The organism is Streptomyces sp. NPDC088812 (genome assembly GCF_044750285.1).
Taxonomy (GTDB): Bacteria; Actinomycetota; Actinomycetes; order Streptomycetales; family Streptomycetaceae; genus Streptomyces.
Genome location: NZ_JBIVJP010000022.1, coordinates 56,749 through 113,671, shown reverse-complemented (window position 1 = coordinate 113,671; position 56,923 = coordinate 56,749). Strand labels below are relative to the sequence as shown.

Annotated in this window: 49 protein-coding genes and 1 tRNA gene; 21 read left to right on the top strand and 29 right to left on the bottom strand. The window is 72.0% G+C overall.

Features of this window, described 5'->3' with window-relative positions; genetic code table 11:
* Positions 1 to 843 precede the first annotated feature (843 nt).
* The 5 genes from ACIP67_RS32655 (at position 844) to ACIP67_RS32635 (ending at position 6,543) form a co-directional block, all read left to right on the top strand.
* On the top strand, positions 844 to 2,070 hold the full coding sequence (locus tag ACIP67_RS32655; protein ID WP_401696610.1) for a branched-chain amino acid ABC transporter substrate-binding protein: 1,227 nt from the start codon (positions 844 to 846) through the stop codon (positions 2,068 to 2,070).
* Positions 2,071 to 2,184: 114 nt separating this feature from the next.
* Positions 2,185 to 3,114, top strand: coding sequence for a branched-chain amino acid ABC transporter permease (locus tag ACIP67_RS32650; RefSeq protein ID WP_401696609.1), 930 nt, complete (start codon positions 2,185 to 2,187; stop codon positions 3,112 to 3,114).
* 5 nt (positions 3,115 to 3,119) lie between these two features.
* Positions 3,120 to 4,958 carry a branched-chain amino acid ABC transporter permease gene (locus ACIP67_RS32645; RefSeq protein ID WP_401696607.1) on the top strand — a complete coding sequence of 613 codons (1,839 nt, stop codon included), beginning with the start codon at positions 3,120 to 3,122 and terminating at the stop codon, positions 4,956 to 4,958.
* A 5-nt stretch (positions 4,959 to 4,963) separates the two neighbouring features.
* A complete protein-coding gene (locus ACIP67_RS32640) occupies positions 4,964 to 5,830 on the top strand; it encodes an ABC transporter ATP-binding protein (RefSeq protein WP_401696605.1) in 867 nt (288 codons plus the stop codon).
* Entirely contained in the window at positions 5,827 to 6,543 is a 717-nt protein-coding gene (locus tag ACIP67_RS32635) for an ABC transporter ATP-binding protein (protein ID WP_401696603.1), read from the top strand. Before ACIP67_RS32640 ends, ACIP67_RS32635 begins: the two co-directional genes overlap by 4 nt.
* An 88-nt stretch (positions 6,544 to 6,631) precedes the next feature.
* Here the strand turns inward: ACIP67_RS32635 and ACIP67_RS32630 are convergent, their stop codons facing one another.
* Complete coding sequence (locus ACIP67_RS32630; protein WP_401696601.1) at positions 6,632 to 7,288, bottom strand: ANTAR domain-containing response regulator; 657 nt, start codon at positions 7,286 to 7,288, stop codon at positions 6,632 to 6,634.
* A gap of 101 nt (positions 7,289 to 7,389) precedes the next feature.
* Between ACIP67_RS32630 and ACIP67_RS32625 the strand changes: the two genes are divergently transcribed.
* A tRNA-Leu gene (locus ACIP67_RS32625) sits at positions 7,390 to 7,462 on the top strand.
* 106 nt (positions 7,463 to 7,568) lie between these two features.
* Complete coding sequence (locus ACIP67_RS32620) at positions 7,569 to 8,348, top strand: helix-turn-helix domain-containing protein (RefSeq protein WP_401696599.1); 780 nt, start codon at positions 7,569 to 7,571, stop codon at positions 8,346 to 8,348.
* Between the two features lie 6 nt (positions 8,349 to 8,354).
* Here the strand turns inward: ACIP67_RS32620 and pyk are convergent, their stop codons facing one another.
* On the bottom strand, positions 8,355 to 9,785 hold the full coding sequence (gene pyk / locus ACIP67_RS32615; protein ID WP_401696598.1) for a pyruvate kinase: 1,431 nt from the start codon (positions 9,783 to 9,785) through the stop codon (positions 8,355 to 8,357).
* A 397-nt stretch (positions 9,786 to 10,182) separates the two neighbouring features.
* Here pyk and ACIP67_RS32610 point away from each other — a divergent pair, with 397 nt between their 5' ends.
* The gene (locus ACIP67_RS32610; RefSeq protein ID WP_401696701.1) at positions 10,183 to 11,997 is read left to right on the top strand and encodes a bifunctional metallophosphatase/5'-nucleotidase; all 1,815 of its coding nucleotides are present in this window, start codon (positions 10,183 to 10,185) and stop codon (positions 11,995 to 11,997) included.
* A 27-nt stretch (positions 11,998 to 12,024) separates the two neighbouring features.
* Here the strand turns inward: ACIP67_RS32610 and ACIP67_RS32605 are convergent, their stop codons facing one another.
* The 4 genes from ACIP67_RS32605 to ACIP67_RS32590 form a co-directional block, all read right to left on the bottom strand.
* Positions 12,025 to 13,446 carry a lysine N(6)-hydroxylase/L-ornithine N(5)-oxygenase family protein gene (locus ACIP67_RS32605; protein WP_401696596.1) on the bottom strand — a complete coding sequence of 474 codons (1,422 nt, stop codon included), beginning with the start codon at positions 13,444 to 13,446 and terminating at the stop codon, positions 12,025 to 12,027.
* Positions 13,443 to 14,807, bottom strand: a complete 1,365-nt coding sequence (locus ACIP67_RS32600; RefSeq protein WP_401696595.1) for a pyridoxal phosphate-dependent decarboxylase family protein — start codon at positions 14,805 to 14,807, stop codon at positions 13,443 to 13,445. Before ACIP67_RS32600 ends, ACIP67_RS32605 begins: the two co-directional genes overlap by 4 nt.
* Before the next feature lie 474 nt (positions 14,808 to 15,281).
* Positions 15,282 to 17,774, bottom strand: coding sequence for an aminopeptidase N (gene pepN, locus ACIP67_RS32595; RefSeq protein WP_401696593.1), 2,493 nt, complete (start codon positions 17,772 to 17,774; stop codon positions 15,282 to 15,284).
* 176 nt (positions 17,775 to 17,950) lie between these two features.
* Positions 17,951 to 18,292 carry a chorismate mutase gene (locus ACIP67_RS32590; RefSeq protein ID WP_401696590.1) on the bottom strand — a complete coding sequence of 114 codons (342 nt, stop codon included), beginning with the start codon at positions 18,290 to 18,292 and terminating at the stop codon, positions 17,951 to 17,953.
* Positions 18,293 to 18,514: 222 nt separating this feature from the next.
* Here ACIP67_RS32590 and ACIP67_RS32585 point away from each other — a divergent pair, with 222 nt between their 5' ends.
* Entirely contained in the window at positions 18,515 to 19,420 is a 906-nt protein-coding gene (locus ACIP67_RS32585; protein WP_401696588.1) for a hypothetical protein, read from the top strand.
* 67 nt (positions 19,421 to 19,487) lie between these two features.
* Here ACIP67_RS32585 and ACIP67_RS32580 read toward each other — a convergent pair whose 3' ends face one another.
* The 4 genes from ACIP67_RS32580 to ACIP67_RS32565 form a co-directional block, all read right to left on the bottom strand.
* Positions 19,488 to 20,216: a vWA domain-containing protein gene (locus ACIP67_RS32580; RefSeq protein ID WP_401696587.1), complete on the bottom strand. Its 729-nt coding sequence runs from the start codon at positions 20,214 to 20,216 to the stop codon at positions 19,488 to 19,490.
* 145 nt (positions 20,217 to 20,361) lie between these two features.
* Entirely contained in the window at positions 20,362 to 21,825 is a 1,464-nt protein-coding gene (locus ACIP67_RS32575; RefSeq protein WP_401696586.1) for a glutamate synthase subunit beta, read from the bottom strand.
* Positions 21,818 to 26,419 carry a glutamate synthase large subunit gene (gltB, locus tag ACIP67_RS32570; protein ID WP_401696585.1) on the bottom strand — a complete coding sequence of 1,534 codons (4,602 nt, stop codon included), beginning with the start codon at positions 26,417 to 26,419 and terminating at the stop codon, positions 21,818 to 21,820. The genes ACIP67_RS32575 and gltB overlap by 8 nt, the downstream gene beginning before the upstream one ends.
* 379 nt (positions 26,420 to 26,798) lie before the next feature.
* Entirely contained in the window at positions 26,799 to 27,530 is a 732-nt protein-coding gene (locus tag ACIP67_RS32565) for a VIT1/CCC1 transporter family protein (protein ID WP_401696584.1), read from the bottom strand.
* Positions 27,531 to 27,799: 269 nt separating this feature from the next.
* Here ACIP67_RS32565 and ACIP67_RS32560 point away from each other — a divergent pair, with 269 nt between their 5' ends.
* The 7 genes from ACIP67_RS32560 to ACIP67_RS32530 all read left to right on the top strand — a co-directional run bounded on the left by ACIP67_RS32560 (position 27,800) and on the right by ACIP67_RS32530 (position 36,613).
* The gene (locus tag ACIP67_RS32560; RefSeq protein WP_401696581.1) at positions 27,800 to 28,888 is read left to right on the top strand and encodes an ADP-ribosylglycohydrolase family protein; all 1,089 of its coding nucleotides are present in this window, start codon (positions 27,800 to 27,802) and stop codon (positions 28,886 to 28,888) included.
* Between the two features lie 863 nt (positions 28,889 to 29,751).
* Positions 29,752 to 31,164, top strand: coding sequence for an ADP-ribosylglycohydrolase family protein (locus tag ACIP67_RS32555; protein ID WP_401696699.1), 1,413 nt, complete (start codon positions 29,752 to 29,754; stop codon positions 31,162 to 31,164).
* 8 nt (positions 31,165 to 31,172) lie between these two features.
* A complete protein-coding gene (locus ACIP67_RS32550) occupies positions 31,173 to 32,357 on the top strand; it encodes an ADP-ribosylglycohydrolase family protein (RefSeq protein WP_401696580.1) in 1,185 nt (394 codons plus the stop codon).
* A complete protein-coding gene (locus ACIP67_RS32545) occupies positions 32,345 to 33,709 on the top strand; it encodes an ADP-ribosylglycohydrolase family protein (protein WP_401696579.1) in 1,365 nt (454 codons plus the stop codon). The genes ACIP67_RS32550 and ACIP67_RS32545 overlap by 13 nt, the downstream gene beginning before the upstream one ends.
* Positions 33,706 to 34,599, top strand: coding sequence for a ribokinase (gene rbsK / locus ACIP67_RS32540; protein ID WP_401696577.1), 894 nt, complete (start codon positions 33,706 to 33,708; stop codon positions 34,597 to 34,599). Before ACIP67_RS32545 ends, rbsK begins: the two co-directional genes overlap by 4 nt.
* Positions 34,596 to 35,807, top strand: coding sequence for a CaiB/BaiF CoA transferase family protein (locus ACIP67_RS32535; RefSeq protein ID WP_401696575.1), 1,212 nt, complete (start codon positions 34,596 to 34,598; stop codon positions 35,805 to 35,807). Before rbsK ends, ACIP67_RS32535 begins: the two co-directional genes overlap by 4 nt.
* A complete protein-coding gene (locus ACIP67_RS32530; RefSeq protein ID WP_401696574.1) occupies positions 35,804 to 36,613 on the top strand; it encodes an HpcH/HpaI aldolase/citrate lyase family protein in 810 nt (269 codons plus the stop codon). The genes ACIP67_RS32535 and ACIP67_RS32530 overlap by 4 nt, the downstream gene beginning before the upstream one ends.
* A 139-nt stretch (positions 36,614 to 36,752) precedes the next feature.
* Here ACIP67_RS32530 and lgt read toward each other — a convergent pair whose 3' ends face one another.
* The 11 genes from lgt to hisI form a co-directional block, all read right to left on the bottom strand.
* A complete protein-coding gene (gene lgt / locus ACIP67_RS32525; protein WP_401696572.1) occupies positions 36,753 to 37,769 on the bottom strand; it encodes a prolipoprotein diacylglyceryl transferase in 1,017 nt (338 codons plus the stop codon).
* Between the two features lie 82 nt (positions 37,770 to 37,851).
* Entirely contained in the window at positions 37,852 to 38,628 is a 777-nt protein-coding gene (locus ACIP67_RS32520) for a DsbA family protein (RefSeq protein ID WP_401696571.1), read from the bottom strand.
* A gap of 108 nt (positions 38,629 to 38,736) precedes the next feature.
* Positions 38,737 to 39,555: a tryptophan synthase subunit alpha gene (gene trpA, locus ACIP67_RS32515; protein WP_401696568.1), complete on the bottom strand. Its 819-nt coding sequence runs from the start codon at positions 39,553 to 39,555 to the stop codon at positions 38,737 to 38,739.
* Positions 39,552 to 40,835 carry a tryptophan synthase subunit beta gene (trpB, locus tag ACIP67_RS32510; RefSeq protein WP_401696567.1) on the bottom strand — a complete coding sequence of 428 codons (1,284 nt, stop codon included), beginning with the start codon at positions 40,833 to 40,835 and terminating at the stop codon, positions 39,552 to 39,554. Before trpB ends, trpA begins: the two co-directional genes overlap by 4 nt.
* Before the next feature lie 68 nt (positions 40,836 to 40,903).
* Positions 40,904 to 41,143, bottom strand: coding sequence for a tryptophan biosynthesis modulator TrpM (trpM, locus tag ACIP67_RS32505; protein WP_401696566.1), 240 nt, complete (start codon positions 41,141 to 41,143; stop codon positions 40,904 to 40,906).
* Positions 41,144 to 41,164: 21 nt separating this feature from the next.
* Positions 41,165 to 41,974 (bottom strand): indole-3-glycerol phosphate synthase TrpC, encoded by an 810-nt coding sequence (gene trpC / locus ACIP67_RS32500; RefSeq protein WP_401696564.1) that lies wholly within the window; start codon positions 41,972 to 41,974, stop codon positions 41,165 to 41,167.
* A gap of 140 nt (positions 41,975 to 42,114) precedes the next feature.
* Entirely contained in the window at positions 42,115 to 42,561 is a 447-nt protein-coding gene (locus ACIP67_RS32495) for a DUF2752 domain-containing protein (protein ID WP_401696561.1), read from the bottom strand.
* Between the two features lie 94 nt (positions 42,562 to 42,655).
* Complete coding sequence (locus ACIP67_RS32490) at positions 42,656 to 42,907, bottom strand: HGxxPAAW family protein (protein ID WP_401696560.1); 252 nt, start codon at positions 42,905 to 42,907, stop codon at positions 42,656 to 42,658.
* Between the two features lie 212 nt (positions 42,908 to 43,119).
* Positions 43,120 to 43,770, bottom strand: a complete 651-nt coding sequence (locus tag ACIP67_RS32485; protein WP_401696559.1) for a TIGR02234 family membrane protein — start codon at positions 43,768 to 43,770, stop codon at positions 43,120 to 43,122.
* 97 nt (positions 43,771 to 43,867) lie between these two features.
* Positions 43,868 to 45,346: an anthranilate synthase component I gene (locus tag ACIP67_RS32480; RefSeq protein ID WP_401696558.1), complete on the bottom strand. Its 1,479-nt coding sequence runs from the start codon at positions 45,344 to 45,346 to the stop codon at positions 43,868 to 43,870.
* 11 nt (positions 45,347 to 45,357) lie between these two features.
* Entirely contained in the window at positions 45,358 to 45,762 is a 405-nt protein-coding gene (gene hisI / locus ACIP67_RS32475) for a phosphoribosyl-AMP cyclohydrolase (RefSeq protein ID WP_401696556.1), read from the bottom strand.
* 83 nt (positions 45,763 to 45,845) lie between these two features.
* On the opposite strand from hisI, the gene ACIP67_RS32470 reads away from it, so the two are divergent.
* Positions 45,846 to 46,481, top strand: coding sequence for a TIGR03085 family metal-binding protein (locus ACIP67_RS32470; protein WP_401696555.1), 636 nt, complete (start codon positions 45,846 to 45,848; stop codon positions 46,479 to 46,481).
* Positions 46,482 to 46,608: 127 nt separating this feature from the next.
* On the opposite strand, the gene hisF is transcribed toward ACIP67_RS32470, so the two are convergent.
* Genes hisF through hisD form a run of 8 tightly spaced genes read right to left on the bottom strand, consistent with a single transcriptional unit; the run spans position 46,609 to position 52,388 of the window.
* Positions 46,609 to 47,379, bottom strand: coding sequence for an imidazole glycerol phosphate synthase subunit HisF (gene hisF / locus ACIP67_RS32465; RefSeq protein ID WP_401696553.1), 771 nt, complete (start codon positions 47,377 to 47,379; stop codon positions 46,609 to 46,611).
* Complete coding sequence (locus ACIP67_RS32460; protein WP_401696550.1) at positions 47,376 to 47,792, bottom strand: RidA family protein; 417 nt, start codon at positions 47,790 to 47,792, stop codon at positions 47,376 to 47,378. The genes hisF and ACIP67_RS32460 overlap by 4 nt, the downstream gene beginning before the upstream one ends.
* A complete protein-coding gene (gene priA / locus ACIP67_RS32455; protein ID WP_389511549.1) occupies positions 47,789 to 48,514 on the bottom strand; it encodes a bifunctional 1-(5-phosphoribosyl)-5-((5-phosphoribosylamino)methylideneamino)imidazole-4-carboxamide isomerase/phosphoribosylanthranilate isomerase PriA in 726 nt (241 codons plus the stop codon). The genes ACIP67_RS32460 and priA overlap by 4 nt, the downstream gene beginning before the upstream one ends.
* Positions 48,511 to 49,155, bottom strand: a complete 645-nt coding sequence (hisH, locus tag ACIP67_RS32450; RefSeq protein WP_401696549.1) for an imidazole glycerol phosphate synthase subunit HisH — start codon at positions 49,153 to 49,155, stop codon at positions 48,511 to 48,513. The genes priA and hisH overlap by 4 nt, the downstream gene beginning before the upstream one ends.
* Complete coding sequence (locus tag ACIP67_RS32445) at positions 49,152 to 49,316, bottom strand: hypothetical protein (RefSeq protein WP_385064226.1); 165 nt, start codon at positions 49,314 to 49,316, stop codon at positions 49,152 to 49,154. Before ACIP67_RS32445 ends, hisH begins: the two co-directional genes overlap by 4 nt.
* Positions 49,313 to 49,906 carry an imidazoleglycerol-phosphate dehydratase HisB gene (hisB, locus tag ACIP67_RS32440; RefSeq protein WP_389511552.1) on the bottom strand — a complete coding sequence of 198 codons (594 nt, stop codon included), beginning with the start codon at positions 49,904 to 49,906 and terminating at the stop codon, positions 49,313 to 49,315. Before hisB ends, ACIP67_RS32445 begins: the two co-directional genes overlap by 4 nt.
* Entirely contained in the window at positions 49,903 to 51,042 is a 1,140-nt protein-coding gene (locus ACIP67_RS32435) for a histidinol-phosphate transaminase (RefSeq protein ID WP_401696547.1), read from the bottom strand. The genes hisB and ACIP67_RS32435 overlap by 4 nt, the downstream gene beginning before the upstream one ends.
* 20 nt (positions 51,043 to 51,062) lie before the next feature.
* Positions 51,063 to 52,388 (bottom strand): histidinol dehydrogenase, encoded by a 1,326-nt coding sequence (hisD, locus tag ACIP67_RS32430; RefSeq protein WP_401696546.1) that lies wholly within the window; start codon positions 52,386 to 52,388, stop codon positions 51,063 to 51,065.
* Positions 52,389 to 52,565: 177 nt separating this feature from the next.
* Between hisD and ACIP67_RS32425 the strand changes: the two genes are divergently transcribed.
* From ACIP67_RS32425 to ybaK, 4 genes are all read left to right on the top strand, one after another.
* Positions 52,566 to 54,143 (top strand): oxidoreductase, encoded by a 1,578-nt coding sequence (locus ACIP67_RS32425; protein ID WP_401696545.1) that lies wholly within the window; start codon positions 52,566 to 52,568, stop codon positions 54,141 to 54,143.
* Between the two features lie 213 nt (positions 54,144 to 54,356).
* A complete protein-coding gene (locus ACIP67_RS32420; RefSeq protein WP_401696544.1) occupies positions 54,357 to 55,394 on the top strand; it encodes a hypothetical protein in 1,038 nt (345 codons plus the stop codon).
* An 11-nt stretch (positions 55,395 to 55,405) separates the two neighbouring features.
* Positions 55,406 to 56,146 carry an LON peptidase substrate-binding domain-containing protein gene (locus ACIP67_RS32415; protein WP_401696543.1) on the top strand — a complete coding sequence of 247 codons (741 nt, stop codon included), beginning with the start codon at positions 55,406 to 55,408 and terminating at the stop codon, positions 56,144 to 56,146.
* 21 nt (positions 56,147 to 56,167) lie between these two features.
* Positions 56,168 to 56,671, top strand: a complete 504-nt coding sequence (ybaK, locus tag ACIP67_RS32410; protein ID WP_401696542.1) for a Cys-tRNA(Pro) deacylase — start codon at positions 56,168 to 56,170, stop codon at positions 56,669 to 56,671.
* Positions 56,672 to 56,923 lie beyond the last annotated feature (252 nt).

Below are 56,923 nucleotides of genomic sequence, written 5' to 3'. Positions count from 1 at the left end.
CCTCAGCACCCGGCCACAGCTCCGCAACCACCCGCCCCTCAGCACCCGGCCACAGCTCCGCAACCACCCGCCCCTCAGCACCCGGCCACAGCTCCGCAACCACCCGCCCCTCAGCACCCGGCCACAGCTCCGCAGCCGCCCGCCCCGGCCCCCCGGGCCGCGTTCCGTGCCGCCCGCACGCTCGGCGGGCGTTGCCCACCGGGAGCGGGCGCACCAGCGTCGAGGCATGCCGAGCGGACGATCTCCCGGAAGCGGAAGGGCACTTGGGCCACGGGACGCCCATCCCCTCCCCGCCGCCCCACCCGGCCGCCCCCCGCGGAAACCGCGTCCGCGCGCCGCCGCACACCCGCCGCCGCCCATCTTCCGGACGGCGAACCGTACCGGCATGTCCGGGAAAGCGGAATGTGCCGATAAAGGCCCGACTCGCTTTCCGTGGCGTAACTCTACGTAATACCGACGCAATACAAGACGACGGCCGGAAACCGCGCGAAGGGTGTGCCGACGCCACTTCCGACGCCACGTGAGTCGCCTGCGGCAACACCATCACGTCATCACCAAATCGCCGGACACTGCTGAAATCTCAAGCGGGCCATCTGCGGGTTCTCACCATGCGGACAGGGCGAACCAGTCGGAATTCCACGCATCCACCCACCGAGTACCGCTCTGCATTACGTCGTGTCATAACAAGAGAGTCACAGCATGAGCCAGACCCTCCTCCACCTTCCCCGCGCACGCCTAGAGTCACCGCCAGTCACCGCGCCATCGGATTCGAAGTCATTCGGCCCAGCGCTCGACTCGGCGCGTTCCAGGGGGGACCGCCGTGTTAGGGAAAGGACCTGATTCGTGCGTCAACGTTCGATCATCGCCATCACCGCCGCACTCGCGGCGGGATCGCTGACACTCACAGCCTGTGGGTCGCGGGACGACAGCAACAGCAGCAACGGCGACAAGACCACTGTGGTGATCGGCGTCGACGCCCCGCTCACCGGTGACCTCTCGGCCCTCGGCCTCGGCATCCAGAACTCCGCCGACCTCGCCGTCAAGACCGCCAACAAGGAAGAGTACGTCGACGGCATCGAGTTCAAGCTCGAACCCCTCGACGACCAGGCCCAGCCCTCCGTCGGCCAGCAGAACGCCCAGAAGTTCATCAGCGACAAGGACGTCCTCGGCGTCGTCGGCCCCCTGAACTCCAGCGTCTCCCAGCAGATGCAGAAACCGTTCAACGACGCCGGCCTCACCCAGGTCTCCCCCGCCAACACCGGCACCGAACTCACCCAGGGCGACGGCTGGAAGACCGGCAACTCCGTCCGCCAGTTCGACACCTTCTTCCGCACCGCCACCACCGACGAGATCCAGGGCGCCTTCGCCGCCGAGTACCTCTACTCCAAGGCCGGCATCAAGAAGGTCTACCTGATCGACGACCAGAAGACCTACGGCGCCGGACTCGCCGCCTCTTTCAAGACCAACTACACCAAACTCGGCGGCCAGATCGTCGGCACCGACCACATCAACCCCGACGACCGCGACTTCAACGCCGTCGTCGCCAAGATCAAGAAGACCGGCGCCCAAGCCCTCTACTACGGCGGCGAATACCCCGCCGCCGCCCCCCTGAGCCAGCAACTCAAGGACAGCGGCCAGAACATCCCCCTCATGGGCGGCGACGGCATCTACTCCGGCGAATTCCCCAAGCTCAACAAGAAGGCCGAAGGCGACCTCGCCACCTCCGTCGGCAAGCCCGTCGAACAGCTCCCCTCGGCCAAGGAATTCATCGCCAACTACAAGAACGCCGGCTACAAGGACGCCTACGAGGCCTACGGCGGCCTCACCTACGACGCCACCTGGGCCATCATCGAAGCCGTCAAGCTCGCCGTCGAGGGCAACGACGGCAAACTCCCCTCCGACGGCCGCAAGGCAGTCCTCGACGCCATGTCCAAGGTCAAGTTCGACGGCGTCACCGGCACCATCTCCTTCGACGAGTTCGGCGACACCACCAACACCCTCATGACCGCCTACAAGGTCAAGAGCAACGCCTGGACCCCCGAATACAGCGCCTCCCCCACGGTCGGCTGAGCGAGGCCGGACCCCAAGCACTCACCGACCCACACATTGATCCAGGCCACGCGGGAGCGCCCACCAGCGCTCCCGCGCGGCGCCGTATCCGAACCACTCCACGGAGGCCCTGCGGTGCACGAACTGCCGCAACAGCTGGCCAATGGACTCATCCTCGGCGCGATGTACGGTCTCATCGCGATCGGCTACACGATGGTCTACGGCATCGTTCAGCTCATCAACTTCGCCCACGGCGAGATCTTCATGGTCGGGGGCTTCGGCGCCCTCACCGTCTGGCTCGTCCTCCCCGACGGCTTCGCCCTCGGCGCCGCGGTACCCCTCATGATCCTCGGCGGCATCCTCGTCTCCGTCGCCGTCGCCACCGCCGCCGAACGCTTCGCCTACCGGCCCCTGCGCACCGCACCCCGCCTGGCCCCCCTCATCACCGCCATCGGCCTGTCCATCGTCCTCCAGCAGGTCGTCTGGATGTGGTACCCCGACGCCAAGAAGGACCACCCCTTCCCCCAGTTCGACGGCGGCCCCATCGACGTCCTCGGCGCCCACATCCAACGCGGCGACCTCTTCGTCCTCATCGCCGCCCCCCTCTGCATGACCGCCCTCGGCCTCTTCGTCAGCAAAACCCGCTCCGGACGCGGCATGCAGGCCACCGCCCAGGACCCCGACACCGCCAAACTCATGGGCATCAACACCGACCGCATCATCGTCATGGCCTTCGCCATCGGCGCCGCCTTCGCCGCCATCGCCGCCGTCGCCTACGGCCTCAAGAACGGCCAGGTCGGCTTCCGCATGGGCTTCCTCATGGGCCTCAAGGCCTTCACCGCAGCCGTCCTCGGCGGCATCGGCAACATCTACGGCGCCATGCTCGGCGGCCTCGTCCTCGGCGTCGCCGAATCCCTCGCCACCGGCTACATCGGCGACATCCCCGGCATGGACCTCTTCGGCGGCGGCGCCTGGAAGGACGTATGGGCCTTCAGCCTGCTCATCCTCGTCCTCCTTCTCCGGCCCCAAGGCCTCCTCGGCGAACGCGTCGCGGATCGGGCGTGATACCCATGACAACCAACATCCCCACCCAGAAGACCACCGGCACCACCACCCCGCCCACCACCGAGGCGACCCCCCTCATCCCCCTCCCGCCGACCGCGGCCCGCGCCATCACCCTGGCCGGCTCCGCCGTCGCCCTCGCCGGCACCTTCCTCGCCTGGACCTGGACCGAGGAGTTCCCCGGCAACCTCACCGTCACCGGATACCCCGGCGGCCTCCAGGTCCTCACCCTCACCGGCGCCCTCCTCACCCTCCTCTTCACCCTCGCCGGATGGGGGCCGACCGGCGTCAAGGGCCTGCGCTGGCTCACCCCCGGCGGCACCAACAGCCCCGTCCGCCTCCTCGCCCTCGGCGTCCTCGGCACCACCGGCTACGCCATGGGCGCCATCGCCCAGGAACTCGGCGGCCTCGTCAACCTCGAACCCGGCGCCTGGGTCTCCGGCACCGGCGCCCTCATCGCCGCCGCGGGCGCCCTCGGCCTCCCCGCCGACCGGCCCCACGACGCCTCCGACACCCAGCCCACCCTCTGGGCCCGCCTCCGGCACTCCCTCACCGCCCCCGAGCCCCGCCGCGCGACACCGCTCCCCGCCTGGACGGAGATCCTCGTCATCGCCGCGGGCTTCGGCACCGGCCTCTACGTCTTCGCCTACGGCATCGGCACCGAGTACTCCGAACTGTTCATCGGCTTCCTCATCACCACCGCCTTCGCCTTCACCGCCCTCAACCGCGCGGGCCTCCTCCAACGACTCTCCGCGCTCACCGCCAAACACCGCAACGTCACCCTCACCGCAGCCTTCGTGGCCGCGATCTGCTTCCCCTTCACCCAGACCAACGACCAGTTCGCCCTCATCGGCGCCAACATCCTCATCTTCGCCACGGTCGCCCTCGGCCTCAACGTCGTCGTCGGCCTCGCCGGCCTCCTCGACCTCGGCTACGTCGCCTTCCTCGGCGTCGGCGCCTACGCGGCCGCCCTCGTCTCCGGCTCCCCCCAGTCGACCATCGGCGTCCACTTCCCCTTCTGGGCCGCCGTCCTCACCGGCGCGCTCGCCTCACTCGTCTTCGGCGTGGTGATCGGCGCCCCCACCCTCCGACTGCGCGGCGACTACCTCGCCATCGTCACCCTCGGCTTCGGTGAGATCTTCCGCATCACCATGAACAACCTGAACGGCAACAGCGGACCCGACGTCACCAACGGCTCCAACGGCATCCCCAACATCCCCGACCTGGAAGTCCTCGGATTCAACCTGGGCCTGCCGCACGACGTCCTCGGCCACGAGCTGACCCGCTCCGGCAACTACTACCTGCTGATGCTGCTGTTCACCGCCATCGTCGTCCTGGTCTTCCGCCGCTCCGCCGAGTCCCGCATCGGCCGCGCCTGGGTCGCCATCCGCGAGGACGAGACCGCCGCCACCGCCATGGGCATCAACAGCTTCCGCCTCAAGCTGCTCGCCTTCGCCCTCGGCGCCTCCCTCGCCGGCCTCGCCGGCACCGTCCAGGCACACGTCTCCTACAGCGTCACCCCCGAGCAGTACCAGTTCGCCGGCTCGGTCCCGCCGAACTCGGCCTTCCTGCTCGCCGCCGTCATCCTCGGCGGCATGGGCACCATCAGCGGTCCACTGATCGGCGCCGCCCTGCTCTACCTCATCCCGGCCAAGCTCCAGTTCATGGCCGAATACCAGCTGCTCCTCTTCGGCATCGCGCTGATGCTCCTCATGCGCTTCCGCCCCGAAGGCCTGGTCGCCGACCGCAGGAAGCAGCTCGAATTCCACGAGACCGGACACCTCGACGTACCGGAGGACACGTCGCTGCCCGAGAGCGCGACCGGCGTCACCAAGGCAGGGGCGTGACCGCCATGACCACCACCACGACCGCATCCACCAGCACCACGGTCCTCGACGCCGGCGGCGTCACCATGCGCTTCGGCGGCCTCACCGCCGTCCGCGGCGTCGACCTCACCGTCGGCACCGGCGAGATCGTCGGACTCATCGGCCCCAACGGCGCCGGCAAGACGACCTTCTTCAACTGCCTCACCGGCCTCTACGTACCGACCGAGGGCACGGTCTCCTACAAGGGCACCGTCCTGCCCCCCAAACCCCACCTGGTCACCCAGGCCGGCATCGCCCGCACCTTCCAGAACATCCGCCTCTTCGCCAACATGACCGTTCTGGAAAACGTACTGGTCGGACGGCACACCCGGACCAAAGAAGGCCTCTGGTCCGCACTGCTGCGACTGCCCGGCTTCCGGAAGGCCGAACAGGAATCCCGCGAGCGCGCCATGGAACTCCTGGAGTTCACCGGCCTCGCCGCCAAGGCCGACCACCTCGCCCGCAACCTCCCCTACGGCGAGCAGCGCAAGCTGGAGATCGCCCGCGCGCTGGCCAGCGAACCCGGACTGCTCCTCCTCGACGAGCCGACCGCCGGCATGAACCCGCAGGAGACCCGCGCCGCCGAGGAACTCATCTTCGCGATCCGCGACCAGGGCATCGCCGTCCTCGTCATCGAGCACGACATCCGGTTCATCATGAACCTCTGCGACCGCGTCGCCGTGCTCGTCCAGGGCGAGAAGATCGTCGAAGGCCCCGCCGAGGTCGTCCAGGCCGACGAACGCGTCATCGCCGCCTACCTCGGCACCCCCTTCGAGGGCGCACCCGGCACGGAGGAAGCCGCCGAGGTCGAGGCGGCCGAGGCGCACAGCACCACAGAAGGGGACGACAAGTGACCGCACTGCTGGAGGTCGAGGACCTCAGGGTCGCCTACGGCAAGATCGAAGCCGTCAAGGGCATCTCGTTCACCGTGAACGCCGGCGAGGTCGTCACCCTCATCGGCACCAACGGCGCCGGCAAGACCACGACCCTGCGGACACTCTCCGGACTGCTCCAACCGGTCTCCGGCGAGATCAGGTTCGACGGCACGTCACTGAAGAAGGTCCCCGCACACAAGGTCGTCTCCCTGGGCCTCGCCCACTCCCCCGAGGGCCGGCACATCTTCCCCCGGATGACCATCGAGGACAACCTCCGCCTCGGCGCCTACCTGCGCACCGACAAAGAGGGCATCGAAAAGGACATCCAACGCGCCTACGACCTCTTCGCCATCCTCGGAGAGCGCCGCAAGCAGGCCGCGGGCACCCTCTCCGGCGGTGAGCAGCAGATGCTCGCCATGGGACGGGCGCTGATGTCCCGGCCGAAGCTGCTGATGCTCGACGAGCCCTCCATGGGCCTCTCGCCGATCATGATGCAGAAGATCATGGCGACCATCCGGGAACTGAAGTCCCAGGGCACCACCATCCTGCTCATCGAGCAGAACGCCCAAGCCGCCCTCTCGCTCGCCGACCACGGGCACGTCATGGAGGTCGGCAAGATCGTCCTCTCCGGCAGCGGTCAGGACCTCCTCCACGACGAATCCGTCCGCAAGGCCTACCTCGGCGAAGACTGAACCACCACCGCCACCACACCGACACGACGAGGCCCGCACCCCCCGGAGAGGGGCGCGGGCCTCGTCACAGTCCTGGCGGACGCCTCGCTCAGCCCTTGGACGCCTTCTTCTCCTCCGCGTCCTGAATGACCGCCTCCGCCACCTGCTGCATCGACATCCGCCGGTCCATCGACGTCTTCTGGATCCAGCGGAACGCAGCCGGCTCCGACAGCCCGTACTCCGTCTGCAGGACCGACTTCGCCCGGTCCACCAGCTTCCGCGTCTCCAGCCGCTGGGTGAGGTCCGCGACCTCCTTCTCCAGCTCCTTCAACTCCGTGAACCGCGAGACGGCCATCTCGATCGCCGGCACCACGTCACTCTTGCTGAACGGCTTCACCAGGTACGCCATCGCGCCCGCGTCCCGTGCCCGCTCCACCAGGTCACGCTGCGAGAACGCGGTCAGCATCAGCACCGGCGCGATCCCCTCCTCCGCGATCTTCTCCGCCGCGGAGATACCGTCCATCTTCGGCATCTTCACGTCCAGGATCACCAGATCCGGCTGGTGCTCGCGGGCGAGCTCGACCGCCTGCTCGCCGTCACCGGCCTCACCGACGACGCTGTAGCCCTCCTCCTCCAGCATCTCTTTGAGGTCGAGCCGGATCAGGGCCTCGTCCTCGGCGATGACGACACGGGTCGTCAGCGGAGGCACGTGCGACTTGTCGTCGTCGGGCGCGTCTACGGGCTGGGGCGACTCGGGGGCGGTCACGGGGGCTCCTTGTCAGGGCAGGGGTACTGCTGACAAGAGCCTACCCAGCTGCGGTAAGGTGGGGGCACGGCGGGTGACCGCTTACCTTTCTTTTGAAGGGGGCCCCGGTAGCCCAGCGGCAGAGGCCATGGATTCAAAACCCATTCAGCGTCGGTTCGAATCCGACCCGGGGCACTTTTCCTTGGATTCCAAGGATTCCACCGTGAAGCGGATGTTCCCGTGCTGGTGAACATCCGCCTTTTGCTGCACGGCCCCACATTCCCTGTCGCAGAGTGCCAGCATGGAAACGCACAGTCCTTCGATTCGCGCACAGGCTGTCAGCCTCATGCGCCAGGGCATCCCCAATCGCATCGTCGCGGAGCGCCTCAATGTTCCGCGAGGAACCGTCGGCTGGTGGCGCAGCGAGGACCGCAAAGCACGCGGCGAGACGTACGAGAAGCCGACAGATTGCCCTCGGTGTACAGGGCGCCCGTTCGACGTGGCGGCGTACGCATACCTGCTGGGGCTGTACCTCGGCGATGGCCACATCGTCTCCAAGCGCAAGCAGCATCACCTGTCCGTCTTCTGCAACGAGACTCAGACCGGGCTGATCGCTGCGGCGGCGGAGGCTATGCACAGGGTGATGCCGCAGCCGAAGGTCGGCCAGCGCCACAAAACCGGCTGCGTCGAGGTCAAGTCCTACACGAAGCACTGGGCCTGTATGTTCCCCCAGCACGGCCCCGGCAAGAAACACGAGCGTGTGATCGCCCTCGAACCTTGGCAGCAGGCCATCGTCGATGCCCACCCCTGGGAATTCATCCGCGGCCTCATCCATTCAGACGGCTGCCGTCTCACCAACTGGACGACCCGTGTCGTCAAGGGCGAGCGCAAGCGCTACGAATATCCCCGGTACTTCTTCACCAATGTCTCCGACGACATTCGGCGCCTCTACACGGACACCTTGGACTCGCTGGGCGTCGAGTGGACGCACTGCACGCGGAACGGCAACCCGTACAACATCTCCGTCGCCAAGAAGGCCTCTGTCGCCCTCCTCGACGCCCACGTGGGTCCCAAATACTGACCCCTCCTACCTGTCGTCCTCCCCGATGTGGTGGACGCGGACCAGGTTCGTCGAGCCGGAGACGCCGGGGGGTGAGCCGGCGGTGATGACCACCACGTCTCCCTTCCGGCACCGTCCGTACCTCAGCAGCAGTTCGTCCACCTGGTCGACCATGGCGTCGGTGGAGTCGGCGTGGGGGCCCAGGAAGGTCTCCACGCCCCAGGTGGCGCTGAGCTGGGAGCGGGTCGCGGGTTCCGGGGTGAAGGCGAGGAGGGGGATGGGTGAGCGGTAGCGGGAGAGGCGGCGGGCGGTGTCGCCCGACTGGGTGAAGGCGACGAGGAACTTCGCGCCGAGGAAGTCGCCGATCTCGGCCGCGGCGCGGGCGACGGCGCCGCCCTGGGTGCGGGGTTTGTCGTGTTCGGTGAGCGGGGGGAGGCCCTTGGCGAGGATGTCCTCCTCGGCGGCTTCGACGATCTTGGCCATGGTGCGGACGGTCTGGACGGCGTACTTGCCGACGCTGGTCTCGCCGGAGAGCATCACGGCGTCGGTGCCGTCGATGACGGCGTTGGCGACGTCGCTGGCCTCGGCGCGGGTGGGACGGGAGTTCTCGATCATGGAGTCGAGCATCTGGGTGGCGACGATCACGGGTTTGGCGTTGCGCCGGGCGAGTTTGATGGCTCGCTTCTGGACGATGGGGACTTGTTCGAGGGGCATTTCGACGCCGAGGTCGCCGCGGGCGACCATGATGCCGTCGAAGGCGGCGACGATGTCGTCGATGTTCTCGACCGCCTGGGGTTTCTCGACTTTGGCGATGACGGGGAGGCGTCGGCCTTCTTCGTCCATGATGCGGTGGACGTCGACGATGTCCTTGCCGTTCCTGACGAAGGAGAGGGCGACGACGTCGAAGCCGGTGCGCAGGGCCCAGCGGAGGTCGTCCTCGTCCTTTTTGGAGAGGGCGGGGACGGATACGGCCACTCCGGGGAGGTTGAGTCCCTTGTGGTCGGAGATGATGCCGCCTTCGATGACGCGGGTGCGGACGCGGGGGCCGTCGACGGCGGTGACTTCGAGGCTGACTCTGCCGTCGTCGACGAGGATGCGTTCGCCCGGGGTGACGTCGGTGGCGAGGCCGGCGTGGGTGGTGCCGCAGGTGTGGCGGTCGCCTTGGACGCCTTCTTCCACGGTGATGGTGAAGGTGTCCCCGCGTTCGAGGAGTACGGGTCCTTCGGTGAAGCGGCCGAGGCGGATCTTGGGGCCTTGGAGGTCGGCGAGGAGACCGACGCTGCGGCCGGTTTCGTCGGAGGCCTTGCGGACGTGCCGGTAGCGCTCCTCGTGTTCGGCGTGGGTGCCGTGGCTGAGGTTGAAGCGGGCGACGTCCATTCCGGCTTCGACCAGGGCCTTTATCTGGTCGTACCGATGGGTGGCGGGGCCCAGTGTGCAGACGATTTTCGCTCGGCGCATGGGTCGAGCGTAGGGCTTACCGTCGGGTAGGGAATTGGTGGGGCGTGTCTGCTCAACGTCCTTTCGGTGAAGGCTTGTTGACGGGTGGTGCATTGTGCGGCCGAGTGCTCCGATGAGCACGTCGGGAGGCTTTTCGATGGGGCCGTCGGGGTGAATTCACGGGCGGGGCGGGCTCCGGCCGGGGCGGGGTGGCCATACGTCCGGCTCTGGTGATGTTTCCCCTGGTTCGGCCTGGTTCGGGGAGTGGGTGGCTCACAGGCGGGGTCACCAGATCGAAACCTGCGGGGTCTGTTGCCGTTCGTCGTGGGCGGGTCAGAATCTACGCGCGTTTGTCTACGCGCGTTCGTCTACGCGGGTTGTCTACGCGCGTCATTGGCCGTTCCTCGAGGAGCACAGCATGCCGTTGAACCGTCGTACGTTCCTTCAGAAGTCCGCCGCGACCGGGGCGGGGGTGGCGGTCGCGGGGGCGGCCGCGGCGCCGGCGGCCCAGGCGGCGGAGTCCGGTGGGCAGGGGAGGTCGGGGAAGCCGGCGAAGCGGTACTCGCTGACGGTGATGGGGACGACCGATCTGCACGGGCACGTCTTCAACTGGGACTACTTCAAGGACGCCGAGTACACGGACGCGCAGGGCAACGCGCAGGGTCTGGCGCGTGTTTCGACCCTGGTGGACCAGATCCGCGAGGAGAGGGGCCGGGAGAACACGCTGCTGCTGGACGCGGGCGACACGATCCAGGGGACGCCGCTGACGTACTACTACGCGAAGGTGGATCCGATCACCGCGGAAGGTGGTCCGGTGCATCCGATGGCGCAGGCGATGAACGCGATCGGGTACGACGCGGTGGCGTTGGGCAATCACGAGTTCAATTACGGGATCGAGACGCTGCGGAAGTTCGAGGAGCAGTGTGATTTCCCGTTGCTGGGGGCGAATGCGCTGGACGCGAAGACGCTGAAGCCTGCGTTTCCTCCGTACTTCATCAAGAAGTTCGCGGTGAAGGGTGCTCCGCCGGTGAAGGTGGCGGTGCTGGGGCTGACGAATCCGGGGATCGCGATCTGGGACAAGGCGTACGTGCAGGGGAAGCTGACGTTCCCGGGCCTGGAGGAGCAGGCGGCGAAGTGGGTGCCGAAGCTGCGGTCGATGGGTGCGGACGTGGTGGTGGTGTCGGCGCATTCGGGTGCGTCGGGTACGTCGTCGTACGGTGACCAGTTGCCGTACGTGGAGAATTCGGCGGCGTTGATGGCGCAGCAGGTGCCGGGGATCGACGCGGTTCTGGTGGGTCATGCGCATGTGGAGATCGCGGAGCTGAAGGTCACGAACGAGCAGACGGGGAAGACGGTGGTGCTGTCGGAGCCGTTGGCGTACGCGGAGCGGTTGTCGTTGTTCGACATCGAGTTGGTGTTCGCGAAGGGGCGGTGGACGGTCGATTCGGTGGCGGCGTCGGTGCGGAACGCGAACACGGTGGCGGATGACCCGAGGATCACGAAGCTGCTGTCGGACGAGCACGCGCAGGTCGTGGCGTACGTCAATCAGGTGGTCGGTTCGGCGACGGAGACGTTGACGACGGTGGAGGCGCGGTACAAGGACGCTCCGATCATCGATCTGATCACCAAGGTGCAGGAGGATGTGGTGAAGGCGGCGCTGGTGGGGACGTCGTACGCGTCGCTGCCGGTGATCGCGCAGGCGTCGCCGTTCTCGCGGACGTCCGAGATCCCGGCGGGCGAGGTGACGATCCGGGATCTGTCGAGTCTGTACGTGTACGACAACACGTTGGTGGCGAAGGTGATGACGGGTGCGCAGGTGCGGGCGTACCTGGAGTATTCGGCGGAGTATTTCGTGCAGACGGCGGCGGACGCGGTGGTCGACGTGGAGAAGCTGACGAACGCGAACAGCCGTCCGGACTACAACTACGACTATGTGTCGGGGCTGGCGTACGAGATCGACATCGCGCAGGCGCCGGGGTCGCGGATCAAGAACCTGACGTACGGGGGCGCGGCTCTGGACGACGCCCAGGAGTTCGTGTTCGCGGTGAACAACTACCGGGCGAACGGCGGTGGCGCGTTCCCGCACGTGGCGTCCGCGACCGAGGTGTGGTCGGAGTCGACGGAGATCCGGACGCGGATCGCGGAGTGGGTGACGGCGAAGGGTGTGCTGGATCCGGCGGACTTCGCGTCGGTGGACTGGAAGCTGACGCGGAACGGTACGCCGGTGTTCTAGTGGGTGTGCCGGGTCGAGGTGGTGGTCTCAGGTTCCGTCCCGTAGGGGGGTCAGGGTCTCCGGCCGGCGTGCGGGCGGGATCTGGGGCTGTCGTGGTGCGAGGCCGAAGGTGGTGAAGGCGGTGCGTGGGGGCAGGGGGTAGAGGTCCTTGCCGGTGAGGGTGTTGAGGATGGTGGCGCTGCGCCAGGCGGCGAGGCCGAGGTCGGGGGCGCCGACGCCGTGGGTGTGGCGTTCGGCGTTCTGGACGTGGACCGTGCTGCCGGTGGCGGTGATGGCGGGGTCGAGGACCAGGCGGAAGTGTTCGTCGATGCGGGGGCGTTCGCTGTTGTCGCGGCGGAGGTAGGGGTCGAGGCCGGCGAGGAGGCGGTCGAGGGAGCGTTCGCGGTGGCCGGTGGCGAGGACGACGGCGTCGGTGGTGAGGCGGCTGCGGGTGTTCTGGTGGATGTGTTCGAGGTGGAGTTCGATTTTGGTGGTGGCGATGCGGCCGGCGGTGCGGACGCGGACTCCGGGGGTGAGGACGGTGTCGGGCCAGCCGCCGTGGAGGGTGCGCCGGTAGAGCTCGTCGTGGATGGCGGCGAGGGTGGTGGCGTCGATGCCCTTGTGGAGTTGCCATTGGCTGTCGACGAGGCGGTCGCGGACGGTTTCGGGGAGGGCGTGGAAGTAGCGGGTGTAGTCGGGGGTGAAGTGTTCGAGGCCGAGTTTGGAGTACTCCATGGGGGCGAACGCCGCGGTGCGGCCGATCCAGTGGAGTCGTTCGCGGCCGGTGGGGCGGTGGCGGAGGAGGTCGAGGAAGATCTCGGCGCCGGACTGTCCTGAGCCGACGACGGTGACGTGGTCGGCGGCGAGGAGGGTGGTGCGGTGGCGGAGGTAGTCGGAGGCGTGGAGGACGAGGGCGTGGGGGTCGTCGGTGAGGGGGCGCAGGGGGTCGGGGACGTGGGGTTCGGTGCCGATGCCGAGGACGACGTTCTTGGTGTGGGTGCGGCCGTGGGCCCGGGCTTCTCCGTCGGGGTCGAGGTGGGTGTGGTCGATCTCGAAGAGGTCGCGTTCGGGGTTCCAGTGGACGGCGTCGACCCGGTGGTGGAAGTGGAGTGCGGGGAGGTGGTCGGCGACCCAGCGGCAGTAGGCGTCGTATTCGGCGCGGGGGGTGTGGAAGCGCTCGGCGAAGTAGAAGGGGTAGAGGCGGTGGTGGGCTCTGAGGTAGTTGAGGAAGGTCCAGGGGCTGGTGGGGTCGGCGAGGGTGACGAGGTCGGCGAGGAAGGGGACCTGGGTGCGGGCGCCGTCGATGAGGAGGCCGGGGTGCCAGGTGAAGGCGGGGCGTTGGTCGTAGAAGACGGTGTCGAGTGTGGTGAGGGGGTGGGCGAGGGCGGCGAGGGAGAGGTTGCAGGGGCCGATGCCGATGCCGACGAGGTCGCGGGGGGTGTCGGTGGGGTGGCGGGGGGTGGTGTTCACGCGGGGGTGGGTCCTTCGCTGGCGAGGGTGAGGAGGGTGGTGAGGTCGCGGGGGTGGGTGTGGGGGTTGAGGAGGGTGGTCTTGAGCCAGAGGCGGCCGTCGAGGCGGGCGCGGCCGAGGACGGCGTGGCCTTCGGTGAGGAGTCGGCGGCGGAGGGCGGCGACGGTGTCGTCGGTGGCGCCGGTGGGCCGGAAGAGGACGGTGGTGAGGGTGGGGCGGTCGTAGAGGTCGAGGGCGGGGTGGTCGTGGATGAGGTCGGCGAGGGTCTGGGCGTGGGCGCAGACCTGGTCGACGAGGGCGGCGAGGCCGGTGCGGCCGAGGGTTCTGAGGGTGACGGCGATCTTGAGGATGTCGGGCCGGCGGGTGGTGCGGGGGGAGCGGGTGAGGAGGTCGGGGAGGCCCGCGTGGGTGTCGTCGTCGGCGTTGAGGTAGTCGGTGGGGTGGTGGAGGGCGGTGAGGTCGGTGGGGTCGCGGACGGCGAGGAGGCCGGCGGCAGCGGGTTGCCAGCCGAGTTTGTGCAGGTCGAGGGTGATGGTGTGGGCGGTGTCGAGGCCGGTGAGGCGGTGGCGGTGGCGGTCGCTGAACAGGAGTGGTCCGCCGTAGGCGGCGTCGATGTGGAGGCGGGCGCGGTGGGTGCCGGCGAGGCCGGCGATGTCGGGGAGCGGGTCGATGAGACCGGCGTCGGTGGTGCCGGCGGTGGCGGCGACGAGCACGGGGCCGGTGAGGTCGGTGAGGGCGTGGTGGAGGGCGGTGGGGTCGAGGGTGCCGGTGGGGGTGGGGACGGCGAGGGGGGCGGGGAGGCCGAGGAGCCAGGCGGCGCGGGGCAGGGAGTGGTGGGCGTTGGCGCCGTGGACGAGGCGGAGCTGGGGGCCGTGGCGTTCGCGGGCGAGGAGGAGGGCGAGCTGGTTGGATTCGGTGCCGCCGGTGGTGACGAGGGCGTCGGTGAGGCCGGTTTCCCGGGCGAGGGCGCGGGTGACCCGGGCTTCGAGTGCGGAGGCGGCGGGGGCTTGGTCCCAGGAGTCGAGGGAGGGGTTGAGGGCGGAGGCGGCGAGGTCGGCGGCGGTGGCGACGGCGAGGGGCGGGCAGTGCAGGTGGGCCGCGCACAGGGGGTGGGCGGGGTCGGCGGCGCCTTCGGCGAGGGCGTGGACGAGGGTGCGCAGGGCGTGGGGGTCGCCTTCGGCGGGCAGGACGTCGCCGAGGGCGTGGTCGATGCGTGCGGCGACCGCGGCGGGGCCGCCGGCGGGCAGGGGGCCGCCGCGGGCTCGGGTGCCGGTGTGCAGGGCGTCGAGGACCGTGTCGAGCAGGGGCCGCAGGTCGCCGGTGGGGCCTTGGGGGCCCGAGGCGAGGGGCGGAAGGCTCATGGGGCTCCTCCGGGGGCGGGGAGTCCCAGTGTGTCGCCGGGCACGGTGAAACACGGTGTGGGCTGCGGGAATTGGACCCGAAAGTGGGAGCGTGGGGGGTGGTGGTGCGGGTGGTGACGGGTGGTGCCGGGGCTGGCGTGGGGGGTGCTCGCGCTGGGGTGGTGGCGGGTGCGGCGTGGCCGGAGGGGGCCGTGGGACGCCAGGTGGGGGGACGGAGGGATGCCGGGCGGGTGTGGGACGCCGGGCGGTCGGGTGCGGCCCGCCCGGTGGCCCTCCGCCGGCCGGTCCGGTGGCGTCGGCCCGCCCGGCGTCCGTCCGCCGACCGGTCCGGTGGCCCTCCGCCGGCCGGTCCGGTGGCGTCGGCCCGCCCGGCGTCCGTCCGCCGACCGGTCCGGTGGCCCTCCGCCGGCCGGTCCGGCGTCCGTCCGTCGGCCCGGCTTCCGTCGGCCCGGCGTCCGTCGCCGGTCCGGGGCGCTACGCCTGTCGGACGCGCAACGCTCGTCGCAGGTCGTCGAGTTGGTCGGTGAGCTTGCGGCGCAGTGCCGGGGTCAGGTCGGCGTCGTTCAAGCAGGTCTCGCCCAGGGTGAGGTGCTCGGCGTCGACGGCGTGGGCGGGGAAGGCCCAGCGGCCGACGGCCTCGGCGATGGCGGGGCCCCGGCGGGCGGCGACGGCGGGCGCGTCCTGGTAGAAGCGGGGTACGTACTCCGCGACCAGGTCGGCCTGTTCGGGTTGCCAGAAGCCCTGGGCGGTGGCGGTGAAGAGGTAGTTGGAGAGGCCGTCGGTGTCGAACATGGCGGCCCAGGCGGTGCGCTTGGCCTCCGGGTCGGGGAGGGCGGCGCGGCAGCGGGCGGCGCCTTCCTGGCCGGTGGCGGAGGGGTCGCGGTCGAGTTCGGCGGCGATGGCGGCCTCGTCGGTGGCGCCGAGGACGGCGAGGCGGGTGAGGACGCGCCAGCGCAGTTCGGGGTCGAGTTCGGGGCCGCCGGGGACGGTGCCGTCGGCGAGCCAGGCGGCGATGGTGTCGGGGTGGGCGGCGGTGGCGATGCGGTGGCGTACGGCGATCAGGCGCAGGCCGGGGTGGTCGCCGTCCTCGGTGCGGCGGATGAGGTCGCGGCACACGGAGGTGAGGGTGGCCAGGGCGGCGGGCCGTCGCTCGGGGCCGAGGTAGCGGTCGGCGATGTGGGTGCCGGCGAAGGCGAGGACGCCCTGGGCGAGGGCGAGGTCGGTCTCCTGGGGGAGGTGGGCGCCGACGGTGGCCAGGTAGTCGTCGGGGGCGAGGTCGCCGTCGCGGACCATGTCGCGCAGGGTGTTCCACACGACGGCGCGGGTGATCGCGTCCGGGATCTCGGAGATCCCGCGCAGCGCGGTCTCCAGGGAGGTGTCGTCCAGGCGGATCTTGGCGTAGGTGACGTCCAGGTCGTTGGGGACGACGAGGGCGGGGCGGATGCCGGGGCGGGCTTCGGGGGTGTCCTGGGGGACGTCCGTTTCGTAGCGTTCGCGCAGGACCAGGGTGCGGCCGTCGTTGAGGTCGCGGTCGTACACGCCGACGGTGGCGCGGTGGGGGCGGCCTCCGTCGCGGTGGAGGGCGAGCGTCCATGCACCGGGGCGGGCGTCGACGGACGCGGTGAGCGTGTCGACTCCCGTGGTCCGCAGCCAGGCGTCGGCCCAGGCGTGGACGTCGCGTTCGGTGGCCCCGGCGAGGGAGTCGATGAAGTCGGCGAGGGTGGCGTTGCCGAACCGGTGGCGGGCGAAGTGGGCGTTGATGCCGGCCAGGAAGTCCTTCTCGCCGAGCCAGGTCACCAGTTGCCTGAGTGCGGAGGCGCCCTTGGCGTAGGAGATGCCGTCGAAGTTGAGGAGGGCGGAGGCGGTGTCCTCGACGTGTTCGGGGGCGACGGGGTGGGTGGAGGGGCGCTGGTCGGCGTCGTAGCCCCAGGCCTTGCGGACGACGCCGAACTCGGTCCAGGTGTCGGTGAAACGGGTGGCCTCGGCGGTCGTCTGGTAGCCCATGTACTCGGCGAAGGACTCGTTGAGCCAGATGTCGTCCCACCACTTGAGGGTGACGAGGTCGCCGAACCACATGTGGGCCATCTCGTGGGCGATGACCATGGCGCGGGTCTGGCGTTCGGTGTCGGTGACGGCGGAGCGGTAGACGAAGTCGTCGCGGAAGGTGACGAGGCCGGGGTTCTCCATGGCGCCGGCGTTGAACTCGGGGACGAACGCCTGGTCGTAGGAGTCGAAGGGGTAGGGCTCCTCGAACTTCTCGTGGTAGCGGTCGTAGCACTGCCGGGTGACGGCGAGGATCTCGTCGGCGTCGGCGTCCAGGTGGGGGGCGAGCGAGCGGCGGCAGTGGATGCCGAAGGGCAGACCGCGGTGTTCGGTGCGGACGGAGTGCCAGGGGCCGGCGGCGACGGCGACGAGGTAGGTGGAGATCAGGGGGGTGGGTGCGGCCTGCCAGCGGCCGGCGCCGAGGTGTTCGGTGATGCCGTTGGCGAGGACGGTCCAGCCTTCCGGTGCGATCACGGTCAGGTCGAAGACGGCCTTGAGGTCGGGCTGGTCGAACGCGGCGAAGACGCGCTGGACGTCGTCCATGAACAGCTGTGTGTAGAGGTAGGTCTCGCCGTCGGCGGGGTCGGTGAAGCGGTGCATTCCCTCGCCGGTGCGGGAGTAGCGCATGCTCGCGTCGACGCGCAGTTCGTGCTCGCCGGCGGTGAGGTTCTTCAGCGGGAGCCGGTTGTCGTCGAGGATGCCCGGGTCGAGGGGTTCTCCGTCGAGGGTGACGGAGCGCAGCTCGGCCGGCTTGAGCTCTACGAAGGTGTCCGCGCCCGTGCGGGCGGTGAACCTGATCTCGGTGTGGGAGTCGAAGGTCTCGTCCCCGGCGGTCAGATCGAGGGTGATCGTGTAGCGGTGGACATCGAGGAACTCGGCACGGGTCTGCGCTTCGTCGCGCGTCAGTACGGACATGCAGGACATGCTGCCTGATGGCGCAGGCGGGGCACAGGGGCGGATCGGTACGCGCCTTTTGTTCCGCGCCGCGCCGGGGGGGCGGGGTGGCGCGGCGGGGTGTGCGCGGTGGGCCGCTGTGGCGGGGCCGCGGGCGGGGTGTGGTCCGTTGCGGTGGGGGGACCGGGTGCTGCGGGGGGCGGGGGTCAGGAGGTGGTTCCGTGGACGGCGTCCTCGGCGATGCGCTCGTGGTGGCGGATCACCTCGGCGATGATGAAGTTGAGGAACTTCTCGGCGAAGGCCGGGTCCAGTTTGGCGCTCTCGGCGAGGGCGCGCAGGCGGGCGATCTGACGGGCCTCGCGGGCCGGGTCGGCCGGGGGGAGCTGGTGACGGGCCTTGAGGTGGCCGACCTGCTGGGTGGCCTTGAAGCGTTCGGCGAGCATGTGGACGACGGCGGCGTCGATGTTGTCGATGCTGTCGCGCAGGCGGGCGAGCTCTTCGAGGACCGCGGGGTCGACGGCGCCGGTTCCGGTGTGGCTGGTGGTCATGGGCGTTCACCCTAGTGCGTCGCCGGGTGCGCTCTGCCGCCGCCCGGGCCGTTCGGGCAGGTGGCGGCGGGCGGAGGGCCTCTGGGACGGGGCCCGGGAAAGGGGCGGGAAGGGCCGGACGGGGGTCTCCCGCGGGTGCGGGGCGGGTGCCGGGGCCGGGGTCGCTTCCGCCCGGCCCTCGTACAGTGGAGAGCGGGTTCACGGCGTCTTGGGGGTGCGGACGTGGGCAACGGTGGAACGGTCGAGCACGGGTATCCGCATCTGGAGACGGTGCGGGGCGCCATCACGGCGCTGTACAAGCGGCTGTCCTACGACACCGTCCAGCTGTTCGATACGAGTGTGGCGCCGGCCGATGTGGCGTTCTGCGACACCGACGACCTCCATCTCGGGGCGCAGCGGGTGGCGCACGAACTGGTGCGGCACTTCCGGTTGCCGGACGCCCGGATGGTCGTCGGCTTCCGGGAGATGGAGTTCGCGGCGAACGTCGAACTGGCGGCGGGGCCGGAGTACTTCGTGGAGCTCAACGACCGGTTCCGCGGGCACCGGCGGGACATCGGTGCCGCGTTGGCGCACGAGATCACGCACGTGTTCCTGCACCGGCTGGGCCTGTCGTTCCCGGGGACACGCGACAACGAGATCCTGACGGACACGGCCACGACCTATCTGGGTGCGGGGTGGCTGCTGCTCGACGCCTACCGGGAGGACGCGGACTCCTCGCAGAAGCTGGGCTATCTGACCCCGGAGGAGTTCGGGTACGTGCTGGCCAAGCGGGCGGTGCTGTTCGGTGAGGACCCGTCGGTGTGGTTCACCAGTCCGCAGGCGTACACGGCGTACGCGCGGGGGCGGGAGCGGGCCCTGCTCGACGAGCGGCAGCCACCGCTGACGGCGGCGGGATGGGCCGGCCGGCGGCGTTACGCCCGGGACCGGCGTCATGCGCAGGACGGACGGCCCGTCGGGGACGCCGGGCCGGCCGGGGACGCCCCGTACGCGTTCGGGCCGGACGGGCCGGGGCCGCTGCGGGTGACGTTCGCGTGCCCGACCTGCCATCAGCGGATCAGGGTGCCGGTGCGGGGGCGGGTGCGGGCGCGGTGCGGGCTGTGCCGGACGGTGCTGGAGTGCGACACCTAGGGCGCCTGTGACGCGTCCCCGCGGCATGCGGCGTCCACGGGGATCCGTCGGCGACGCTCCGGCCGGCTCACCCGCCCGGCCGGACGATCCCCAGGGCCCGTGCGGCCACCAGCCACTTCGGGAACTCCCCCACCAGCCGGTCGTAGAGGTCCGCGTCGGAGACCTGGCCCGGGTCGGCACCGGCGTGGAAGAACCCGGCGTTGTCGACGGCCCTCCGGGCCGGTACGGCCAGCTCGTCGAGCTTGCGCAGGAAGTCGAACTGCCTGCTTCCCGGGTCGCCGAAGCCGATGAACTGCCAGAACAGCGGCAGTTCGGCCGCCTTGCACAGGTAGCGTTCGGCGGCGAGCTTGTTGATCGGACCGCCGTCGGTCTGGAAGACGACCAGGGCGGGTTCCCGGGAGCCGCTGTCGAGGTAGTGGTCGATGACGGCGTCCATCGCCAGGTGGTAGCTGGTCTTGCCCATGTGTCCGAGCCCGGCGACGATCCGTTCGATGCTCCCCCGGTGGTCGGCGAGCGCGATGTCGGTGACGGCGTCCACGTCGGTGGAGAAGAACACCACGGGCACCCGCCCGTCGTCGTCGAGGTGCGCCGACAGCCCCAGCACCCGGTCGGCGAGCGCCTGCACACTGCCGTCCCGGTAGTACGGCTTCATCGACCCCGAATAGTCGACGACCAGGTAGACGGCGGCACGCACCCCGTCCAGGCCGTGCTTCGTGAGGGACACCCCGGCGCTCTTGTACAGGCTGACCAGCGCGGGCGCCGTCTCCTGGACCTTGCTGAGACTGATCGCGACCATGGCGTCACCTTGCCACACCCGGACGTGCGACGGCGCCCGCCCAGTCGTCCGGTCGGGGACTGTGGGCAGGCGCCGTCTGTGTTCCGTACGCCGTTGTACGGGACGTGAGGGGGGCGGCCGCCGGGTGGGGCGGCCGCCGGGGCCGTCAGACCATCAGGGCGCGGTCCGTCGGGCGGATCGGGGCCGGCAGTTCGCTGGCGCCGGTCAGGAAGCGGTCGCAGCCGCGGGCGGCCGAGCGGCCCTCCGCGATCGCCCACACGATGAGCGACTGGCCGCGGCCGGCGTCACCGGCGACGAAGACGCCCGGCACGTTGGTCTGGAAGTCGGCGTCGCGGGCGATGTTGCCGCGCTCGTCGAGGTCCAGGCCGAACTGCTCGACCAGGCCGTTCTCCCGGTCGGTGCCGGTGAAGCCCATGGCGAGGGTGACCAGCTGGGCGGGGATCTTGCGCTCCGTGCCCGGCTTCTGGGTCAGCTTGCCGTCGACGAACTCGACCTCGGTGAGGTGCAGCCACTGGACGTTGCCGTCCTCGTCGCCCTCGAAGTGGGTGGTGGAGACGGAGTAGACCCGCTCGCCGCCCTCCTCGTGGGCCGAGGTGACCTTGTACAGCATGGGGAAGGTCGGCCACGGCTGGTTGGTCGGGTGCCGCTCGTCGTTCGGACGGGGCATGATCTCCAGCTGGGTGACGGAGGCCGCGCCCTGGCGGTGGGCGGTGCCCACGCAGTCCGCGCCGGTGTCGCCGCCGCCGATGACCACGACGTGCTTGCCCTCGGCCGAGATCGGCGGGGCGACGAAGTCGCCCTCCTGGACCTTGTTGGCGAGCGGCAGGTACTCCATCGCCTGGTAGACGCCCTTGAGCTCACGGCCGGGGACCGGCAGGTCGCGGGCGGTGGTGGCGCCGGCGGCGATGACGACGGCGTCGTAGCGCTTCTTCAGGTCGGTCGCCTTGACGTCGCGGCCGACCTCGACGCCGGTGCGGAAGCGGGTGCCCTCCGCGCGCATCTGCTCGATGCGGCGGTTGATGTGCCGCTTCTCCATCTTGAACTCGGGGATGCCGTAGCGGAGGAGGCCTCCGATGCGGTCCGCGCGCTCGTAGACGGCGACGGTGTGGCCGGCCCGGGTCAGCTGCTGGGCGGCGGCGAGTCCCGCCGGGCCCGAGCCGATGACCGCGACGGTCTTGCCGGACAGGCGCTCGGGGATCTGCGGGGCGACGTCCCCGGTCTCCCACGCCTTGTCGATGATCGAGACCTCGACGTTCTTGATGGTGACCGGCGGCTGGTTGATGCCGAGCACACACGCCGACTCGCAGGGCGCCGGGCACAGCCGCCCGGTGAACTCCGGGAAGTTGTTGGTGGCGTGCAGGCGCTCGGAGGCGGCGCCCCAGTCCTCGCGGTAGGCGTAGTCGTTCCACTCGGGGATCAGGTTCCCCAGCGGACAGCCGTTGTGGCAGAAGGGGATGCCGCAGTCCATGCACCGGCTGGCCTGCTTGCTGATGATCGGCAGCAGCGAGCCGGGGACGTAGACCTCGTTCCAGTCCTTCAGACGCACGTCGACCGGACGGGACCTGGCGACCTCGCGGCCGTGGTTGAGAAAGCCCTTGGGATCAGCCATTGGTCGCCGCCTCCATCATCTTCTCGGTGATCTCGGTCTCGGAGAGACCGGCTCGCTCGGCGGCGTCCTTGGCGGCGAGCACTGCCTTGTACGTGCTGGGGATGATCTTGCTGAAGCGCTCCGCGGACGCGTCCCAGTCCACGAGGAGCTTCTCCGCGACCGTCGAACCGGTCTCCTCGGCGTGGCGGCGCACCACGTCGTGCAGCCACTGCCTGTCCGTGTCGTCGAGGGCCTCGACCGCGTCGAGGTTGCCGACGTTGACGTTGTCGCGGTTGAGGTCGATCACGTAGGCGACGCCGCCGGACATGCCGGCCGCGAAGTTGCGGCCCGTCTCGCCGAGGACCACCGCGTGACCGCCGGTCATGTACTCGCAGCCGTGGTCGCCCACGCCCTCGGAGACGACGGTCGCGCCGGAGTTGCGGACGCAGAACCGCTCACCGGTGCGGCCGCGCAGGAACAGCTCGCCGCCGGTCGCGCCGTAGGCGATGGTGTTGCCCGCGATGGTGGAGTACTCGGCGAGGTGGTCGGCGCCCCGGTCGGGACGGACGATCACCCGGCCGCCGGAGAGGCCCTTGCCGACGTAGTCGTTGGCGTCGCCCTCCAGGCGCAGCGTGACACCGCGCGGGAGGAAGGCGCCGAAGGACTGGCCGGCGGAGCCGGTGAAGGTGATGTCGATGGTGTCCTCGGGCAGGCCCGCGCCACCGAACTTCTTCGTCACCTCGTGGCCGAGCATGGTGCCGACCGTGCGGTTGATGTTGCGGATGGAGACCTGGGCGCGCACCGGCTGGGCGTCGGTCGCCGAGTCGGCGGCCAGCGCGTCGGCGGCGAGCTTGATCAGCTCGTTGTCGAGCGCCTTCTCCAGGCCGTGGTCCTGCGCGACGATCTGGTGGCGCACCGCGCCCTCGGGCAGTGCCGGGACGTGGAAGAGCGGCTCCAGGTTCAGGCCCTGGGCCTTCCAGTGGTCGACGGCGCGCTCGACGTCCAGGAACTCGGCGTGGCCGACGGCCTCCTCGATCGAGCGGAAGCCCAGCTCGGCGAGGAGCTCGCGGACCTCCTGCGCGATGAACTGGAAGAAGTTCACCACGTACTCGGCCTTGCCGGAGAACCGGTCGCGCAGCGTCGGGTTCTGGGTGGCGATGCCGACCGGGCAGGTGTCCAGGTGGCAGACGCGCATCATGACGCAGCCGGAGACGACGAGGGGGGCGGTCGCGAAACCGAACTCCTCGGCGCCGAGCAGCGCGGCGATGACGACGTCGCGGCCGGTCTTCAGCTGGCCGTCGGTCTGGACGACGATGCGGTCGCGCAGGCCGTTGAGCAGCAGGGTCTGCTGGGTCTCGGCGAGGCCGAGCTCCCAGGGGCCGCCCGCGTGCTTCAGGCTCGTCAGAGGCGAGGCACCGGTGCCGCCGTCGTGGCCGGAGATGAGCACGACGTCCGCGTGGGCCTTGGACACACCGGCGGCGACCGTGCCGACGCCGACCTCGGAGACCAGCTTGACGTGAATGCGCGCCGTGGGGTTGGCGTTCTTCAGGTCGTGGATCAGCTGGGCGAGGTCCTCGATGGAGTAGATGTCGTGGTGCGGCGGCGGGGAGATGAGACCGACGCCCGGGGTCGAGTGCCGGGTCTTGGCGACCCACGGGTAGACCTTGTGGCCGGGCAGCTGGCCGCCCTCGCCGGGCTTGGCGCCCTGGGCCATCTTGATCTGGATGTCGTCCGCGTTGACCAGGTACTCGGAGGTGACGCCGAAGCGGCCGGAGGCGACCTGCTTGATGCTGGACCGGCGCGCCGGGTCGTACAGGCGCTCCGGGTCCTCGCCGCCCTCACCGGTGTTGGACTTGCCGCCCAGCTGGTTCATGGCGATGGCGAGGGTCTCGTGCGCCTCCTTGGAGATGGAGCCGTACGACATGGCGCCGGTGGAGAAGCGCTTGACGATCTCGCTGACCGGCTCGACCTCGTCGACGGAGATCGGCTGCCGGTCCCCGGCCTTGAAGCCGAACAGACCGCGCAGCGTCATCAGGCGCTCGGACTGCTCGTTCACCCGGTCGGTGTACTTCTTGAAGATGTCGTAGCGGCCGGAGCGCGTGGCGTGCTGGAGGCGGAAGACCGTCTCGGGGTCGAACAGGTGCGGCTCGCCCTCGCGGCGCCACTGGTACTCGCCGCCGATCTCCAGGGCGCGGTGGGCCGGCGCGATGCCGGACGCCGGGTACGCCTTGGCGTGGCGGGCGGCGACCTCCTGGGCGACGACGTCGATGCCGACGCCGCCGATCTTGGTGGCGGTGCCGTTGAAGTACTTCTCGACGAAGGCGTCGTCGAGGCCGACGGCCTCGAAGACCTGGGCGCCGCGGTAGGAGGCGACGGTCGAGATGCCCATCTTGGACATGACCTTCAGGACGCCCTTGCCGAGGGCGTAGATCAGGTTGCGGATCGCCTGCTCGGGCTCCAGGCCGTTGAGGAAGGTGCCGGCGCGCAGCAGGTCCTCGACGGACTCCATCGCCAGGTACGGGTTGACGGCGGCGGCGCCGAAGCCGATGAGCAGGGCGACGTGGTGGACCTCGCGGACGTCGCCGGCCTCGACCAGCAGGCCCACCTGGGTGCGCTGCTTGGTGCGGATGAGGTGGTGGTGGACGGCCGCGGTGAGCAGCAGCGACGGGATCGGCGCGTGCTCGGCGTCGGAGTGGCGGTCCGACAGGACGATCAGGCGGGCGCCGTTGTCGATGGCGGCGTCGGCCTCGGCGCAGATCTCCTCGATGCGTGCGGCGAGGGCGTCGCCGCCGCCGTGCACGCGGTACAGGCCGGAGAGGGTCGCGGCCTTGAAGCCGGGCATGTCGCCGTCGGCGTTGATGTGGATGAGCTTGGCCAGCTCGTCGTTGTCGATGACCGGGAAGGGCAGCACGACGGAACGGCAGGAGGCCGCGCTCGGCTCCAGCAGGTTGCCCTGCGGGCCCAGCGAGGAGCGCAGGGAGGTGACCAGTTCCTCGCGGATGGCGTCCAGCGGCGGGTTGGTGACCTGCGCGAACAGCTGGGTGAAGTAGTCGAAGAGCAGCCGGGGGCGCGCGGAGAGTGCGGCGATCGGCGAGTCGGTGCCCATCGAGCCGATCGGCTCGGCGGCGGCCTTGGCCATCGGCGCGAGGAGGATGCGGAGCTCTTCCTCGGTGTAGCCGAAGGTCTGCTGGCGGCGGGTGACCGAGGCGTGGGTGTGGACGATGTGCTCGCGCTCGGGCAGGTCGCCCAGCTCGATCTCGCCGGCCTCGAGCCACTCGGCGTAGGGCGCCTCGGCGGCGAGCTGCGCCTTGATCTCGTCGTCCTCGATGATGCGGTGCTCGGCGGTGTCGACGAGGAACATCTTGCCGGGCTGGAGGCGGCCCTTGCGGACGACCTTGGCGGGGTCGATGTCGAGGACGCCGACCTCGGAGCCGAGGACGACGAGGCCGTCGTCGGTGACCCAGTAGCGGCCGGGGCGCAGACCGTTGCGGTCGAGGACGGCGCCGACCTGGGTGCCGTCGGTGAAGGTGACGCAGGCGGGGCCGTCCCAGGGCTCCATCATCGTGGAGTGGAACTGGTAGAAGGCGCGCCGGGCCGCGTCCATGGAGTCGTGGTTCTCCCACGCCTCCGGGATCATCATCAGCACGGAGTGCGGCAGCGAGCGGCCACCGAGGTGGAGCAGCTCGAGCACCTCGTCGAAGGACGCCGAGTCGGAGGCGTCCGGCGTACACACCGGGAAGATGCGCTCGATGGTCTTCTCGTCCGAGGCGAACAGCTCGGAGACGAGCTGGGACTCGCGGGCGCGCATCCAGTTGCGGTTGCCCTTGACGGTGTTGATCTCACCGTTGTGCGCGACGAAGCGGTACGGGTGTGCGAGCGGCCACGACGGGAAGGTGTTCGTGGAGAAGCGCGAGTGGACCAGGGCGACGGCCGAGGCGAAGCGGCGGTCGGACAGGTCGGGGAAGAACGGCTCCAGCTGGCCGGTGGTCAGCATGCCCTTGTGGACGATGGTCCGCGCGGACAGCGACGGGAAGTAGACGCCGGCCTCGCGTTCGGCGCGCTTGCGCAGCACGAACGCCTTGCGGTCGAGGGCGATGTCCTTGCTGGAACCGTCGGCGACGAAGATCTCGCGGAAGGCGGGCATCGTCGAGCGCGCGGTGGCGCCGAGGAGCTCGGGGGCGACCGGGACCTCGCGCCAGCCGAGGACGGTCAGGCCCTCTTCGGCGGCGATCGTCTCGATCTGCGAGACGGCTGCGTCCGTGCCGTCCTCGGGAAGGAAGGCGATGCCGACGGCGTAGGCACCGGCCTCGGGCAGCTCGAATCCGGCCACCTCGCGGAAGAAGGCATCGGGGACCTGGGTGAGGATGCCCGCGCCGTCGCCGGAGTCGGGCTCGGAGCCGGTGGCACCGCGGTGCTCGAGGTTGCGCAGTACCGTGAGCGCCTGCTCCACCAGCGTGTGGCTCGCCTCGCCGGTGAGGGTGGCCACGAAGCCCACGCCGCACGCGTCGTGCTCGTTGCGGGGGTCGTACATACCCTGCGCAGCAGGGCGAGCATCCATGAAGGACCAGTTCTGGCCATTCGTGGAGTGCTGGGACGGCTGGCGCGGCGTACGCATCGGCTCTCCCGTCGTCGTCAAGTGGCATATGCATAGTGCCGAGGGACGACGTTGGCCCTCTGCGTGGCTGCAAAATTTCGTGCAGGTTACATGATGGAACGGTTCTCGGGAACCGGATATTCCGTCCCATCATGCGGACGCCGCGGGGTCGCGACGGGTGCCGCGCAAGGCGGCTTGAAATGGGGGGTCCGAACCGGACGAGATCGGTCAGATCGGTGTCCGTCGGCCCGGGGTGGCGGAGTGAGCACGGTCGTTCACCCCGCGAGTGCGCCACAGGCGTCATTGCCCACAGCGCTTACGGCTCATGCCCGGTGGTCTAGCGGCCGAAACCCGGGAGTAACGGGTATTTATGCGGCCCATCGCATAAGTACCGGTCCACCTATCCTACGGCCGTTCCGAACCAGCTGCCCAGGGCGTACGTCACACCGGCCGCCGCGCCTCCCAGGACGAGCTGCCGCAGTCCGCTGTACCACCAGGTCCGCGCGGTCACCCTGGCCACCACGGCACCGCACAGGAAGAGCCCCAGCAGCGCGAGCAGTACGGCGGGCCACAGGGCCGTGGCCCCCAGCAGGTACGGCAGGACGGGCAGCAGGGCGCCCAGTGCGAAGGAGCCGAAGCTGGACACGGCGGCGACCAGCGGCGAGGGCAGGTCGCCGGGGTCGATGCCCAGCTCCTCGCGGGCGTGGATCTCCAGCGCCTGCTCGGGATCGCGCGACAGCTGGTGGGCGACCTGCCGGGCGAGGTGCGGCTCGACGCCCCGCGCCTCGTAGAGCGCGGCCAGCTCGGCCTCCTCGTCCTTGGGGTGCTTCCTCAGCTCGCGCCGTTCGACGTCGAGCTCGGCCTCGACCAGCTCACGCTGGGAGGCGACGGAGGTGTACTCGCCGGCGGCCATGGAGAAGGCACCGGCGGCGAGACCGGCGAGTCCGCTCAGCACGATGGTCTGCTGACCGGCCGACCCGCCCGCGACACCGGTCATCAGGGCGAGGTTGGAGACCAGCCCGTCCATGGCGCCGAAGACGGCGGGGCGCAGCCAGCCGCCGTTCACGTCCCGGTGCGTGTGGTTGTCGCGGTGCGCCTCGTGCAGTGAGGCCTCGGTGTCGATGACGGCCATGCTCGTCCCCCAGAAGCTAAGGTAAGGCTAAGTTTGGACTGAATCCACTTTTTTACAACGCCCAGAGTACGCCCGCCATTTCCCTGCCGCCAGGAAGGAAAGGCTGGGCTAACCTGCGGTTTTGCCGGGAAGCGCTCATCCGATCAAGGTCATGCACATATGTCGACCGGGTGACATGGGGCCTCACAGGCTCAGGTCAACCGCCGACGGTGGGACACATCCGCAAAGGGCTCCGCGCCCGTGCGGAACCCCCTGAGGGAAGGCCCCGTATGGCATCGACCGCCCGCATCCCCACGATCCCGGCGCCGGGGGACGCCGCCGAACTCCGCGAACGGGCCCGCGGCGCACTGCTCGGCCTCGCCGTCGGAGACGCCCTCGGAGCGCCGGCCGAGAACCTGAAGCCGTCCGAGATCCGCGCCCGCTGGGGCCGCATCACCGGGTACGTCGAGGACAAGCCGGCCGGTACGGACGACACCGAGTACGCGATCTTCTCCGGGCTGCTGCTGGCCCGCCACGGCTCGGCGCTCACCCCCGCCCATGTGGAGGCGGCCTGGCACGAGTGGATCGCCGACCGCGACGAGGGCCCCTTCCGCGGCGCGGGCTTCAGCGAACGCGGCACGCTGGAGAACCTCCGCCGGGGACTGGCCGCCCCCATCTCCGCCCAGCACCGGCACGCCTGGAGCGACGGCCTCGCCATGCGCGCGGCCCCCTTCGGCGTCTTCGCCGCGGGCCGGCCCGCCGAAGCGGCCCGCCTGGTCGCGATCGACGGCTCGGTCAGCCACGACGGCGAGGGCATCTACGGCGGCCAGGCCGTCGCGGCGGGCGTGGCCGCGGCGATGGCGGGCGCACCGACGGTCGCGGTCGTGGCCGCCGCGCTCGCCGTCGTCCCCGACGACTCCTGGACGGCCCGCTCCCTGCGCCGCGCGGTCGCCGTGGCCCACCGCGGGGAACGCGCCGTCCGCTCGGCGGTCGTCATCGGCGGCTACCCGTGGACCGACCTGGCCCCCGAGGCCGTGGCCCTCGCCTTCGGCGCGTACGCGTCGGCCGACGGCGACTTCACCCAGGCCGTCCTCACGGCCGTGAACATGGGCCGCGACGCCGACACCACGGCGGCGGTGGCCGGCGCCCTGGCCGGTGCGACCCGGGGCGAACCGGCCGTCCCGGCCGACTGGGCGGCCGCCATCGGCCCGGCACGCGGCAGCTGCCTGCCCTCCATGGCCGGACACCACGTCCTGGACGTGGCGGAACTCCTGACGCCGGTGGAGGCCGGACGCTGGGGGACGAGCGGCCGCGCGCCCGGAGAGACCCCGGTCCGGGCCACCACCCCCGCGGGCCACCCGGCGGAGGTGCGCTCATGAGGCCACCGGGCCCGTGGGAGGAGGGCATGACGGCGGGCGCGACCGACGCCCTGATCACCACGGAACCACCCCCCACGACGGACACGGACCCGACGACCATGACGGCCCCGGCGGAGCGGACGGCCACCACGGCCCTGCTCGACCCGACGACCATGACGACCCCCGGGGACCCGACGGCCTTTACGACCGCGGCGGACCCGACGACCACCACGGCCCTGCTCGACCCGACGACCACTACGGCCCCCGCGGACCCGACGGCCCTTACGACCCCGGCGGACCCGACAGCCCTTACGACCGCGGCGGACCCGACGACCACCACAGCCCTACTCCACCCGACGACCATGACGACCCCCGCGGACCCGACGACCTTTACGGCCCCGGCAGACCCGACAGCCCTTACGACCGCGGCGGACCCGACGACCACCACAGCCCTGCTCCACCCGACGACCATGACGACCCCCGCGGACCCGACAGCCCTTACGCCCCCCGCGGACCCGACAGCCACCACGGCCTTACTCGCCCCCACGGCCGCTACAGCCCCGGAGAACGCGAGCGCCACGCCGGGCCTGACCGGCACGGCAGGCCCGGCAGGCCCGGCAGGCCCGGCAGATCCGGCAGGCCCGGCAGGCCCGGCAGGCCCGGCAGATCCGGCAGGCCCGGCAGGCCCGGCAGGCCCGGCAGGCCCGGCAGATCCGGCAGGCCCGGCAGGCCCGGCAGATCCGGCAGGCCCGGCAGATCCGGCAGGCCCGGCAGGCCCGGCAGATCCGGCAGGTCCGGCAGATCCGGCAGATCCGGCAGATCCGGCAGGTCCGACAGTCTCGACGGGCCCCGCCCCCACCGGACCCGGCGACCCGCCGACGAACCTGACCCCGACCGGACCCGGCGACCCGGCAGGCCCGGCGGACCCGCCCCCGACGGCCCCTCCCCCGTCGGCGAAGCCGGACGGTCTCACGGTCACCGCGAAGCCGGACGGCCCGACGATCACGATCACGGCACCGCCGGCCACGGCGCAGCCGGGCGGACCCGCGGCCGCCGGCGGCGAGGAGCCCCCACCGGGGCCACCCGCACCCGGCGACGAGAGCCGCACGGGCGGTGCGGGTGGGAGACACCGTCCGGCCGACGGCGGAGCCGAGGCCGCCCCCGACCGCCCACGCCGCCGGCAGGCATCCCGTACCGAGGGCCTCCTGCTCGGCCTCGCCGCCGGCGACGCCGCCGGATGGCCCGCCGCCCGCCACCGGGCCGCCCGCATGCCGGACTGGACCCGCCGCCTCACCCGCGAACTGGACACCTTCGCCGAACAGAACGCGACCACCACCCTCCCCGTCCCCATCGCCCTCAACCAGCCCCCCGAACCCCTCCGCCTCGGCCCCTCCGACGACGCGGAGTGGGCGGCCTTCGCGGCGGAGGCCCTGCTGCGCGCCGGCGACGACAGCGTCCTCGGCGACCTGAGCCGCGAACGCCGTACCCGCGCCGCCATCGACCTCACCTGGAACGCGATCGCCGGCGAGGTCGCCGCGGCGGCCGACCGCGCGCCCGAGGTCGAGTCGGCCGTCCTCCCCCTGCGCGCCCGCATCTCCGTGCGGGCCGGTCTCGGCAACCTCGCCACCGGTCTGCGCCCGCCCGCCACCGGCCACGACAACCCGCACTACTTCGACGACGCGGCCTGCGTCCGCGCCTGCGTGCTCGCCGTGGCCCACCCGGGCGACCCCCGACGCGCCGCGGAACTCGCCGAGTTCGACGCCCGCTACACCCAGGACGGCGACGGCGTGCACGGCGCGCGGGCGATGGCGGCGGCCCTCTCGCTGGCCCTGGCCGGCGCGGACGCCGCCACCTGTGTGGCGGCGGCGCTCGCCGAGCTCCCCGAGGCGACGGAGATCGGCCGCAACGCCCGGCACGCCGTGGCGCTCGCCCACACCGCCGAGAGCGCCTTCGCGCTGGTCCCCCTCCTGGAACACCAGATCGTCGACCACGTCTACAGCTACGGCATCGCCGCCGCCGAGACCGTGCCGGTGGCCCTCGCCCTCGCCCTGGCCTCGGGCGGCCGTATCGCCGAGGCCGTACCGGCGGCGGCGTGTCTGTCCCGGGTGGCGGACTCCGCCCCCGCCCTCGCGGGCGCCCTGACCGGCGCGCTGGGCGGCGGCGAGGCGATCCCGGCCGGCTGGCGCGACGCCTGCCGCACCCTCTCCGGCTGTGCCCTGCCCCGCCTGACCGGCACCGACCTGGTGGAACTCGCCGGGCTCCTGGAAGCCGCGCAACCGGCTCCACCCGGAGGATGATTCGGGGCATGACACCCAAAACAGAAGAACGTCACCACAGCCCGGGGGAGCCGCTGGAGGCCCGTGTCACGGCCGCCCTGGTCGGCGCGGCCGTCGGCGACGCCCTCGGCGGCCCCGTCGAGGGCTACTCCCCCGACCAGATCGTCCAGCGCCACGGCGGCCGCGTCCACGGCATCGTCGGCCCCTGGAACGGCGACGACTGGCGCACCGCCCGCCCCCTGGCCCCGTACCACAAGGGCGACGGCCACGTCACCGACGACACCTTGCTGACGCATGCGCTGATCAGGGTCTACGCCACGGTCCGCGACCACCTGGACGCCTATGCGCTCGCCGAGCACCTGGTGCCCGACCTGATCACGAACCCCCGCTGGATCCCCGAGCTGGAGGCCGAGGCACTCCCCCTGCACCGCGTCTTCCTGGCCGAGAAGTGGCTGGTGACAAGGCTTCACTACGGCCATGTCGACCCCCGCGAGGCGGGCGTCGGCAACATCGTCAACTGCGGCGCGGCGATGTACATGGCACCGGTCGGCCTGGTCAACGCGGCCAACCCGCCGGCCGCCTACGCGGAGGCGATCGACGTGGCGGGCGCCCACCAGTCGTCGTACGGCCGGGAGGCGGCGGGTGTCTTCGCGGCGGCGGTGGCGGCGGCCTGCGCGCCCGGGGCGACGGCGGACTCGGTGGTGACGGCGTGTCTGTCCCTGGCCAAGGACGGCACGCGCACGGCGATCGAGAAGGTGTGCGAAGTGGCGTCCCGCCACGGGGACTTCGAGTCGGCGCTGACACCGCTGCGCCAGGCCGTGGCCCCCTACGACACGGTGGGCCCCGACTACCGGGCCCCGTCCCTGGCCGCCCGCCGCCCGTCCCGGCTGCACGCGATCGAGGAACTCCCCGTCGCCCTGGGGATGGTGCTGGTCGCCGGCGGCGACTACCGGCACGCCGTACTGGGCGCGGTGAACTACGGCCGGGACTGCGACTCGATCGCGACGATGGCCGGCGCGCTGGCCGGCGCCCTCGGCTCCCCCGTCCCCGACGACTGGTCGAAGCGGGTGGCGGAGGCCAGCCGCCTGGACCTGTGGGAACCGGCGAGGACCCTCACCGAGGTGGCCCGGGAGATCTTCGGCAAGGACCTCGGGCGCCGTCGGGCCCACGAGCGGGCGTTCACCGCGATCGGGGGACGGGGATGCTCCGACTGACCTGGGTCCAGCCGGAGGACCTCGTCGGCCACGAACTGCGGCAGGCCGTCCAGGACGGCCGCGAACCGTCGGCGATCGCGGCCCGCTGGGCGGCGGCGGGCGGCCGGGAGGCCCCTCAGCGGGCGGGCGCCTCTCCCCGCCGGGCCTCCCCCTACCTGCGTCTGCTGGCCGAGGACCTGCTGGACGAACTGGCCGACCTGCCGAGCCGGCTGGCGGAGGAGGAACCGACGGACCTGGAGCGCATCCGGTCGCTCTGCCCCGAGTGGCCGCAGGCGCCCGGCGCCCGCCGCGCCGTCCGCGTGGCCGCCCTGGAGGCGGCCTGGCTGGGCCGGGCCGTCGGCTGCCTCCTCGGCAAGCCGGTGGAGAAACTCCCCCTGGACGGCATCCGCGCCCTCGCCCGGGCCGCCGGGAACTGGCCGCTCGCCGACTACTTCACCGCTCGGGGGGTCCCCCCGGACGTCCTCGCGGCACACCCCTGGAACCGCCGCTCGGCGGGCACCTCCCTCGCCGAGAACATCGACGGCATGCCCGAGGACGACGACCTCAACTACCCCCTGCTCAACCTCCTCGTGCTGCAACGCCACGGCAGGCACTTCACCACCACCGACGTGGCCCGGGTCTGGCTAGACGAACTCCCCGCCGGCCGCACCTTCACCGCCGAACGCCTCGCCTACCGCAACCTCCTCTCCGGCGTCGAACCCCCGCTCACCGCCCGCCGGCGCAACCCGTTCCGGGAGTGGATCGGCGCCCTCATCCGGGCCGACGTCCACGGCTGGACCAACCCCGGCGACCCGGCCGCCGCCGCGGCCCAGGCCCACCGCGACGCCACCCTCACCCACACGGGCAACGGCGTCTACGCGGCGATGTTCGCGGCGGCCGTCATCGCGACCGCGGCCGGCGGCACCCACGACGTGCACGCCTGCCTGCGCACCGGCCTCACCGTCGTCCCGCCCCGCTCCCGCCTGGCCCGGGCGGTCACCCACGCCGTCCGGCTGGCCCACGCGCACGAGGACTTCGACACGGTCGTGGACGAACTCCACGCCACCCACGCGGCGACCCACCACTGGGTGCACGCGATCCCCAACACGGCGCTCGTCGCCGCCGCCCTCACCCACGCCGGCGGCGACTTCACCGGATCCGTCCGCCGCGCCGTGTCGGGAGGCTGGGACACCGACTCCAACGGCGCCTTCGCCGGCGGCGTCGCCGCGCTCCTGGCCGGCGAGCCCGCCGCGCTCCCCGACCACTGGACGGCCCCGCTGAAGAACCGTCTGGCCACCTCCGTCGCCGACTTCGACGGCACCGGTTTCGACACCCTCGCCCACCTGACCCACCGGGAGGCATCCCGCCCATGACCGACATCGTCGTGCTCGGCAGCACGAACATGGACCTCGTCGCCTACGTCGAGAAGGCCCCGCAGCGCGGGGAGACCGTGACGGGACGGCAGTTCCGCACGATCCCCGGCGGCAAGGGCGCCAACCAGGCGATCGCCGCGGCCCACGCCGGCGCCACCGTCTCGGTGATCGGCGCCGTCGGCAACGACGCCTTCGGCAGCCGACTGCGCTCCACCCTCGAACACTCCGGCGTGAACACCGACCACCTGCGCACGGTGGAGGGCCCCTCCGGCACCGCCCACATCGTCGTGGACGACGAGGGCGGCAACGCGATCGTCGTCGTCCCCGGCGCGAACGGCACCGTCGACCACCTCGTCCCCGGCGACGAGGGCCTCATCGCCTCCGCCGACGCGCTGCTGCTCCAGTTGGAGATCCCCCTCGCGGCGGTCGTGGCGGGCGCCCGCGCGGCCCGCGCCCATGGCGTCCGCACCCTTCTCACCCCCGCCCCCGCCCAGCCGCTGCCCGCCGAACTCCTCGACGCCACCGACCTGTTGCTGCCCAACGAGCACGAGGCCGCCGCGCTCACCGGCCGCACCGACCCGCACGAGGCCGCCCTCGCCCTCCTCGACAGCGTCCCCGAGGTCGTCGTCACCCTCGGCGCGGCGGGCAGCCTGTACGCGGCCCGCGGCACCGAGCCGCTGACCGTCCCCGCACCGCACGTCACCGCCGTGGACTCCACGGGCGCGGGCGACACCTTCGCCGGCGCCCTCGCCGTGGCCCTCGGCGAGGAGCGTCCCGTATCCGAGGCCCTGGCCTGGGCGGCCGCGGCGGCCGCGCTGTCGGTCCAGCGGGCGGGCGCCTCGGCGTCGATGCCGTACCGCTCCGAGATCGACCGGCAGTACGCGTCGTGACCGGCACCTGCACCGACACCGGCACCGCGCCCCTGCACGGACTGCGCGTCCTCGACCTGGCCACCCTCTTCGCCGGCCCCCTGGCCGCCACCATGCTCGGCGACTTCGGCGCGGAGGTCGTCAAGATCGAGCACCCGGAGCGGCCCGACCCGTCCCGCGGCCACGGCCCGTCCAAGGACGGCGTCGGCCTGTGGTGGAAGATCCTCGCCCGCAACAAGCGGACCGTCACCCTGAACCTCTCCCGGCCCGGCGGGCGCGCCACCCTCCTGCGCCTCGCCGCCACCGCCGACGTGATCATCGAGAACTTCCGCCCCGGCACCCTGGAGAAGTGGGACCTCGGCTGGGAGGAACTGTCCGCGGTCAACCCCCGCCTGGTCCTCACCCGCGTCACCGGCTTCGGCCAGTTCGGCCCCTACGCCCACCGCCCCGGCTTCGGCACCCTCGCCGAGGCGATGAGCGGCTTCGCCGCGATCACCGGCGAACCCGACGCGCCCCCGACCCTCCCGCCCTTCGGCCTCGCCGACTCCATCGCGGGCCTGGCCACGGCGTACGCGGTGATGACGGCCCTCGCCGCCCGCGACCGCACGGGTGCGGGCCAGGTCGTCGACATGGCGATCATCGAACCCATCCTGACGGTCCTCGGCCCCCAGCCCCTCTGGTACGACCAACTGGGCTACGTGCAGGAACGCACCGGCAACCGGTCCGCCAACAACGCCCCGCGCAACACCTACCGCACGGCGGACGGCCGGTGGGTCGCCGTGTCGACGTCCGCCCAGTCGGTGGCGGAGCGCGTCATGCGGCTGGTCGGCCGCCCCGACCTGATCGACGAGCCGTGGTTCACGACGGGCGCGGGCCGGGCCGCCCACGCCGACGTCCTCGACGAGGCGGTCGGCCGGTGGATCGCCGCGAACACCCGCACCGACGTCCTCGCCGCCTTCGAGAAGGCGGAGGCGGCGGTCGCCCCGGTGCAGGACGTGCGCGACGTGATGACGGACCCTCAGTACCAGGCGCTCGACACGGTCACCACCGTCGACGATCCCGAACTGGGCCCGATCCGGATGCAGAACGTCCTCTTCCGTCTCTCCTCGACGCCCGGCGCGATCCGCTGGGCGGGCCGGCCGCACGGCGCGGACACCGAGGCGGTCCTCACCGAACTCGGGCTGACCGCCGCCGACCTGTCCGCACTGCGCGCGGAGGGCGCCCTGTGATCCATCCGCTGACCTGGCTGTACGCCCCCGGCGACCGCCCGCACATCGTCGCCAAGGCCCTTGTCTGCGGGGCGGACGTCGTCGTGATCGACCTGGAGGACGCGGTCGCCCCCGACCGCAAGGAGTACGCCCGCACGGCCACCGCCGAACTCCTGTCCGAACGTCCCCCGGTGCCGGTGCACGTCCGGATCAACGCCCTGGACGGTCCCTGGGCCGCCGCCGATCTGCGGGCCGTGGCGGCCCTGCCCGGCGTCCGCGGGCTGCGTCTGCCGAAGGTGACCTCGCCCGCCCAGATCACCGGTATCGCCGAGCACACCCCGGGCCCGTTCCACGCCCTGCTGGAGACGGCCCTGGGCGTCGAGCGCGCCTACGCCATCGCCGCCGCGCACCCGGCCCTGCGCGGTGTCTCCCTGGGCGAGGCGGATCTCCGCGCCGACCTGGGCATCCGGGAGGACGCGGGCCTGGACTGGTCCCGCTCCCGGGTGATCGTCGCCGCGCGGGCGGCGGGCCTGGCACCGCCCGCGCAGTCGGTGCACCCCGACACCCGCGACCTGGAGGGTCTGGCGGCCACCTGCGCCCACGGCCGCACCCTCGGCTTCCTGGGCCGCGCCGCCATCCACCCCCGTCAGCTCCCGCTCATCGAACGGGCCTACCTGCCCACCCAGCGGGAGATCGAGGAGGCGGAGACGATCGTCAAGGCGGCGGCACACCACCAGGGCGCCCAGGCCCTGCCCGACGGCCGCTTCATCGACGCGGCGGTGGTGGCGACGGCCCGGCGGACCCTGTCGCTGGCCCGCAGGATCTAGGCTCCGGCCCGCACACCAACCGCCGTACGACCCGCAACACCGCGAGGGCGCCCGGGAAGGTCTCCCGGGCGCCCTCGCCGTCGTGCGATCGCCGTCGTGCGGTCGCCGGCGGCCGACGGTGTTCGGCGCGGCGTGTGCGTCAGCTCTTCCTGCCCGCCGCCTGCGACTCGGACCCAGCCGCGTCCTTCACGTCGTCGGCCTCGCTGTCCGGCCCGGCACCGTCCCCCGGGTCCTTGCCGGCGTCGGCCTCGGCCTTCGCGGTGCCGGTGTCGCCGTCGTCCTTCGCGTCGGCCTTCGAGCCGTCCTCGGCGCCGGACGGGGACTCGCCGTCGGCGGACACGGCCTCCGGCTCCACGACCGTTTCGCGGCCCGGCCGCTTCTTCGCCGACACCACGATGTACACCACGGCGAGCAGGAACACGACCACCGCGGTCCAGTTGTTCAGCCGCAGGCCCAGGATGTGGTGGGCGTCGTCGACGCGGAGGTACTCGGTCCAGAAGCGCCCCGCGCAGTACGCGGCGACGTACAGGGCGAACGCCCGGCCATGGCCCAGCCGGAAGCGGCGGTCGGCCCAGATCACCAGCAGCGCGACACCGATGCACCACAGCGACTCGTACAGGAAGGTCGGGTGGTAGTAACCCGGCACCCGGCCGTCCGCGGCGGACGTGATGTGCAGCGCCCAGGGGAGGTCGGTCGACTTGCCGTACAGCTCCTGGTTGAACCAGTTTCCCCAGCGGCCGATCGCCTGGGCGAGGGCGATGCCGGGGGCGACGGCGTCGGCGTACGCGGGCATCGGGATGCCGCGGCGGCGGCAGCCGATCCACGCGCCCAGCGCGCCGAGCGCGATCGCACCCCAGATGCCGAGTCCGCCTTCCCAGACCTTGAAGGCGTCCACCCAGTCACGGCCCTCGCTGAAGTACAGCTCGTAGTCCGTGATGACGTGGTAGAGGCGGCCGCCGAGCAGGCCGAAGGGCACGGCCCAGACGGCGATGTCGGCCACCGTGCCGGCCCGTCCGCCCCGGGCGACCCAGCGCTTGTTGCCGAGCCAGACCGCGACGAAGACGCCGATGATGATGCAGAACGCGTAGCCGCGCAGCGGGACGGGGCCGAGGTACAGCACGCCGCGCGACGGGCTCGGAATGTAGGCAAGTTCCATGGCAAGGTCGACGCTACCCTGCCGCGCCGGGCCCACGACGGGCAGCCCGGCTACGGCTCCATAACGGGCCGGGGAGCTGGGCTCACCCCTGGTCTGCCTCCTCCACCATCTGCCGGAACTTCTCCGGTGTCATCGTCTGGTCCTGGTAGATGTTCTTGCCGTTGAGCATCACGGACGGCGTGCCGGTGAAACCGCCCTTCTGGAAGGCCTCGTTGGACTTGGCGACCCAGCTGTTGTGGGTGCCCTTCTCCACGCAGGTGCGGAAGGCGGGGGTGTCGAGGCCGTCGACCTTGCCGGCCAGTGCGATGAGTCTGCTGTTCTCCGCGAAGGCGTCGTCGGTCTCGGCGGGCTGGTTCTGGTAGAGAACGTCGTGGTACGCGGGGAACTTGCCGGCGTCCTGGGCGCAGGCCGCGGCGTTGGCCGCGTTGCGCGAGCCGGTGCCGCCCATGTTGCCGTCGATGAGGGTGGCCAGGTGGTACTCCACCTTCAGCTTCCCGGCGTCGGTCAGCTCGTGGATCGTCGAGCGGTATCTGTCCTCGAAGGACTTGCAGGCCGGGCAGCGGAAGTCCTCCCAGACCGTGAGCGTCGAGCCGGCGCCGTCCTTGCCGACCGGGAGGGCGAGGGCGTCCTCGCCCTGTGCGCCGGAGGGCGCGACGACCGGGCCCGCGCTGTCGCTGCCCTCGTCCTTGCCGGCGTTCGCCGCGAGGACGCCGATGACCGCCGCCAGGCCCAGCACGCACACGACGCTCGCGGCGACGATCAGCGTCCGGCGCCGCCGGTCCGCGGCCTTCTGCTTCTCGCGCTCGACCGCCAGCCGCTCCCTGGCGGTGCGCTTCCCTTCACGATTCTTCTCGCTCACACCCCCAGAACGAACCGGGGAGGCGCACCGCGCCTCCCCGGTCCCATGTCCACCCGTTCGGGTGAGCCGTACGGTGCGTACGGAGATGACCGCCCCGGCGGCCGTCGGCTACGCCTGCCCGCGCACGCCCTTGGCGAGATCGCCCGCGAGCGCGCGGACGGCGTCCAGGCCGGCCGCGTGGTCCGGCGCGTCCAGCATCCGCTTGACGAAGGCGGAACCGACGATCACACCGTCGGCGAAGCCGGCGACCTCGGCCGCCTGCTCGGCGTTGGAGACGCCGAGGCCGACGCAGACCGGCAGCTCGGTACCGGTGGCGCGGGTGCGTCCGACCAGGTCCTGGGCCTGCGCCCCGACGGACTCGCGGGTGCCGGTGACGCCCATCAGCGAGGCGGCGTAGACGAAGCCGCTGCCCGCCGCGGTGATCTGCGCGAGCCGCTCGTCCTTGCTGCTGGGGGCCACGACGAAGACCGTCGCGAGGTCGTGCTTCTCGGCGTGTTCCCTCCACAGCGCCGACTCCTGCACGGGCAGGTCGGGCAGGATGCACCCCGCGCCGCCCGCCTCGGCCAGCTCGGCGGTGAAGCGCTCGACGCCGTAGCGGTCGATGGGGTTCCAGTACGTCATGACGAGCACCGGCTTCCCGGTGGCCCGGTAGGCCTCGCGGACCGTGCGCATGACGTCGGCGATCCGCACGCCGCCGCGCAGGGCGATGTCGTCGGCGGTCTGGATGACCGGGCCGTCGAGGACGGGGTCGCTGTGCGGCAGACCCACCTCGACGATGTCGGCGCCGCCGTCCAGGACGGCCTTGATCGCCTCGATGCCGCCGTCGACGGTCGGGAACCCGGCCGGGAGGTAGGCGATGAGCGCGGAGCGGCCCTCGGCCCTGGCCGCGGCGAGGGTGTCGGACAGCAGGTGGATGGTGCCGCTCACTTGGCGTCCCCCTCGATCTCGGCGGTGCCGGTGGCGTCCTCGGCGACCTCGGCGTCGGTGTCGTACAGGCCGAAGTAGCGGGCGGCCGTGTCCATGTCCTTGTCACCGCGGCCGGACAGGTTGACCACGATCAGCCCGTCCTTGCCCAGCTCCCGGCCGACCTCCAGGGCGCCGGCCAGCGCGTGGGCGCTCTCGATGGCCGGGATGATGCCCTCGGTGCGCGACAGCAGGCGCAGGGCCTGCATGGCCGCGTCGTCGGTGACGGCGCGGTACTCGCCGCGGCCGGAGTCCTTCAGGTAGGAGTGCTCCGGGCCGATGCCCGGGTAGTCCAGACCGGCGGAGATGGAGTACGGCTCGGTGATCTGGCCCTCGTCGTCCTGGAGGACGTAGGAGCGGGAGCCGTGCAGGATGCCGGGCTCGCCGGCGGTGAGGGTCGCCGCGTGCTCGCCGGTCTCGACGCCGTGCCCGGCCGGTTCGCAGCCGATGAGGCGTACGCCGGTGTCGGGGATGAAGGCGTGGAAGAGGCCGATGGCGTTGGAGCCGCCGCCGACGCAGGCGACGGCCGCGTCGGGCAGGCGTCCGGCGCGCTCCAGGATCTGGCGGCGGGCCTCGACGCCGATCACGCGGTGGAAGTCGCGGACCATGGCCGGGAAGGGGTGCGGGCCGGCGACGGTGCCGAACAGGTAGTGGGTGCGGTCGACGTTGGCGACCCAGTCGCGGAAGGCCTCGTTGATGGCGTCCTTGAGCGTGCGGCTGCCGGACTTCACCGCGACGACCTCGGCGCCGAGCATGCGCATCCGGGCCACGTTCAGCGCCTGGCGCTGCGTGTCGATCTCGCCCATGTAGATGGTGCACTCGAGCCCGAAGAGGGCGCAGGCGGTGGCGGTGGCGACGCCGTGCTGGCCGGCGCCGGTCTCCGCGATCACGCGTGTCTTGCCCATGCGCCGGGTGAGCAGCGCCTGGCCGAGCACGTTGTTGATCTTGTGGGAGCCGGTGTGGTTGAGGTCCTCGCGCTTGAGGAAGACCCGGGCGCCGCCGGCGTGCTCGGCGAACCGGGGCACCTCGGTGAGGGAGCTGGGCCGGCCGGTGTAGTGCACCAGCAGGTCGTCGAGCTCACGGGCGAACTCGGGGTCGTGCTTCGCCTTGTCGTACTCGACGGCGACCTCGTCCACGGCGGCGACGAGGGCCTCCGGGATGAACTTGCCGCCGAAGGCGCCGAAGTAGCCTGCGGCGTCGGGGACCTGACCCTCGGGGTCGGGGATGAAGAACTCGCTGGGCATGCGGATACCTCACGGTGAGTTTGTGAAAGGACACGAGTCGCCGTGGGGGCAGGGCTTGTCGACCGGCTTCAGGCCGTGTGTGGCTGGTCGCGCTCGCGCGGCGGCAGCCGCACGTCGAACAGGGCCCCGCGCCCCTGAGGGGCGCGCTGCCATCGACGTCCGTTGACCTGTCCCGGTTCGTCACCGATGACGTACCGCACCCTGCGGCCGTGCACCCGCCGCGCGGGCGCGCGGCAGCCACGGGGACGGCAGCCGCGCGCGAGGCGGGCGTACCGGTCCGTGGCCGGGGCGGGGGGCGTCGGAGTCATCGGGCCAAGCCTAGCGGGGGATCAGCCGCGGCCGTGCCGGAGTGCGGGGTGCTCGCCCGCCGCCACCAGGTCGGCGACCGCGGTCTTCGGGTCGCGGCCGGTGACGAGGGACTCGCCGACCAGGACGGCGTCGGCGCCGGCGTTGGCGTAGGCGATGAGGTCGTGCGGGCCGCGCACGCCGGACTCGGCGACCTTGACGATGTGGTCCGGGATCTCGGGGGCGACGCGCTCGAACGTGCCCCGGTCGACCTCCAGCGTCTTCAGGTTGCGCGCGTTGACACCGATGATCTTCGCGCCGGCGTCCACCGCCCGCTCGACCTCGTCCTCGTCGTGGACCTCCACGAGCGGGGTGAGGCCGATGGAGACGGCACGCTCGATCAGCGACTCCAGGGCCGGCTGGTCGAGGGCCGCCACGATCAGCAGCGCGAGGTCGGCGCCGTAGGCACGGGCCTCCCACAGCTGGTACGAGGTGACGATGAAGTCCTTGCGCAGGACGGGGATGTCCACGCGCGCGCGGACCGCCTCGAGGTCGGCGAGGGAGCCGCCGAAGCGGCGCTGTTCGGTGAGGACGGAGATGACGGCCGCGCCGCCCGCCTCGTAGTCCGCGGCCAGCCCGGCCGGGTCGGCGATCGCGGCCAGCGCGCCCTTGGAGGGGCTGGAGCGCTTGACCTCGCAGATCACCTTGACGCCGTCGCCCTTCAGCGCGGCGACGCCGTCCTTGGCGGGGCGGGCCTTCGCCGCGCGCTCCTTGAGCTCGTCGAGGCTCACCCGCGCCTGCCGCTCCGCGAGGTCGGCACGGACTCCGTCGATGATCTCGTCGAGCACACTCACGCGAGCGGCCCCCTTCCAGACGGTTGACAGTTGCGGCGACCGGTGGAAACCGGTGGTCACTGCGATGGTATCCGGAGGAGGGCGAAGGCCTCGCATCCGGTTGACGCCGGTCCCACCTCGTGGACGCGGCGCCCGGGGGGTCACGGGTGCAGCCAGCCGCCGAACGGCAGGTTCCGGACCACCGTGAAGACCAGCAGCAACGCGCCCAGCGACCACAGGTGCACCGGCCGCGGGTCGAGGCGCGGCGGGCGTCCGCGGGCCGCGCGGACCACCCAGACGGTCCACAGCACGGCGAAGGCCACGTAGGCGGCGACGGCCGGTGCGTTGGCGTGCAGGGCGGTCACGACGTCGCCGTGCGCGAAGGCGTGCGCGCTGCGCAGACCGCCGCAGCCGGGGCAGTACAGGCCCGTGACGCTCAGCAGCGGGCAGACCGGGTAGTGGCCGGGTTCGTTGGGGTCGACGGCTCCGACGTACGCGAAGGCCCCGGCGACGGCCGCGAGGAGGCCCACGGGCACGGCGAGCCGTCCCAGGACGGTCCCCGGGGCGGGCGGTGTCACGCTCTGGCGGTCGGGGTGCACGTCTCGCATTGTGCCCCGCCCGGGGCCGCACGCGCGCGTGGGGCGGCCGGTGCGCACCTCGCGGGGTGCGCCGGCCGCCCCACGGGCGTGGTCGTACCGGGGCTCAGCCTTCGGCGGCCGCCGGCTCGCGCGTGGCCGTCACCCGGAGCGCCGCCTGCGCCTGCTTCGACTGGCCGAGGCCCATGGAGCTCATCACGCCGCCGACGACACCGCCGAGCACCACGATGACCATGCCGGCCCAGAAGCCGAGCGGCTCGGCCATGACCATGAACGCGCCCGCGACGCAGAAACCGATGAAGGCGATGATGGCACCGGTCCAGGCGGCCGGGGTGTGTCCGTGGCTGCTGCCCGCCATGACTTTGCTCCTCGTTGCTGTCTGTGTTGCGTACGTGTGTACGTGCGCGAGCCGGAGGCTCGTGGTCCATTGTCCCGTACGGGGGGCGCGTGCCGTGCCCGGGGTGGTGTCCCGGGGGCGTCTGATTCACCACACCGTCTGTTTCACCACATCGTCTGATGCACGACATCGTCCGATGCGCCACATCGGGTGCGGGGCCGGTCGGCGGAGGGTCAGGCCGGGTCCGGGCCCGTGGGGTCCTCTCCCCGGTCCAGCGCCTTCCACATCTCCTCGGGCCGGTCGGGGTCGACGGGCCGGGCCCGGCGCCGGGGGCGGGGGGCGCCGCCGCGCTCGTACCGGCCGGACATGGCGGGCCACAGCCGGCCGTAGCGCAGGGCGAGCAGGCCGGCCAGGAGGATCAGGACGCCGCCCACGGCGGCGGCGTACGGCCAGGCGGTGTGGGTGAGCGAGGCGACGGTGGCGGAGGTGTCGCCGGAGGCCTGGGCCGCCTTCTCGTCGAGCGCGGAGCTGTCGGACGCGCCGAGCACGGCGGCGGCGGCGATGCCCGCGCCGGAGAGTGCCAGCAGGCCGGAGACGGCGAGGCGGCCGGCCCTGCGGACGGCGAAGACGGCGACGAGCGCGGCGAGGCCCACTATGGCGAGCGCCGCGGGGACGCCGGTGACGTCGCTGCCCTTGGCGGTCAGGGGGAAGGCGCCGCCGGCCACCGTCGCCGTGCCCGCCGACCAGCGCTGCCGGGTGGAGAGCAGGGCCACGGCCGCGCCCAGCGCACCGCACAGCAGGGCGAGGGCGAGGCTCCGGCGGCCGGACCGGGCGGGGGCGGCGGCTTGGGCACGGGGGTGAGGTACAGCAGTCACGTACTCCACTATCGCCTGAACCCCGGGCGAACCGTCACCCGGGGTTCACGTGACGCGCGCCCCATCGCCCCGGGAACACCCCGCCCACCGGCGTCCCCGGAGCGCCCTACCGTCCCAGCCGGTTGGCGGTGTGCACCGCGCGCAGGACCGCCGCCGCCTTGTTGCGGCACTCCTGGTCCTCGGCGGCCGGGTCGGAGTCGGCGACGACGCCCGCGCCGGCCTGGACGTAGGCGGTGCCGTCGCGCAGCAGGGCGGTGCGGATGGCGATGGCGGTGTCGGAGTCGCCGGCGAAGTCCAGATAGCCCACGCAGCCGCCGTAGAGGCCGCGCCGGGACGGCTCCAGCTCGTCGATGATCTGCATGGCGCGCGGCTTCGGGGCGCCCGAGAGGGTGCCCGCGGGGAAGCAGGCGGTGAGGACGTCGAAGGCCGTGCGGCCCCGTGCGACCCGGCCGGTCACCGTGGAGACGATGTGCATGACGTGGGAGTACCGCTCGATGGACATGAAGTCGACGACCTCGACCGAGCCGGGTTCGCAGACCCGTCCGAGGTCGTTGCGGCCGAGGTCGACGAGCATGAGGTGCTCGGCACGCTCCTTGGGGTCGGCGAGCAGTTCGTCGGCGAGGGCCTGGTCCTCCCGCGGGGTCGCCCCGCGGTGCCGGGTCCCGGCGATGGGGTGGACCATGGCCCGCCCGTCCTCGACCTTGACCAGGGCCTCCGGGGAGGAGCCGACGACGTCGAAGCCGTCGAAGCGGAAGAGGTACATGTACGGGGAGGGGTTGGTGGCCCTGAGGACCCGGTAGACGTCCAGGGCACTCGCCGAGCACGGCGTCTCGAACCGCTGGGAGGGGACCACCTGGAAGGCCTCGCCCGCGCGGATGCGCTCCTTGATGTCCTCGACGGCCCTCTGGTAGTCGGGGCCGCCCCACAGGGCGGTGTAGTCGGGGAGTTCGGAGGGCGGCAGGACGGCGGGGGGCTGGGCGACCGGGCGGGAGAGGTCGGCCTCCATGGCGTCGAGGCGGGCGACCGCGTCCGCGTATGCCTCGTCGACGCCGGTGTCGAGGTCGTTGTGGTTGATCGCGTTGGCGATCAGCAGGACGGAGCCCTCCCAGTGGTCCATGACGGCGAGGTCGCTGGTGAGGAGCATGGTGAGCTCGGGCAGCCCCAGGTCGTCCCGTTCTCCGGGGCCGATCTTCTCCAGACGGCGCACGATGTCGTAGCCGAGGTAGCCGACCATGCCGCCGGTGAAGGGCGGCAGGCCCTCCTGGTGGGGGGTGTGCAGGGCCTCCAGGGTGGCGCGCAGGGCGACGAGGGGATCGCCGTCCGTGGGGACGCCGACGGGCGGGGCGCCGAGCCAGTGGGCCCGGCCGTCGCGGGCGGTGAGGGTGGCCGCGCTGCGGACGCCCACGAAGGAGTAGCGGGACCAGGTGCGGCCGTTCTCCGCGGACTCCAGCAGGAAGGTGCCGGGGCGCTCGGCGGCGAGCTTGCGGTAGAGCGCGACCGGGGTGTCGCCGTCGGCGAGCAGCTTGCGGGTGACGGGGATGACACGGCGGTCGCCGGCCAGCTTGCGGAACGTCTCGAGGTCCATGGCGGCTGACCTTACTGATCCGAGGCCGGTGCGCCGGAACCGGAACCGGTGCCCGCGTCGCCCGTGAGCACGTCGGCGTCGAAGCAGGTGCGGGCGCCGGTGTGGCAGGCGGCGCCGACCTGGTCGACCTTGACCAGCACGGTGTCGGCGTCGCAGTCGAGGGCGACGGACTTGACCCACTGGAAGTGGCCGGAGGTGTCGCCCTTGACCCAGTACTCGCCGCGGCTGCGCGACCAGTAGGTGCAGCGGCCGGTCGTCAGGGTGCGGTGCAGCGCCTCGTCGTCCATCCAGCCGAGCATGAGCACCTCACCGGTGTCGTACTGCTGGGCGATGGCGGGGACGAGCCCGTCGGGGCTGCGCTTGAGGCGCGCGGCGATCTCCGGGTCCAGGCTGCTGGGCGGGGGCGTGCTGGTCATGTGTGCCATTGTGCCGCGCGGCACCGACAGCGCCCGGGCCGTGTCCACTGTCCGGACCTCCTACGCGGTCGTAGGCTGACTGCATGTCGACTTTCGCAAAGCGTGAACGGCTTCTGCTCGCCGACCTCTTGGAGGCGCTGGGCCCCTACGCCCCGACCCTGTGCGAGGGCTGGCAGACCCGTGACCTCGCCGCGCACGTGGTGGTGCGCGAGCGCCGGCCGGACGCCGCCGGGGGGATGCTGATCAAGCAGCTCGCGTCCCGTCTGGACAGGGCGATGGAGGAGTTCACCGCCAAGCCGTACGAGGAGCTGATCCAGCTGATCCGTACCGGCCCGCCGCGGTTCTCGCCGTTCCAGCTCAAGCAGATCGACGAGGTGTCGAACACGGTCGAGTTCTACGTCCACACCGAGGACGTCCGGCGTGCCCAGCCGGGGTGGACGGCCCGCGAGCTGGATCCCGTCTTCCAGGACGCCCTGTGGTCCCGGCTGGAGCGCACGGCCCGGCTCATGGGCCGGAACACGTCGACCGGTCTGGTCCTGCGCCGCCCGGACGGGCGTACGGCGGTCGCCAACCGCGGCACGCCGGTGGTGACCGCGACGGGCGAGCCGTCGGAGCTGCTGCTGTTCCTGTACGGCCGGCACAGCGCCGCCCAGGTGGACCTGGCCGGCGACGCGGACGCCATCGAGAAGCTGAGCAGCGGCAAGCAGCTCGGGATCTGAGGGTGCCGGGCGGCCGGTGCGGGGACGTACGCGTCTCCCGCGCGCGCGGGCGGACGGACGACGGAGCCGGGCCCCGGTCACCGGGTGACCGGGGCCCGGTTCGGGTCCTCGTCGCGCCGGCGGGGTGTCACCGCACCGGGCGGCCCGCCTCCCGCAGCGTCTGCTTGACCTCGCCGATCCGCAGGTCCCCGAAGTGGAAGACGGAGGCGGCCAGGACGGCGTCCGCGCCCGCCTCGACGGCCGGCGGGAAGTCCGCGAGCCGGCCGGCGCCGCCGGAGGCGATCACCGGGACCGTCACGTGCCTGCGGACGGCGGTGATCATCTCCAGGTCGTAGCCGTCCTTGGTGCCGTCGGCGTCCATCGAGTTGAGCAGGATCTCGCCGGCGCCCAGTTCGGCCGCCCGGTGCGCCCATTCGACGGCGTCGATGCCGGTGCCGCGCCGGCCGCCGTGGGTGGTCACCTCGAAGGAGCCGGACGAGCCGGTGCGGGAAGGGATGCGCCGTGCGTCCACCGAGAGCACCAGCACCTGGCTGCCGAACCGCTCGGCGATCTCCTTGATCAGCTCCGGGCGGGCGATGGCGGCCGTGTTGACGCCCACCTTGTCGGCGCCGGCCCGCAGCAGCTTGTCGACGTCCTCGGGGGTGCGCACCCCGCCACCGACGGTGAGCGGGATGAACACCTGTTCGGCGGTGCGGCGGACCACGTCGTAGGTGGTCTCGCGGTTGCCCGACGAGGCGGTGATGTCCAGGAACGTCAGTTCGTCGGCGCCCTCGGCGTCGTACACCTTGGCCATCTCGACGGGGTCGCCCGCGTCCCGCAGGTTCTGGAAGTTGACGCCCTTGACGACCCGGCCGTTGTCCACGTCCAGGCAGGGGATGACTCGGACTGCCAGGCTCATGACTGCGCGGCTCCTTCTGAATGTCCTCTGTAAGCTTCGAGTTCCACCGAGACCAGGACGCGCGGATCGATGAACCCCTCCACGACCAGCAGGGTCGCGGCCGGGCGTACGGCGTCGAAGAACTCCTTGTGGGCCCGGCCCACCGCGTCGACGTCCCGCGAATGCGCCAGGTGCATCCGGGTCCTGATCACGGACCCGGGCCCCAGACCGAACTCGGCGATCGCCTCGAGCGCGCCGGTGAAGGCCACCCTGGCCTGTTCGTACGGGTCGCCCTCCCCGTACAGCACGTCGCCCCGGAAGGCCGTCGTGCCCGCCACCAGCACACGGTCGCCCGCCGCGACGGCGCGTGCGAAACCGAAGGTCTCTTCCCAGGGATTTCCGCTCTGCACGCGCCGCACGGCTTCGGACGTCATGACGACACAGCCTCCAGGGCCTCTTCCAGGGTGAACGCCTTCGCGTACAGCGCCTTGCCGACGATGGAACCCTCGACGCCGAGGGGCACCAGCGCGGCGATGGCGCGCAGGTCGTCGAGGGACGACACGCCGCCGGAGGCAACGACCGGGCGGTCGGTCGCCGCGCAGACGGTGCGCAGCAGCTCCAGGTTGGGGCCCTGGAGGGTGCCGTCCTTGGCGATGTCGGTCACCACGTAGCGGGCGCAGCCCTCCTTGTTCAGACGCTCCAGCGTCTCGTAGAGGTCGCCGCCGTCGCGGGTCCAGCCGCGGCCGCGCAGGGTGGTGCCGCGTACGTCGAGGCCTACGGCGATCTTGTCGCCGTGCTCGGCGATGACCTTGGCGACCCACTCCGGGGTCTCCAGGGCGGCCGTGCCGAGGTTGACCCGGGTGCAGCCGGTGGCCAGGGCCGCGGCGAGGGTGTCGTCGTCGCGGATGCCGCCGGACAGTTCGACCTTGATGTCCATCGCCCCGGCGACCTCGGCGATCAGCTGCCGGTTGTCGCCGGTGCCGAAGGCGGCGTCCAGGTCGACCAGGTGCAGCCATTCGGCGCCGGACCGCTGCCAGGCGAGGGCGGCCTCCAGCGGGGAGCCGTAGGAGGTCTCGGTGCCGGACTCGCCGTGCACGAGGCGGACGGCCTGGCCGTCGCGGACGTCGACGGCGGGGAGGAGTTCGAGCTTGCTCACAGGGTTCCGATCCAGTTGGTGAGGAGCTGGGCTCCGGCGTCGCCGGACTTCTCGGGGTGGAACTGCGTGGCCCACAGGGCGCCGTTCTCCACGGCGGCCACGAACGGCTTGCCGTGCGTCGACCAGGTCACCTTGGGGGCCCGGATCGCCGGGTTGTGCGACTCCAGGGACCAGTCGTGGACGGCGTAGGAGTGCACGAAGTAGAAGCGCGCGTCCGCGTCCAGACCGGCGAACAGCTCGGTGTCGGCCGGGGCCTCCACCGTGTTCCAGCCCATGTGCGGGACGATCTCGGCCTGGAGCGGCTCGACCGCGCCGGGCCACTCGTCGAGGCCCTCGGTCTCCATGCCGTGCTCGATACCGCGGGCGAAGAGGATCTGCATGCCGACGCAGATGCCCATCACCGGGCGGCCGCCGGACAGCCGCCGGTCGATGATCCAGTCGCCGCGCGCGTCGCGCAGGCCCTTCATGCAGGCGGCGAAAGCGCCGACGCCCGGCACCAGCAGGCCGTCGGCGTTCATCGCCCGGTCGAAGTCACGGGTGATCTCGACCTCGGCGCCGGTCCGCGCGAGGGCGCGCTCGGCGGAGCGGACGTTGCCGAAGCCGTAGTCGAAGACGACCACCTTCTTGTTCACGGCGCTCAACTCCACACCTCCAGCCGCATGACGCCCGCCACGAGACACATCGCGGCGGCGATCGAGAGCAGCACGATCAGGCTCTTGGGCATCTCCTGCTTGACGAAGGAGATGATGCCGCCGACCAGGAAGAGGCCGACGACGATCAGGATGGTCGACAGACCGTTCACAGGGCGCCCTTCGTGGAGGGCAGGATGCCCGCCGCGCGCGGGTCGCGCTCCGAGGCGTAGCGCAGGGCCCGGGCCAGCGCCTTGAACTGGCACTCCACGATGTGGTGCGCGTTGCGCCCGTAGGGCACGTGCACGTGCAGCGCGATCTGGGCCTGGGCGACGAAGGACTCCAGGATGTGCCGGGTCATCGTGGTGTCGTACTCGCCGATCATCGGCGCCATGTTCTCGGGCTCGGTGTGCACGAGGTACGGGCGGCCGGAGAGGTCGACGGTGACCTGGGCGAGGGACTCGTCCAGCGGGACCGTGCAGTTGCCGAAGCGGTAGATGCCCACCTTGTCGCCGAGGGCCTGCTTGAAGGCGGCGCCCAGGGCGAGGGCGGTGTCCTCGATGGTGTGGTGCGAGTCGATGTGCAGGTCGCCCTCGGTCTTCACGGTGAGGTCGAACAGGCCGTGCCGGCCGAGCTGGTCGAGCATGTGGTCGTAGAAGCCGACCCCGGTCGCCACGTCGACCTTGCCGGTGCCGTCGAGGTCGATCTCGACGAGGACCGAGGTCTCCTTGGTCACTCGCTCCACGCGTCCCACGCGGTTCATGCGCTCTGCTCCTTCGGGGGTGTGGGGGTGGCCCCCACAAGGCTCGTCAGTTCACGGACCGCGTCGAGGAACGCGTCGTTCTCTTCGGGGGTTCCGGCGGTGACCCGCAGCCACCCGGGCACGCCGTTGTCCCGGACCAGGACGCCCCGGTCGAGGATCTTCCGCCAGACGGCGTGCGCGTCGGCGAACCGGCCGAACTGCACGAAGTTGGCGTCCGAGGCGGTCACCTCGTAGCCCAGCGCGAGCAGTCCGGCCACCAGCCGGTCGCGCTCGGCCTTCAGCTGCTCGACGTACTTCAGCAGCGTGTCGGTGTGTTCCAGGGCGGCCAGCGCGGTCGCCTGGGTGACGGCCGACAGGTGGTACGGCAGCCGGACCAGCTGGACGGCGTCCACCACGGCCGGGTGCGCGGCGAGGTAGCCGAGGCGCAGGCCGGCCGCGCCGAAGGCCTTCGACATCGTCCGCGAGACGACGAGATTCGGCCGACCTTCGAGCAGCGGCAGCAGCGAGTCGCCGTGGCTGAACTCGATGTATGCCTCGTCCACGATCAGCATGGACGGCTTGGCGGCCTGGGCCGCCTCGTACAGCGCGACGACGGTCTCGCCGGGGACGGCGGTGCCGGTGGGGTTGTTGGGGGTGGTGACGAAGACGACGTCCGGGCGGTGCTCCGCGATCGCCTTCTCGGCCGCCGCGAGGTCGATGGTGAAGTCCTCGTGGCGCGGCCCGGAGATCCATCCGGTGCCGGTGCCGCGGGCGATGAGCCCGTGCATCGAGTAGGAGGGCTCGAAGCCGATGGCCGTGCGGCCCGGCCCGCCGAAGGTCTGCAGCAGCTGCTGGATGACCTCGTTGGAGCCGTTGGCCGCCCAGACGTTCGCGAGCCCGACCTCGTGGCCGGACGTGTCCGTCAGGTACCGGGCGAGCTGGGTGCGCAGCTCCACCGCGTCCCGGTCCGGGTAGCGGTTGAGGTTGCGGGCCGCCTCGCGCACCCGCTCCGCGATCCGCTCGACCAGCGGCTCGGGCAGCGGGTACGGGTTCTCGTTGGTGTTCAGCCGTACGGGGACGTCCAGCTGGGGCGCGCCGTAGGGGGACTTGCCGCGCAGCTCGTCCCGTACGGGGAGATCGTCGATTCCGAAGCTCACTTGCTCATCGATTCCGAAGCTCACTTGCTCGTCGGTACCTTCCACCCGAACCGTGCCTTGATCGCCGCGCCGTGCGCGGGCAGGTCCTCCGCCTCCGCCAGGGTCACCACGTGGTGCGCGACCTCGGCCAGCGCCTCCCGCGTGTAGTCCACGATGTGGATGCCGCGCAGGAAGGACTGGACGGACAGGCCGGAGGAGTGACAGGCGCAGCCGCCGGTGGGCAGGACGTGGTTGGACCCGGCCGCGTAGTCGCCCAGCGACACCGGCGCCCAGGGTCCGATGAAGACCGCGCCCGCGTTCTTCACCCGGTCGGCCACGGCCGCGGCGTCTGCCGTCTGGATCTCCAGGTGCTCGGCGCCGTAGGCGTCGACCACGCGCAGCCCCTCCTCGATGCCGTCGACGAGCACGATCGCGGACTGCTTGCCCTTGAGCGCCGGCACGATCCGGTCGTCGATGTGCTTGGTGGCCGCGACCTGCGGCTCCAGCTCCTTCTCGACCGCGTCCGCGAGCTCGGCGGAGTCGGTGACCAGGACGGCGGCGGCCAGCGGGTCGTGCTCGGCCTGGCTGATCAGGTCGGAGGCGACGTGCACCGGGTCGGCCGTGGCGTCGGCGAGGACCGCGATCTCGGTCGGGCCGGCCTCGGCGTCGATGCCGATCTTGCCGGTGAAGTAGCGCTTGGCGGCGGCGACCCAGATGTTGCCGGGGCCGGTGACCATGTTCGCGGGCGGGCAGGACTCGGTGCCGTACGCGAACATCGCCACGGCGGTGGCACCGCCGGCCGCGTAGACCTCGTCGACGCCGAGCAGGGCGCAGGCGGCGAGGATCGTCGGGTGCGGGAGGCCCCCGAACTCGGCCTGCGCCGGGGAGGCGAGGGCGATGGACTCGACACCGGCCTCCTGCGCCGGCACGACGTTCATGACGACGGAGGACGGGTAGACCGACCGGCCGCCCGGCGCGTACAGGCCGACACGCTCGACGGGCACCCACTTCTCGGTGACCGAGCCACCGGGCACGACCTGGGTCGTGTGGGTGGTACGGCGCTGCTCCCGGTGGACGAGGCGGGCGCGGCGGATGGACTCCTCGAGGGCGGCGCGCACGGCCGGGTCGAGTTCCTCCAGGGCGCGGGTGAGGGCCGCGGCGGGCACCCGGACCTGGTCGAGGCGGACGCCGTCGAACTTCTCGGCGAAGTCGATCAGCGCCGCGTCGCCCCGATGATGCACGGCCTCGCAGATCGGACGCACCTTCTCGAGGGCGGCCGAGACGTCGAAGTCGGCTCGGGGCAGCAGGTCGCGCAGGGCGGGTCCCTCGGGGAGGGCGTCGCCGCGCAGATCGATTCGGGAGATCACGTCGTCAATTCTCTCAGACCGGCATCGGAGGTCGGTCGCGCGTATCAGTGGCTGATACACACCGTGGCCGGATTCGGAAGATCCCCTTCACCGTTAGCGTTCGTGACGTCACCCGGCGGGCATGGAACGGCTGTGCGAAACCCGTGAGCCGACGGGCGGCAGGAGGGACGGAACAGCGTGACCGACGGGGCCGGTGTCCGCACCGGGGACGTGCCGGAGGATCTGACCGCCGCCGAGGCCGGCATGTGGCAGGCCTTCCGCAACGGCAGCGTGTACGACCTGAGCAGCGGGGACACGGTCGTCGACGACCCGCACGGCGGGCATCCCTGGGGCGCGGCGCGGACCGTGCGGGCCCGGATCGTGGCCTGGCTGCTGCTGGACGGACCGCCCGCGCTCGCGGGCCGGGTCTCCTCGCTCAAACTGGTCGGCGTGCAGATCAGCGGCACACTCGACGTGGCGGGCGGCACGGTGGTGCCGTACGTCGAGATGAAGCGCTGCCGGTTCGAGCAGGACGTGCTGCTGCCGGAAGCGCGGGTGACGACCCTGCGCATGGTGGACTGCTCGGTCCCGCGGCTGGAGGCGGCCCGGCTCCAGACGGAGGGCGACCTGCACCTGCCCCGCTGCCGCTTCCACAACGGCGTCCGGCTCACCGACGCGCACATCGGCACGGACCTGCTGCTCAACCAGGCGATCGTCTACCGGGACCGCACCGGCCGCTCGGTCTCCGCCGACGGCCTGACCGTCGGCCAGGACCTCCAGGCCGAGCTGCTCGAATCGCACGGCGAGCTGCGGCTGCGCAGCGCCAAGATCGGCGTGTCGCTGAGCCTGCGCGGGGCGCGGCTGGTCAACCCGTACACCCGGTTCGCGCTCAACGCGCCCCAGCTGACCGTCGAGCGCTGTCTGTACCTCACCCCGGCGGGCATCGGCGGCCACGCGCTGAGCGGCACGACACCCGCGCGCGGGACACGCGTCCAGCGCTTCGAGTGCCGGGGCGGGGTCCGGCTGGACGACGGGCGGTTCGGGGACGCCGTCGACCTGGAGCGGGCCCGGTTCGACCTCACCGACGAGCAGGAGCTGTCGCTGCGCCGGGTGCAGACCCCCGAGCTGCGCTTCCTCGGGGAGGCGCCGCGGCGCGGCAAGGTGGTGCTGTCGGGTGCGCGGGTGGTCAACCTGGTGGACCGGGCGAGCGCCTGGCCGGGGCCCGGCAACCTGCACATGGGCGGCTTCGGCTACGAGAACCTGGTGCCGCAGGGCCCGTTCCCGCTGGCGGAGCGGCTGGAGTGGGTGGCCGCCGCGACCGCCGAGTACAACCCGGAACCGTACGAGCGGCTGGCGGCGGTGCTGCGGACGGGCGGGGAGGACGAGGACGCCCGCGAGGTGCTGCTCGCCAAACAGCGCCGTCGCCGCGAGACCCTGCCGCCGGCCGCGAAGCTCTGGGGGTACGCGCAGGACTGGACGGTGGCCTACGGGTACCGCCCCGGCCGGGCCGCGGTGTGGATGGCGGTGCTGTGGGCGGCGGCTTCGCTGGCCTTCGCGCACGCCGACCATCCCCCCGTCAGCCGCGAGGGCCATCCGCCCTGGAACCCGGCACTCTTCGCCCTCGACCTGCTGCTGCCCGTCATCGACCTGGGGCAGGCCGGTCAGTGGCGGCTGCACGGCGGCTGGCAGTGGGTGCAGGCGGCGATGATCCTGCTGGGCTGGACCCTGGCGACGACGGTGGCGGCGGGGGCGACGCGGATGCTGCGGCGCGGCTGACCGAGGCTGAGCCGGTACCCCGTGGGCACCGGGCGGCGGGCCCTGCCCGTAGGTAGCGGAGCCACGGTCGGTGCACGGCGGGGAACATCAGCCGGTGAACAGTTGCCGAACAGTTACCTTTTACCTGTCCTTGACCTGGGGATGCACAACTTTCCACAGGTTCGCCTTACCCCCTGGCGCTCTGCCCGCCAGCGGCTTTTCAATGGCGAAACCATGGCTCTGCTGCCCCCCTTCCACCGCGCCTCCCGGACGGCCGCGTCCCGGTCGGCGCGGTCCGCCGCCCCCCACCCCGTCGCGGGGCTCCCGGCCGACGACGAGGTGCTCCTCGACGTGCCCGACGACCGGCTCGGACCCGCGCTGGTCGAGGCCGCGCGGGGCGGGTACCAGGCCGCCGCCGCCCTGCTCGCCGGCACCCGCGAGCGGGCCGAGTGGGAGTACCGCGACCGGTACGCCACCCGCCTGGCCGCCTTCGCCGACGCCCGCCCCGAGTGGTTCGAGCTGTGGCGCGCCGCCGCCCCGCGCGACCCGGACGTGCTGCTGGTCGCCGCCCAGCTCGCGGTGGACCGCGCCTGGCGCTCGCCCGCCCGGGCGGAGCTGCTGCGCGAGGTCAGCCCGCTGATCACGGCGGCCGCGCAGAGCGACATCGGCGACCCGGTGCCGTGGCGGATCGCCCTGGACCACGCGCGCGGGGCGAACGCCGGGCACAAGTACTTCGAGGAGCTGTGGGCGGCCGCGGTGCGCCGCGCCCCGCACCACTACGGCTGCCATGTCGCCGCCAAGCGCTACCTGGCCGAGTCCTGGCACGGCTCCCACCGCGAGTGCTTCGACTTCGCCGACCGCGCCGCGCAGGACGCGCCCGCGGGCTCCCTGGTGCAGGCGCTGCCGGTGCGGGCCGCCTTCGCCTACCTCACCGACGGCTGCGGGCCCCAGGTGCCGCGCGAGCGCCTGGAGGCGGCCGCCGACCGGGCCGCCGACCTCTCCGCCCGCTTCCCGGCCGCCGACCCCTGGCCGGCGGAGATCCGCAACCTGCTGACGTACGTCCTGGTCCGTCTCGACCGGCGCGACGACGCCCTCGCCCAACTGCGGCTGATCGGCCCGTACGCCACGTCCTTCCCCTGGGGACGGCTGTCCGACGACCCGCTGGGACACTTCCTGGCGGTGCGCGAGGGCGTGTGCTCGGGGGTGCCCTGGCAGGCCCTGGGGCATCCACGGAACGGGCACGGGGAACGGGCCCGCCCCGGGGACCACTAGGCTTCTGCGCCGTGACCACCGTCCGGCTGCCGCTCTTCCCCCTGAACACGGTGCTGTTCCCGGGGCTCGTGCTCCCGCTCAGCGTTTTCGAGGAGCGTTATCGCGCCCTGATGCGCGATCTGCTCAAGTCCCCCGAGGAGGAACCCCGCCGGTTCGCCGTCGTGGCGATCCGCGACGGCCACGAGGTGGCGCCCAGCGCACCGGGCATGCCCGATCCGACGGCGCTGCCCCGGCGGGGGCCGGCGGCCGGCTTCGGCGACGACCCGGCCAAGGCGTTCCACGGGTTCGGGTGCGTCGCCGACGCGGCGACGATCCGCGAGCGGTCCGACGGCACCTTCGAGGTGCTGGTGACCGGCACGACCCGGGTGCGGCTGCTGTCGGTGGACGCCTCCGGGCCGTATCTGACGGCGGAGCTGGAGGAGCTCCCGGAGGAGCCCGGCGACGAGGCGGGCGCGCTCGCGGAGGGCGTGCTGCGGGCTTTCCGCAAGTACCAGAAACGGCTGGCGGGCGCCCGGGAGCGGTCGCTGTCGACGGGGGCGGACCTCCCCGACGAGCCGTCGGTGGTCTCGTACCTGGTGGCGGCCGCGATGATGCTGGACACGCCGACCAAGCAGCGGCTGCTCCAGGCCCCGGACACCGCCTCCCGGCTGCGCGACGAGCTGAAACTCCTGCGCGCGGAGACGGCCATCCTCCGTAGCCTGCCCTCGCTGCCCGCGGCCGACCTCACCCGCGGGCCCACCAGTCTCAACTGACGTCACCACCAGAAGGCCCGCATGGCGAAGAAGTCGAAGAAGCAGCAGCAGTCCGGCGGCACGCCCGCCACGGTGGCCCTGACGGCCGCGGGCGTGGACTTCACGGTCCACGCCTACGACCACGACCCGAGCCACCCCTCCTACGGCGAGGAGGCGGCCGAGGCGATGGGCGTCTCCCCCGACCGGGTGTTCAAGACCCTCGTCGCGGACGTCGACGGCACCCTGACCGTGGCGGTGGTCCCGGTCGCCGGTTCCCTGGACCTGAAGGCCCTCGCGTCGGCGGTCGGCGGCAAGCGGGCGGCCATGGCCGACCCGACCCTCGCGGAACGCACCACCGGCTACGTCCGCGGGGGCATCTCACCGCTGGGCCAGCGCAAGAAGCTCCCCACGGTCCTCGACGACTCCGCGAGCGCGCACGCCACCATCTGCGTCTCGGCGGGCCGGCGCGGCCTGGAGGTCGAACTGTCCCCCACCGACCTGGCCGCCCTCACCGCAGCGGTCCTGGCCCCCGTCGGCCGCCCCTGACCCCCGGCCGACACCCGCCACCCGGCCCGCCCTTGGGCCGCCGACTGCGGCGCGGGGCCCGGCTGCGGCGCGGCCCGGCTGCGGCGCGGCCCGGCGCGGCCCGGCGCGGCGCGGGCCCGGCTCCGGCGCGAGGCCCGGCTCCGGCGCGAGGCCCGACTCCGGCGCGAGGCCCGACTCCGGCGCGAGGCCCGACTCCGGCGCGAGGCCCGACTCCGGCGCGAGGCCCGACTCCGGCGCGAGGCCCGACTCCGG

Coding starts and splice junctions, on each gene's coding strand:
- ACIP67_RS32645 (WP_401696607.1), top strand. CDS start 3,120: ATGACAACCAACATCCCCACCCAGAAGACCACCGGCACCACCACCCCG.
- ACIP67_RS32640 (WP_401696605.1), top strand. CDS start 4,964: ATGACCACCACCACGACCGCATCCACCAGCACCACGGTCCTCGACGCC.
- ACIP67_RS32620 (WP_401696599.1), top strand. CDS start 7,569: ATGGAAACGCACAGTCCTTCGATTCGCGCACAGGCTGTCAGCCTCATG.
- pyk (WP_401696598.1), bottom strand. CDS start 9,785: ATGCGCCGAGCGAAAATCGTCTGCACACTGGGCCCCGCCACCCATCGG.
- ACIP67_RS32610 (WP_401696701.1), top strand. CDS start 10,183: ATGCCGTTGAACCGTCGTACGTTCCTTCAGAAGTCCGCCGCGACCGGG.
- ACIP67_RS32600 (WP_401696595.1), bottom strand. CDS start 14,807: ATGAGCCTTCCGCCCCTCGCCTCGGGCCCCCAAGGCCCCACCGGCGAC.
- pepN (WP_401696593.1), bottom strand. CDS start 17,774: ATGTCCTGCATGTCCGTACTGACGCGCGACGAAGCGCAGACCCGTGCC.
- ACIP67_RS32590 (WP_401696590.1), bottom strand. CDS start 18,292: ATGACCACCAGCCACACCGGAACCGGCGCCGTCGACCCCGCGGTCCTC.
- ACIP67_RS32580 (WP_401696587.1), bottom strand. CDS start 20,216: ATGGTCGCGATCAGTCTCAGCAAGGTCCAGGAGACGGCGCCCGCGCTG.
- ACIP67_RS32575 (WP_401696586.1), bottom strand. CDS start 21,825: ATGGCTGATCCCAAGGGCTTTCTCAACCACGGCCGCGAGGTCGCCAGG.
- gltB (WP_401696585.1), bottom strand. CDS start 26,419: ATGCGTACGCCGCGCCAGCCGTCCCAGCACTCCACGAATGGCCAGAAC.
- ACIP67_RS32565 (WP_401696584.1), bottom strand. CDS start 27,530: ATGGCCGTCATCGACACCGAGGCCTCACTGCACGAGGCGCACCGCGAC.
- ACIP67_RS32560 (WP_401696581.1), top strand. CDS start 27,800: ATGGCATCGACCGCCCGCATCCCCACGATCCCGGCGCCGGGGGACGCC.
- ACIP67_RS32550 (WP_401696580.1), top strand. CDS start 31,173: ATGACACCCAAAACAGAAGAACGTCACCACAGCCCGGGGGAGCCGCTG.
- ACIP67_RS32545 (WP_401696579.1), top strand. CDS start 32,345: ATGCTCCGACTGACCTGGGTCCAGCCGGAGGACCTCGTCGGCCACGAA.
- rbsK (WP_401696577.1), top strand. CDS start 33,706: ATGACCGACATCGTCGTGCTCGGCAGCACGAACATGGACCTCGTCGCC.
- lgt (WP_401696572.1), bottom strand. CDS start 37,769: ATGGAACTTGCCTACATTCCGAGCCCGTCGCGCGGCGTGCTGTACCTC.
- trpB (WP_401696567.1), bottom strand. CDS start 40,835: ATGCCCAGCGAGTTCTTCATCCCCGACCCCGAGGGTCAGGTCCCCGAC.
- trpM (WP_401696566.1), bottom strand. CDS start 41,143: ATGACTCCGACGCCCCCCGCCCCGGCCACGGACCGGTACGCCCGCCTC.
- ACIP67_RS32495 (WP_401696561.1), bottom strand. CDS start 42,561: ATGCGAGACGTGCACCCCGACCGCCAGAGCGTGACACCGCCCGCCCCG.
- ACIP67_RS32490 (WP_401696560.1), bottom strand. CDS start 42,907: ATGGCGGGCAGCAGCCACGGACACACCCCGGCCGCCTGGACCGGTGCC.
- ACIP67_RS32480 (WP_401696558.1), bottom strand. CDS start 45,346: ATGGACCTCGAGACGTTCCGCAAGCTGGCCGGCGACCGCCGTGTCATC.
- hisI (WP_401696556.1), bottom strand. CDS start 45,762: ATGACCAGCACGCCCCCGCCCAGCAGCCTGGACCCGGAGATCGCCGCG.
- ACIP67_RS32470 (WP_401696555.1), top strand. CDS start 45,846: ATGTCGACTTTCGCAAAGCGTGAACGGCTTCTGCTCGCCGACCTCTTG.
- hisF (WP_401696553.1), bottom strand. CDS start 47,379: ATGAGCCTGGCAGTCCGAGTCATCCCCTGCCTGGACGTGGACAACGGC.
- ACIP67_RS32460 (WP_401696550.1), bottom strand. CDS start 47,792: ATGACGTCCGAAGCCGTGCGGCGCGTGCAGAGCGGAAATCCCTGGGAA.
- hisB (WP_389511552.1), bottom strand. CDS start 49,906: ATGAACCGCGTGGGACGCGTGGAGCGAGTGACCAAGGAGACCTCGGTC.
- ACIP67_RS32420 (WP_401696544.1), top strand. CDS start 54,357: ATGGCTCTGCTGCCCCCCTTCCACCGCGCCTCCCGGACGGCCGCGTCC.
- ybaK (WP_401696542.1), top strand. CDS start 56,168: ATGGCGAAGAAGTCGAAGAAGCAGCAGCAGTCCGGCGGCACGCCCGCC.